Genomic DNA, 57,671 nt, shown 5'->3' with positions numbered 1-57,671 from the left:
GGCCTTGATACAGCACTTAAAAAAGCTTCAGAATTGGCCGATATTGATGACTATGCAACAAAAGAATTCCCCATATTTAAAAAAGATTTTAGAGAGTCGTTAAGTCAATTAGGGTTAATGAAAACTAAAGAAGAACTCTTAAGAGAAGAGTTGGGCGAAGACGGCTATAAGGTTTGGAAAGAGATTAAGACACAAACACAACGTGAAGGTGTTCAACTACTGTTTCCTTATGGGACGTATATAGAATAATCGAATCGAGATTATGAGACCCTGAAACAAGTTCAGGGTGACGAATCTACTTTTCCAAATACGCCCACATAAAATTCGGATGATGGCCATCTCGGCGTACCATCTTTACCCAAAGTAAGGTCATATGCTCTAAATGCAAGGCTTGATCTAAAGCACCAACGTCCTTGGCATAAAACCCACTTGCTTCAATGATTGAAGCTACTTTTTGCTTGGCTTCAGTAGTATTTCCAGCAAAGAGCATAGAAGGTTGTTCTTTTGCGTTTAGATATTCTGGATTGCTGAAATTCTCGAAACCATAAATCGTGTAAGCTTTAACTACATTTGCTGTTGGTGCCCATTCTTGAATCTTCTCGGATCCAGATATTTTACTTTCCAATCCATGAGATATGCCAGCACCAACAGGATTGGTACAATCTACCAAAGGTTTTCCTCTAAAGTCCAAACCTTTCAGCAATACTTCATTCACATGAAATGGTGTTGCCAAAAAGATAACTTCGGCAGTATCTATCGCTTCTTGAAGTGGCAATACGCCGAAGTTAAAGTTTTGGACTAGTGCTTTTTGTACACTCTGGGAGTCTGGATTATCATTTGCAATAATGATGCTATATCCTTTTTGTTCTAAGTTGTTCGCTAGTGCAAAACCGACGTTTCCTATACCTATAAATGCTAATGTCATTGTGTTTTGTGTTTTGTTGGTATAACGTTTATTATTTGTTTAGCTGCGCAACTACCATTTTTGCCGTGGCAGCTCCAGAGTTTTGTTGCTGGCCTGTAATTAAATTCCCATCTGCAATCACATAAGATGAAAATGGTGCTGCCACTTTAAAATTAGTATCCTTTAATTTTCGGGCTTCAGTTTCTATTCGGTAAGGTTGAATTTGCATGCCTACAGCAGCATCAGCAAACTGTTCTTCGGCATCGGCAAAGCCAGTCCAGGTTTTGCCTTTTACTAGTAAATCGCCACCAGACGTTTTAGCTTCTAACAAAAGTGTTGTAGAATGGCACACGGCCGCGCTTGGTTTTCCGGATTCGTAAAATGAAACAAATAATTTCTCCAAATCTGTATTACCTCTAAACGTATACATTGGTCCTTGTCCACCTACTAAAAAAATGGCATCGTAATCTTCAGCAGAAACTTGTGTAAGTTTTTTTGTGTTTTCAAGTATTTGGTTAAAACTGTTTCGCTGCATATACCCTAATGATATGAAATCATGAGCGGAATAACCACTTTCGTCTAATGGATTAGAGTAAGCATCCATTTCTATTTTCCCACCTTCGGTAGAAACCAAATCAATTTCATATCCTGCTTCTTGAAACACATATAATGGATGTGTTAATTCTGCTGCCCAAAAGCCAATTGGCCAACCTGTTTGTTTAGAAATAGTAGGACTACTGGCTACCATTAATACTTTTCCTTTGCTTGGTGCACCGTGAAAATGCACATATTCATTTTGCTCTACAATAGTCATAACGCGTGTTTTTTAATTCTATTCAAAATTATTATGAATTCATTTTCGTTTTACATTTTACTACCTTTGTTAGTAACTAACATTTATGTAAGTATGCCAGATTTCTTGAAGAATAATAAACGTTATTATACACCTGTAGAATATGTCTTCGATAAAATTGGAGGCACCTATAAAATGCCCATTTTATGGCGATTAAAGGATAAGTCTTGGCGTTTTTCAGAGCTAAAACGAAGTATTTCACATATCTCTGACCGCATGCTAAGTAAAAATTTAAAAGAATTGGTGGACGACGGTTTTGCTACTAAAGCCATTATTCCTGAAGTTCCTGTAAAAACAGAGTACACTATCACTGAAAAAGGAAAAAGAGCCATTCCAATAATTGTGAGCCTACGAAATTATGGGTTTCAGTTGATGCAAGAGGATGGAATTAAAGATTAATTGCATTTAAAGCGAATCAATGATGGTAATCTTAGCTTTATAAACAGTAAATTAGCGGCAGTCATTAAATCTAACATAATGAAAATCCATCACATTCGTAATGCAACGATGATCATTGAAACTGGTGGGCATGTTATTTTAGTTGATCCGATGCTTGGAGCCAAAGGAACTGCAGGGCCGCCATTTACCTTATTTCGATTTAAGCCAAAGCGTAATCCTATCGTAGATTTACCAGAGAATTCTCAACCTGTTTTAGATAAAGTTACACATTGTTTGATTACCCACAAGCATCCCGATCATATCGATAAAGTGGCTGAAGCGTTTTTGAAGAAAAAAGATATTCCTGTGACCTGCAGTGTTTTGGATGAGGCTTTATTTAAGAAAAAAGGTTTAAATATTGTACAAACCGTTGATTATTGGAAACACGATAATTTTTTAGGTGGAAAAATAGAAGGTATTCCAGCACGCCACGGTTATGGGTATGTGGCTAAACCTATGGGAAATGTGATGGGATTTTATTTAGAATTTCCCAATGAACCCTCCTTATATTTAAGTAGTGACACCATTTATACTGATGATGTAGATAAAGTACTTAAAGACTATAAGCCAGATATTTCCGTAGTCGCATCCGGCACAGCCCAGTTAGATTTTTTTCAACCTCTATTAATGCGTGTTGAAGATATTATAAAGTTCACTAAAACGGCACCTGGAAAGGTCATTGCCAATCATTTGGAAGCGGTTAACCATTGTCCAACTAAACGATTAGATCTAAAAGCCAGATTTAATAAAGAAGGGCTTTCAGATAAGACTTTTATTCCAGAGGATGGGGACATCATACTATTTTAGCAAGAATTATAAGCTTACAATTTTACAGTCTTCAAATTCAATGGTACTAAAACTTTTAGAAGTCCAATAGCTTAACTGTTTTAAAATAGGCAATAGCCCTTTGCCACGTTCAGACAAAGAATATTCTACACGAGGAGGGGTTTCGGCAAAACGTTTGCGAATAATTAGTCTGTCGTCTTCCAACTCTCTCAATTGTTGCGTTAATACTTTTTTTGAAATATTCGGAATGAACAACAATAATTTTCCGAAACGAAGCGAGCCATTAGCCAAAAGATAAATGATGATAGGTTTCCATTTACCACCAATAATATTCATGGCGTGTACAAGCGTACAACTATTTGGATTATCAATTATTTTTCGTGCCATAGTTACCTTTTAGTTACCACAAATTTAAACAAAAGTTTTTTAATAGTATCAAAAATAGACTATTAATAGTAACTTTGCGATACAATTAAATCCAATTAGATGAAAAATATATTTATTATAAATGGTCATGAAGCCTATGAATTTTCAAAAGGTCAACTTAATAATAGCCTAGTCGATCGCTTAAAAAATTTACTTGCAAACGAAGACTTCGAGATTAAGACTACGGCCATGAAAGACGATTACAATATAGACGAAGAGATTGCCAAGCACCAATGGGCAGACCTCATTGTAGTACAAATGCCGGTCAACTGGATGGCTACGTCCTGGAGTTTCAAAAAATATCAAGATTATGTGTATAGCTTCGGCATGGATGGTCGTTTGTGCGCTGGAGACGGCCGTTCACGCCAAGATACTACTAAACAATACGGAACAGGAGGAACACTCACAGGAAAAAAATATATGTTGTCATTAACTTTTAATGCTCCCAAAGAAGCATTTAATGATGCCGATCAATGGTTTTTTGAAGGGAAAAGTGTCGATGATCTGTTTTTACCAACCCATTTAAATTTTAAATTTTTTGGTATGAAAGCGTTACCGACTTTTGTCTGCTATGATGTACTTAAAAATCCCGATATTGATAATGATTTTATACGTTTCGATCAGCATATTAAAGACCATATTTTAAACGCTTAAAACATGAATACACAACAAAAACTTACGCCGCAAACCCAAGCACCAGAACTTCACATAAAACTACTTGGTGGAGATATCTGGAAACTCGAAGATCAAAACCCAGAAAACTTTACAATGCTTGTTTTTTATAGAGGATTGCACTGCCCCGTTTGCGAGAAGTATCTTAAAACATTAAATGGCCTTATCGATGCTTATGCTGAAAAGGGTGTAGATGTCATCGCTATTAGTATGGATGTAGAGGCTAGGGCCAGAAAAGCACGAATCAAATGGGAACTATCCGAACACTTAAAAATCGGGTATGAACTAGATGCAGAAACAGCAAATAATTGGGGCTTATACCTAAGTAAGGCCATTAAAGATTATGAGCCAGAGGTGTTTAACGAACCAGGGTTATTTTTAATAAAACCAGATAACACTATCTACTTCGTAACGCTTAATTCTACACCTTGGGGACGACCACATCTAGCATCTTTTGTTAAGGTTATTGACTTTATAAATACTAGTGGTTATCCTGCAAGAGGTGAGATATCGTCATTGTAACTTTTATACCGTCTAAATCAAATTTCTCGTGTGTTATTAAGCTTAAATAGCTAACTTGTGCCTATGAATTCAACGTATCTAAAAGAGACTTTTTTCTTTGATTACAGTAGTCCTCAGATTCAAGATTTAATTGCAGAGGTATTGCATTTACCTTCGGAGAAAGAGAAAATAGAACAACTGTACCTTAAAGTTAGAGATGGTTGGCGCTACAACGCTTATAATATTGGCTTAACAGAAGAACATTATAAAGCAAGTACAATCATAGAGAAGCGCGAAGCACACTGTATTGACAAGGCCATTCTTTATATTGCTGGACTACGAGCACTAAACATACCTGCTAGGTTGCGCTTGGCAAAAGTCTCTAATCATATCGCTGCAGAACGCCTCGAAGCAAAATTGGGCACTAACGAATTAGCACCACATGGATTGGTCGATGTCTATTACAACGATGAATGGAAAAAATGTTCACCAGCTTTCAACAAAGAGCTTTGTGCTATGTACAACGTTGATGTTCTGGATTTTGATGGTACTGAAGACTCCATACTTCAAGAATACAATAAGGACAGTAAAAAGTTTATGAGCTACTTGGATGATTATGGTTATTTTGAAGATGTACCTCTGGATTATATTAAAAGTATTTTCAAGGACCATTATCCAGAACTTTATAAGAATTACAAAGAAGCAAAGGATATTAAATTTTAATTAAACTTTGGCATACCTAAATCCAAATTATCATTTAAAACATACTATATTTACCACCTTACTTTAAAGGAGCAATCTAGTGAGCAAAACCCTTATCTCGCAGACCTTTTCACAGACTTTGCAACTGCAAAATCTGCAGAACGCTATTGCCCAACCCTTCGACTACACTCAGGGTAAGACCGCACCAAAAACATATCTCAAGGGTCTTGTAGGCTCGTCACTTTCTATAGTAATAGCCGAAACATTTAAAACTACTGAGAAACCGTTTCTTTTAGTTTTTGATGATAAAGAAGAGGCAGCTTATTACCTCAATGACCTAGAGCAACTCATCAACGATAAGGATGTGTTATTCTACCCTGGCAGCTACAGAAGACCTTATCAAATAGAAGAGACCAATAATGCCAATGTACTTCTAAGGGCCGAAGTGCTAAACCGAATTAATTCTCATAAAAAGCCAGCGATTATTGTCACTTATCCTGATGCCTTATTTGAAAAGGTCGTCACCAAAAGAGAGCTAGAACGCAATACTCTAAAAATTTCTGTAGGTGATGAGTTGAGTATCGATTTTGTAAATGAAGTGCTGTTCGAATATAAATTTAAGCGTGTCGATTTTGTCACAGAGCCAGGGGATTTTTCTTTGCGTGGTGGTATCTTGGACGTATTTTCCTTTTCGCACGATGAGCCTTACCGTATTGAGTTTTTTGGAGATGAGGTGGATAGTATTAGAACGTTTGATGTCGAGACACAATTATCTACCGAACGCATTAAGAAGGTTAGCATTATTCCAAATGTTGCTAATAAAACTATAGCCGAAAAACGGGAAAGTTTTCTCAAATACATATCGAACAAAACGGTTGTTTTTACTAAAAACCCATCATTCATATTCTCTAAAATCGATGATTTTTTTGCTAAAGCAAAAGAGGCATTTAAAACTCTATCTTCAGAAATAAAACATGCCAAACCTGAAGAACTTTTTTGCAATTCTGAATTATTGAAGCGTCAATTCTTAGACTATAATTTGGTAGAATTTGGTGCTTATGCAACGCTGAGCAATCAAAATTACGCTACGGTCATTGCGAACGAAGTGAAGCAATCTGTTTCTATTGATGAGATTGCTACGTCTTCCGATAGCTATCGGAATCCTCGCAATGATAACACAATCCGATTCAATACCAAACCACAACCCTCGTTCAATAAGCAATTCAATCTTCTAATCGATGATCTAAACGAGAACCATTCTAACGGCATTACTAATTATATAGCTTGCGTTAGTGAACAGCAAGCCAAGCGCTTTCATGATATCTTCACTTCGACTGCGCTCAACGACCAAGATGATGAACAAAGGGTTCATTACAAAACAATAGTCCTTTCACTTTATCAAGGGTTCATTGATGCTGAACATAAAATTGCGGTTTATACCGATCATCAAATCTTTGACCGTTACCATAAGTTCCATCTAAAAAACGGCTATGCCAAGAAACAAGCCATTACCTTAAAAGAGCTGACCAATCTCGATATTGGAGATTATGTAACCCATATCGATCATGGGATTGGTAAGTTTGGAGGGCTTCAAAAGATAGATGTCGAAGGCAAAAAACAAGAGGCTATAAAGTTAATTTATGGTGAACGCGATGTACTCTATTTGAGCATTCACTCATTACATAAAATCACTAAGTTTAATGGCAAGGATGGTAAGCCTCCTAAAATCTATAAACTTGGCAGTAAAGCTTGGAAAAACCTAAAGCAAAAAACCAAATCTCGTGTTAAGGAAATAGCCTTCAACCTCATCAAGCTTTATGCGAAACGAAAACTAAGAAAAGGGTTTCAATATGCGCCTGACAGCTATATGCAGCATGAACTCGAAGCGTCATTTATCTATGAAGATACACCAGATCAAATCTCTTCAACAGCAGATATAAAAGCAGATATGGAAAGTGAACGCCCAATGGATCGTTTAGTGTGTGGCGATGTAGGCTTTGGAAAAACCGAGGTGGCTATAAGAGCGACTTTTAAGGCCGTTGATAACGGTAAACAAGTAGCTGTTTTAGTACCAACAACCATTCTAGCATATCAACATTATCGTACATTTAAAGAGCGGTTAAAAGATTTTCCAGTAACTATAGACTATGTTAATCGCTTTAGAACTGCAAAAGAAAAACGCGAAACCTTAGAAGGTTTAGAAAAGGGTAAGATCGATATTATCATTGGTACGCATCAGCTTGCGAACAAGAATGTAAAGTTTAAAGATTTAGGCTTACTCATTGTTGATGAGGAACAAAAATTTGGAGTAGCCGTAAAAGAAAAACTAAAGACCATTAAGGAAAATGTGGACGTATTAACCTTAACTGCAACGCCTATACCAAGAACACTTCAATTTAGTCTTATGGCTGCGAGGGACTTGTCGGTTATAAACACACCACCACCTAATCGTTATCCGATTGAAAGTCGTGTGATTCGATTTAATGAAGCCACTATTCGTGATGCCATAAGCTATGAAATACAACGTGGTGGACAGGTCTTTTTTGTCCATAATCGAATTGAAAATATTAAGGAATTTGCTGGTATGATTCAACGTTTGGTCCCTGATGCCAAAATTGCTATTGGCCATGGACAACTCGATGGCAAAAAACTAGAGCAGCTGATGTTGGCCTTTATGAACGGTGAATTTGATGTTTTAGTAAGTACTACCATTATTGAAAGTGGATTGGATGTGCCAAACGCCAATACCATCTTTATCAATAATGCCAACAATTTTGGTTTGAGCGATTTACACCAAATGCGAGGTCGCGTAGGACGTAGTAATAAAAAAGCATTTTGTTTTTTCATAACACCAGAGTATTCTGCTATGACTACTGACGCTAGAAAACGAATTCAAGCATTAGAGCAATTCACAGAATTAGGTAGTGGCTTTAATATTGCCATGAAAGACTTAGAGATTCGTGGCGCCGGTGACTTATTAGGAGGCGAACAAAGCGGATTTATCAATGATATTGGATTTGATACTTATCAGAAAATCTTAAACGAAGCTATTGAGGAATTGAAAGAATCTGAATTTGCGGATTTATATAAAGATGATAAGCCAAAGCAATATGTAAAAGATATCACAATAGATACAGACTTCGAATTGTTGTTCCCAGATGATTATGTTAACAATATTACTGAACGCTTAAATCTTTATACGAAGCTTAATGCCATTAAAACCGAAGAGGAACTTCTGAAATTTGAATCTGAAATCATCGATCGTTTTGGTGAACTGCCAACCCAAGTTGTTGATTTATTGGATAGTGTACGCTTAAAATGGATTGCCATAAAAATGGGACTTGAAAAAATTATCATGAAACACGGTAAGTTAGTCGGTTACTTTATACAAGATCAACAAAGCAAATTTTATCAGAGTGAAGCTTTTACTAAAGTCTTACAATTTGTACAAATGAATGCTGGGTTATGCAAAATGAAAGAAAAGCAAACTAGAAATGGATTGCGCCTACTGATTACTTTTGAAGATATAAGGTCTACAACAAAGGCCCTTACCGTACTTTCAAAAATAAATGAGCAATAAATATCAGTTCGAGTATCCCGATTGTATTCACTGAGCGTAGTCGAAGTGTAAACGTCGGGATGTATCGAGAACAGGAATTTTATAAATGAGTAATAAAAATCATTTAAACCATTTGTTATGGTTAACTATTGGTACAATTTTTATTAGTACTTCTGGTGCCTTAGGTAAGTATATTGATATGCCAACTCCAGTTATCATTTGGTGGCGCTCTATTTTGGCAGCTATTTTTCTGCTATTTTTCTGTTTATACAAAAGAATTAATTTAAAAATCTATAATCGTAAAGATCGTTGGACCTTCCTTTTAGCATCTTTTTTTATGGGAGCGCATTGGATTACCTATTTCTACGCACTAAAGCTGTCCAATGTTGCGCTAGGTATGTTATCACTCTTCACATTTCCTGTAATTACCGCCTTACTTGAACCTTTATTTTCAAAAGTTAAATTCGATCCTATTCATATTATCCTAAGCATATTGGTGCTTATCGGCATTTATATTCTAGCACCAGAATTCGACTTAAAAAGTAGCCAGCTACAGGGTATTCTTTTAGGGCTATTATCGGCTTTGTGCTATGCCTTACGCATATTGATCCTTAAAACTCATGTTGTAAAATACAACGGCACTATGTTGATGTTTTACCAAGTCACCCTATTAGCAGTTATACTAATTCCTGCTCTATTCTTTATGGATACTACAAATATTACAACCCAATATCCTTATGTTATCCTTTTAGCACTATTGACTACGGCTATTGGCCATACACTGTTTGTGAATAGTCTTAAGTATTTTAAGGCAAGTACTGCTAGTATTATAGGGAGTAGTCAACCTATATTCGGAATTATTATTGCTTATTTTTTCTTGAATGAAATCCCAACAATACATACATTTGTTGGTGGTAGTTTAATTCTAATGACTGTAGCTATCGAAAGTATTCGATCTAAAACATAACAATGGCTTAATTATTGAGACTTATATGGCGCTAAACCTTATTAAAATGAAAAGACGATTCCTTCCATTACTTTTGTTCCCATGTATAGTGCTTTCACAAAGCGTAAAAGGCACATTTTCGCCTGCCGAGGAGTTCACACATGCCTTTTTGTATCAAGCCACACCAGAAGGCGCCAACTATATCAGTTATGGTAAATTGGATAATGAGGGGCATTTTGAAATTCCTATCGATTCAACTGCTGCTCCTGGTATCTATAAAATTGTCTATGCAATACCACCCGAAGAGAATAATTTTGATTTTATCTATGATGGCAAGGAGACTATAGCTTTTGATTTTAGTTATGAAAAAGGTGTAAAATTTACTGAATCTGAAGAAAATAAACTTTGGAACTCATACTTAAACAGTATGGATATGGTCAACCAAACCATAAGTAATTATTATACAAAAGATGGCAAAGACAAAGATGGCTTTCAGGCGGTTTTCAAAGTCTTAAAAGATACGCAAACTGCTTATGAAACATCAGCTATGGGTAAGTTAGTTTCTACTTTTATAACTGCTAATAGACCATATATACCATCTCAATATGAGGATTTAAAATCCTACACCAATAATCTAAAACAGCATTACTTCAGTCAAATAGATTTTAGTAATTATGTGTTGCAAAGCTCCTCTTTTTTAATCGATCGTGTGACGAGTTATGTTTTTAATATGGTCGCAAACCCTACTGACGACACCTACAAAACACTTATTGATGATGTTGCAAACGCCATAACTGATGATGACATTATAAAAACCTCCCTTTTAGATGTGTTATGGCAACGTTTTGCCAGTACAGATAACCATGAGGTGGCTAATTACATTACAGACCAGCACCTCTTAGAATTAGCCAAAAAAACGAATAATATAGTTTTAGCTGAGACTATTATGTCTTACAAAAACACCTCCATTGGCACCAAAGCTCCAAATTTTGAAATTGTATCTACAGAGCGTACTACTAGCTTATATAACTTAGAAAACTCAGAGTACTATTTGCTAATTTTTTGGAGTAGTGGCTGTGGACACTGTCTCGATGAATTGCCTAAAGTAAAAGAACTGGTCGCCAAAAAACCAAATATAAAAGTTGTAGCTTTTGGTTTGGAAAGTGACCCTACAAAATGGACCGAAGAGATTAAAAAGTATCCAGATTTTGTCCATAACATAGGTTTAGGGAAATGGGATCATCCTATCGTAAAAACGTATGGTATTGCCGCAACACCGATGTACTTCTTGCTAAGTAGCTCTAAGATCATTATGGCCAAGCCCTATGGATTTGAGGATCTGGAAGTGGTACTAAAAGACTTATAAGCTTTGTCTATAACTTAACGGCAGATAAAGCTTTTATCTACTTTTTTGTTTCATTGGTTTAATACCATAGACAATTCAAAAAGAAAACGCCCAGTCGACAAGTATCGACTGAGCGTTTTGAAACTAAATAACCAACCAAAATTTAGCTTCCTATGTTTCGAGTATTTTCTCTAGGGTTATCTACCTTAGGTGTTTTTTGTTTACGCTTTTTAGGCATATTTTTCTTTTCCGTAATTCTACCTTGCGTATCAGAACTTCTATAGTAAGCTATATAACCTCTACCTTCAAACACATAAACTGTACCTGATGCGGCATGGAACAGCTCTATCGTTGCATCATTAATAACGCTCAATTCAAAGAATTCATTGTCAAAGAAATCATAATCTAACGTTAAAGTTTTTAAGTATATATCCCCAGGCATGTCACCGACTCCATAAATTCCTGTATAGTCCCAAAAAATAAGATTTGGATCAATGATGTTTACATCTTGGGAACTTCTAAAGGTAGAGTCGTTACCACCAGATAAAAACTGTAAATAGTTTTCATTATCAAACTCGTTTAAGACACCAAAATCACTAGTATAAACTTTTTGCCAAGCCTCATATTCTTGTAAGAAATAATGGATATTGTCATAGAACACAAAATCATAGTCAAACGTTGCCCTTTGATAACCTTCTAGAAAATAAGAGGTGTCATTAAACGGATTATATAGTTCAATAGTATTATTATTAATTTGATACACATCGAAACTGTTAAAGCCATCAATAACATGGTCAATATCTAATATCATATCATAAGCATTGTAAGTTCCTATTTGCACACCAAAACCATTACCTTCACTTCCTATGCCAACTAAGTTATTATTAGCAAACACGCGGCCATTATTAAAAGTTAACGTAAATGCAATTTCCATAAATGGTGTTGATCCAAACCCTTGCGTGGCATTGATATCCACGTACCATAAATCGTAAGATTGTAGTAACTGATTTAAGGAAATAGCAGGCACAGCATCATTAATGATTATTTCTTCTCTATAACACGACGTTAACAATGTTGCACTAAGTACAAATCCGAATAGTAATTTTAATGTCTTCATAATTCAACAGTTTTAGGGTTACTACTGTAATAATTTCAAAACCTATGCCAAAAATTAAAGTAGAAATTACTTAATGTCAGGCTGAGCGCATTCGGAGCCTTTGGCTACTTAATAAATATGCTCTTCGACTGCGCTCAGTGAGGCATAAATCTTCCAAATTAATTCCTTAAAATTTATGTATTTTTGAAGCACAAAACCGATACGTATTCCATGAGTGACTCCAAAAAGTATGCTGTGTTTGGCGCAGGAAGTTGGGCAACAGCTATTGTAAAGATGCTTTGCGAAAACTTGGATGAAGTAGGATGGTATATGCGCAGTGTTTACACCAAAGAACATTTATTAAAGGAACAGCACAATCCTAGTTATTTAAGCTCGGTAGAGTTTCATATTGAGCAGTTAAAATTAAGCAACGACATCAATGAAATCGCAGATTGGGCAGACTTTCTCATTTTTGTAATCCCGTCTGCTTTTATGCAATCTGAACTCAACAAGTTAACAGTAGATATTAGCAAAAAAGTAATCGTGTCTGCGGTTAAAGGTATTATCCCAGAATCAGGTTTATTGGTGGGCGAGCATTTTCATGATATCTATTACATCCCTTTCGAAAATATTGCGGTTATTGCTGGGCCTTGCCATGCGGAGGAAGTAGCTCTAGAGCGTTTATCGTATTTAACGATTTCTTGTGCGGATCCGTTTATAGCTCAAGCTATAGCCGATAACTTATCGAGCTCCTATATTAAAACCAAGACCAGTGATGATATTATTGGTGTGGAATACGCTGTGATGCTAAAGAATATCTATGCGATTGCCGCTGGTATTGCACATGGTTTGGGCTATGGAGATAACTTTCAGAGCGTGCTGATGAGCAATGCTATTAGAGAAATGAAACGTTTTATCAAAAAAATGCATAAGATGAAACGAAACATTAACAACTCTGCCTATTTAGGTGATTTACTGGTAACGGGTTATTCTGTCTTTTCTCGTAATAGAATGTTTGGCAATATGATTGGTAAAGGCTACACGGTTAAATCTGCACAATTGGAAATGAATATGATTGCCGAAGGTTACTATGCTACCAAGAGTGCCAAATTGCTCAATCAGAAAAACGTTAAAAAAACACAATTACCTATTATCAATGCTGTATATGCGATTCTTTATGAAAATAAAGATCCAAAAAAGGTATTTAAGAAATTAGTTGAAAAGTTGGATTGAAAAACTAGTACTTGTTGTTGTCATTGCGAACACCGTGAAGCAATCTTTTTATTAGTAACTTTCTTTTCAATAAGATTTCCACGTCATTCACTTCGACAAGCTCAGCGCATCGTGTGCCTCATTCCTCGCAATGACACTCTCTTACTATTTTACCAAAACCCCTTTCAACTGCATCAAAGGAATGGTTTGTAATGCTCTATCGTTTATGGTGTTTTTTCGAAATAGGTATGTTTTATCGAACATTTGGTTGCCTTCAAAAAAAGTAACCTTAAACGAGTTGTTCAGTGCTAAAACCTGCTCTTGCAAATACTCGATCTTGGCATAGCTCCGTGCTGGTAGTTTGGCAATACTATGGCGCATAGAAGGTGTCATTTTATCCTCTGAAGTACCTTGGGAAACAATAAGTACCGTATCTAAATCCGCATCGCTATTGTTGATGATGTAGGCATTCCAATCTAGGGTGTTATATTCTAAATGTTCTTCTTGCACTACCGCAATGTAAACGTCTTTAACTTCTGGAATTTGGATGTCTTTTTTCATAGTTTATCTAAGCCTTCAAAAACAGGATAACAATTGTTAATAATAATTTAAAAGCAAAAATATAAAATGTGAATTCCCTAACTTAGAAAATCATCCGTAAAAGCTATACACCATGAAACTCAAATTCCTTATAGTCGTATTTCTTTGTTGCGCTTTCAGCTTTAGTCAAACCAATGAAAAATTAACCACCATTGAAACCGTTGAGATTCTAAACAACAATGAGCAAGAAGCCCTCTACTATTTCCAGAATAACTGGAAAGCATTACGCATTATGGCTGTTGAAAAAGGTTATATAGATTCGTTTGAGTTATTACAAACGCCATACAGTAAAGAAACGCCTTTTCATATTATGTTGGTAACCACGTATGCTAATAAAGCACAATACGATAAAAGAGAAGAACACTTCAGAGAACTTATAAAAGCCAGTGGTGAACTAAAACTTATGAATGATAAAAAGCCCACTGAATTTAGAATATCTGTGTTTAGTATTTCTGGCGCGAAGCATTTGGAGTGATTTTGGGCTTCAAAATATTAAATCACTAAAGTCCATATCTTTTTTAGTTTTGACGCCTTTGTCATATCGAAGACCTAAATTGTTCCAAAAATCTTACATCATTTTCACTCAACAACCGAATATCACTAATTTGATTGAGTAGCATGGCTATACGGTCGATACCCATTCCAAAAGCAAAACCAGAGTATTCTTTAGAGTCTATCTCACAATTTTCAAGGACATTAGGATCTACCATACCGCAACCCATAATTTCTAACCAACCTGTTCCTTTGGTAATCTTATAGTCGGTTTCGGTCTCCAGTCCCCAATATACATCCACTTCGGCACTGGGCTCGGTAAATGGGAAGTACGATGGACGTAATCTAATCTTGGATTTCCCAAACATTTCGGTCGTAAAATATTGAAGGGTTTGCTTTAAATCTGCAAAGCTCACATCTTTGTCAATGTATAGGCCTTCTACCTGATGGAAAAAGCAATGCGAACGTGCCGAAATGGCTTCGTTCCTATAAACACGGCCTGGCGAAATCGTACGAATTGGTGGTTTATTGCTTTCCATGTAACGCACCTGTACCGAACTCGTATGTGTACGCAACAAGATATCTGGATTGGTTTGAATAAAGAACGTATCCTGCATATCGCGTGCTGGATGGTATTCTGGTAAATTCAGTGCCGTAAAGTTATGCCAGTCGTCTTCAATCTCTGGCCCTTCACTGACATTAAAACCAATACGCGAGAATATATCTATGATTTGATTTTTTACTATAGAAATTGGATGGCGTGCGCCTAAAGCAATGGGTTCACCAGGACGAGATAAATCCCCATAAATACCTTCTTCCTGATCTTTACTTTCAAGAGCTTCCTTTAAGATATTGACTTTATCCTCGGCTGTTTTCTTAAGTTGATTTATAGTCTGCCCAAATTCTTTCTTTTGCTCATTAGCTACATTTTTGAATTCGGCAAAATATTGCTTTAATAAGCCCTTAGACCCTAAGTATTTTATTCGGAAGGCTTCAACGTCTTCCTTAGTCTCTGCTGTAAAGGCTTCAGCTTCAGCAATTAATTCTTTTAGCTTATCTATCATAACTCATTTCTAGTAAGGTGCAAATTTAAAAGAATTTAGATTATAGTTCGGGTATTTGAAGCTAGTTTTTCTGAATCTAGAAAGATAAATTTCATCAAGAAAAATACGGCAATAGCACCAAAAGAATGCCATAACCAATGGCTACCCATTGGAAACATATCTAAACTTTTATCTAAACTACGAAAGGTAATAGCTAATGCAAAACTCCCAATCGCCGCCAAGATATACTTGCCGTTGACAAAATTTGTTTTAATCAAATAAACAATTATTGGTGCGATAAGACTTAAACCTGAGACCACATAACCATAGGAAATCTGTAAACTCTCGGGTAGAGGCAAAGATCTAAAACCAAAATTGGCTCCAAAAATCATCACGATCCAAAGTAAGCGCCCTAATAAAGTTTTGGTGAGTTTAAAAATAAAATAGATTCCAACCGATAGAAGTAATAATGCGATGGGTACCCAATCCATAAGTAGCCAAATTTCGTGAGATCTAGTCGCGTGATAAACAGTACCACCGACAAAGCTTAAGGCAATAATGGGAATTGCAAATGCTAGATAACGATGTGTTTTAACATTCTTATAGACTTTACGAGCAAAGTATATAATTATTATAAGAAATAATAGATTACTTAATGTATTAAAAGGTTCTGCAGGGAAGCGTCCAGCTATAGTTTCCTTATAAATTGGTCCGCTGTCGTTTGGAAAAATTTGAATGAAGTACAGTAGCATTAGCTGATATAATCTATTTCTACAAAATAGTTAACAATAGCTTCCTTCATTAACACACTTTGTTCACCAGCCCTTAAAAATGGTAATTGCTCTTTTACTTTATAGTGTGGCCAACCATCATCATCAACAAAATCAAACTCATAAAAACCGTAAGGTTCTAAAAGTTTGCAGATAGCAATATGCATTAAATCGAGCTTATGGTCTTTCTTATATTCGCGATGTAATTGCCCAAGTTCTTGCACTCCGATTAAGTATATAATCGAATCGAGGTCTAGTGTGTCCCCATCTGCAAATTGCTTAGAGAGCTTCTCTACTACCAAATTCCAACGCTCTTTTAACTGTTCGTCTCTTGCCATAGTTTTACTTAAAAGGTAAGCTCATTTTATTAGAAGTTCAAAGTTAATAAACTAAATGGTCTTGATTTGCGTTATAATCTTAAAATGGCATAAATTCGTTTACTTTTGTCTAAACCGCGATTCCTATGAGTATTATTGACATTATACTGGCTGCCCTTATACTATTTGGATTTATTAGAGGACTTTTCAAGGGGCTTTTTGTAGAAATTGCTTCGCTCTTAGCATTGGTTTTAGGAGTATACGGCGCTATTCATTTTAGTTACTTTGCTGCTGATTTTTTGGAGTCTAGAGTAGATTGGAATGAAAAAACCATCAACATTATCGCCTTTGCGATTACATTTGTTATTATAGTTCTAGCGATTAGTTTGGCAGGAAAGGCGTTGACCAAACTAGCGGATTTTGCGGCTTTGGGAATGCTAAATAAATTACTTGGTGGCGTTTTTGGCGCATTAAAAATAGGGCTGATCTTAAGTATACTGCTTATTGTGTTTAATAAACTAAATAAAACTCTGCCCTTTATGGAAAAAGAAGATTTGGAAAAAAGTGCTTTATATGGGCCTGTAAAATCATTAGCACCTATGATATTTCCTAATCTGATAAAGAGTGAAGAAGAACAGGAATTAGCTTCCGAAGAAGAAGCTTAAAACTATTCATTAAAGCATTTCTACTTTTCCGGTATGGAGATTGTACACGCCTCCAACAATAGCGATTTCCCCATACTCTTCCATCTCTGCCAAGATTGGACTTTTCTTTCTAATACGGTCCATCGTTAATTTCACATTGTTCTCTACAGTTTTTGCCACAAATTCTTTGTTAGACGAATTGGCTTCACCTTCAACCTCATCGGCAGATTTTCTAACCGCGGGCATTATATTATCTAGCATTGCTGTAATATTACCGAGCTCCACACCATCACAAGCCGCTTTAACGGCGCCACAACTCTCATGCCCTAAAACTAAAATCAATTTACTACCAGCTACATTGCAAGAGTATTCCAAGCTTCCCAGAATATCAGTATTTTCAAAATTACCAGCAACTCTGGCAACAAAAATATCACCTATAGCCTGATCTAAAATGGTTTCAACAGGTACACGAGAATCTATACAAGACAGTACTACAGCTTTGGGATATTGTCCTAAAATGGTTTGATTTACCAATGCCAAATTATCCTTAGGCTCTAATTGTCCATTTATAAACCGATTGTTCCCCTCAATAAGATCATTTAGAACATCCTTTGGTGATAAGGCACTTTGTATATTTTTAGTGATTGCTGTATTTTTCATTTCTTACACTTTATTTGATTATCAGACTTTTGAAACAATAGCTTTTAGTTAGAGTTTTTCGGTTTTAAAAAACGCAATAAAACTATCGGGATTTTCAACAATGCCACGTTCTGAGAATAGTCTTATATTGATATTGCGTTCTTTAGCCTTAAATGCAAAATCTTCAAGAATTTCTATAATATCGTTATCCAAGTACCTTGTGTTTCTTACGTCTAATTCTAAAGTAGAATTCTCGGGCACACGATCTAATTCTTTTAATATAGCTCCTTTGTTAAAAAAAGTGACTTCTTCTGCTAGTGTCATTTTAATCTTACCATCATCAACGTCTTCACCTTCTTTGTGCAAGAAATGAGAATTTTTATAACTTCTGTAGAGAACGATAAATATACCAACAACAAGCCCAAGACCTATTCCTTTAAGAAGATCTAAGAATACAATCCCTAAAACTGTTACAATAAAAGGTACAAATTGCATCCAACCTCCATTATACATAGCCTTAAAAGTCGATGGTTTTGCCAATTTATAGCCTACAATAAATAGTACGGCAGCCAACACGGATAGAGGAATATAGTTTAGTATTTGCGGTATGGTAAGTACTGAAATTAATAAAAAGAAACCATGGATTATTGCACTTGCCTTTGTTTGCCCACCAGATTGAATATTTGCCGAACTGCGTACAATAACCTGAGTTATCGGCAGTCCACCTATAAAACCAGACACCATATTACCAGTTCCTTGAGCCAATAATTCTCTATTGGTAGGCGTTACCCGCTTATGAGGGTCGAGTTTATCAGTAGCTTCAACACATAGAAGTGTCTCTAACGAGGCTACCAATGCTATTGTAAATCCAGTAAGTATTACATCACCTCTGGTAATGACTTCAAAATTAGGGAATGCCAATAAGGACGCTATATCTGACAAACTTTCTGGCACTGGAACAGATACCAAGTGCTCTGCACTAAGTGCCAAATTAGAATCTCTAGTTAGAAAGAAAAAAATAATCCCTACAACTACTGCAACCAGAGGCCCTTGCACCAATTGAAAAAACTTACCTTTCTTACTCAAAACGTTGCCCCATAAAATCAATATTGCCATAGCAATTAACGCGATAATCGTTGCGCCTTTATCAAAGTTTCCGCTTAGTAATGCGTTTAATGTTTTTAATAACTCTGTGAAGGTATTTTCTCCATCCATTTGCAAAAAGGCAAAATCTCCTTCAGGGTTTTTATCTATTCCGAAGAAATATGGTATTTGTTTTAGGATAATTATGATTCCTATACCTGTAAGCATTCCTTTTATAACAGATGAAGGAAAATAATAACCAATAATACCGAGTCTAAGTATTCCAAATACAATTTGAATTGCTCCACCTAATACTACAGCTACGAGGAAATTTTCCCATCCTCCCAGTGCTGTAATAGCCGTAAGTACAATAGCTGCCAATCCTGCAGCTGGTCCACTTACACCTATTTCGGAGCCACTAAGAAATCCAACGACTATACCACCGACTATCCCGGCAATTAATCCTGAAAATAAAGGTGCTCCACTTGCTAGCGCAATACCCAAACACAATGGTAGGGCAACGAAAAATACAACTATACTAGCTGGGATATCACTTTTTAATGTTTTAAACATGTTTTTATATTGTTAGTACCCGAGAATAATCCTAAGGTGGTTGATTTAGTTAATTTTAAAATTTGATAACGTCAATTGCTATTGATTGGTGAATATTAGGCCAATCGTTGCTCTGGAGGTGGAAAAATCAAATTGAGATGTGGTTTCAGGTATTTCTTAGAAGTGTAACCAACACTTTCAAAAATAGTAGTATCTCGAGAAGTGTTCAGCGATTCTTCAGAAATATCTTCGAAGAGAAGTTTTATATCTTCTTTTTCCTCTTCTTCGCCTAGCCCCAAAAGGATAGTGCTATCAATAGAATTATCTAATGATAAAATAATAGTCGGTGCACTATTTATTAACATGAAGAAAATCATGAAAAAAAGTGCTAGGTTTTTTTTCAAAGTCATAGGTTGTGCTATAAACAAATATAACACCTACAATATATGATTTTGTTAAGAAAATCTAAAAGGACTTAATGATTTTTATGTCGCTAGCGGGAATCCAGCCTGTGGAATTATCTGAAAGTTGAATCTTTTTCCAATCCTCATAAGACTCTAAAACCTGTACTTTAGTCCCCTCATGAAGCCTAAAGACTTCCTCGGAGACCCTATTGGCTTCGGATTTAACTCTAGATTCTTGGGCAAAAACAATTGCGGGATTGTCTTTACTATTTAAACGCTCTTTTTGAAATGCCATAGCGACTGAGAAACAGGCTAAAAATAAGCTAAATACACTCACTATAAACGCAATTCGTTTTCTTGATGTTGCATAAGAGAAATGGTACATTAAAAACAATAAAACAAATATCATGACGCCTACAATCGCTATTTTCGCCCAAGTATCTGTATTAAAAGTGTTTACAACATTATTAACAATTCTAGCAAAGCCAACTTGAGGTGCTTTATCAATAGCGTCTATGGTCATATTTTGCGCATAAGCCAGATTGTTTTTTATGTCTGTGTCTTTAGGGTTGAGCAATAATGCTTTTTCATAATAGTAAACACTTGGCGCAATATTGTTAAGCTTGTAATTAGCATTACCGAGATTAAAATAAAGTTCAGCTGAATGTTCACCTGTTTCTAATACCGATTCGTATTTATCTATGGCCTCAGCATACTTCCCCTGATTGTACAAAGCGTTGGCTTCATCAAAAAGTTGGTTGTTTTGAGAGAATACAAAAAGCCCCAAGCAATAAACTAATATGGTAATATGTTTTTTCACCTTATCTTATTTGTTTGTCTATTAGTGAAATTGTTTTTGCCGATTTATCATAATCATTATTCATTGTAACATTGGTTATTGGTGTATAACGTGCCAGTTCACAGTTTTCTAATATTGAAATAAAATCTGATGTCACTTGGTTTTCTACTTGTCGTTTTTCAAGGAGATTGCCAATCTTTTCTTTGTTAAAATCACTAGTTTCAATATTTAGCTTAGCTTTTAAGTAGTTATGAAGTGCTCTTTCTAAAGATTCATAGAAGACCTCTTTCTGGCCTAAATTTTTCTTCGCCTCACCGAGATACTTTCTGGCCAATCGATCTGCTTTTCTAATACGATTACCCTGAACGTCAGCATCGCGTTTATCTTTTGTTCTTCTTATAAATATGGCTACTGGAATCGCAAAAAATGGTAATAATAACATAGACCAAAACCCTGTTGATTTAAAAAATGGCTTGCTAATAATTGGTGTCCAATTAGATGTGGTTTTTATAAATGCAAAGGTATTGGTACTAGGTCTTACCGTTTGCTTTGTGTTTACCGCTGCTTTAGCTTCATCTGTATTATTTATTGCAGCTGTAGGGCCTTCAAGTACATCAATAACTATTTCGTCTGATGTTATGCGTCTATAGCTTTCCGTCTTTAAATCGAAATATGAAAAGGAAATAGAAGGGATCGGATATTTACCTCTGTACTGTGGTACAATAGTATATGTATCTGAAATGCGACCTTGCATTCCGCTTAAATTTGTGCGTACATTTTCCTTATGCTCTGGTTCATAGACCTCAAGTGAACTTGGCGTCGTTAATGTTGGAAGTTCAAATAGCTTTAAATTCCCTTTACCAGAAACTTCTATTTTTGCCTGAAGTGATTCTGTAGCATTCAGTTGACTCTTTGATGTTGTTACAGTAAACGTAAAATCCCCTACTGCGCCTTTAAAGTCTGATGGCTTCCCTCTCTCGGGCAAAGGTTTTACGTTAATGGTTCTACTCCCTGCTGTTATCGTCTTAGGGACTTTGGTCATTATTTGGCGCCCAAAAATATCTGCTCTTCCCGAAGGGACTTCAACAGTAACATCCAAGACTAAAGGCTCTAGCTTTAGCTTTCCTGTCTTTTGTGGATAAAGTACTGTCTTTCTGAGAACTACATAACGATATTCTTCACCTTTATATGAGCCTTTCTGAATATTTAACCCTTTAATCTCAATGTTCTGACTCCAAAAATCGTTATATCTAGGATTGTCTTTTTCTCTCCAATTGCTTACACCAGTTTCTGGGGAGACATACAGTTTGTATACTACAGTTAGGCCTTCATTTAAATAAGGGTTAGTTTTAGAGACCTCAGCTACCAAATGAATATTTTCGGAAGCTACGTCTGAAGCATCTGGCGATCCATTTGGCCGATCAACAGCAGCTGTTACAGTTATTGTTATGGGGAAAGTTTTATAAATCTCTCCTTCGATCTCAATCTTTGCTTGTTTTATGGTGAACTTGCCTCTTTTTTTAGGAGCCAGAAAATAACTATAGGTTTTTTGGTACGTCTTTTTACCATTGGCATAAGAATTCATCAAAGATGTATTAGGGCCACCTACTACGGTAAAATCATCAAAACTTGGAGGTACAAAGTTATCTCCATCTTTGTTCATCTCAAAATCGATACGCAAACGTTCATTAATTCCTAACTTCTTCTTACTGACTTTGGCTTCAAATTTTACTTGGGAAAAAGCTAAGTTTGTAATAAACAGTATTACTAATATTGATATGTGCTTAGTTAAGTTCATCTGTTAAAAAACATACCGACTGCTTTTTTGGGAAATATTAAAGTTTTGTAAACTCCAAATATCGTTTACCAGTCCTTCTCTGTTTTTACTTTGGCTCCTTTTTGTTTTTCGGCATTTATCTTCTGCTGAACTTTCTGTTCTTGGTTCTGCATAGCGTCTAAGATATTCTTCATTTGCTGGGGAGACATTTGGCCAGGCTTAGGTTTTGGCTTTTGGTTTTTATCCTTATTGTCCTTATCTCCTTTACCATCATCTTTTTTATCGTCTTTAGGCTTTCCGTTTTCATCTTCCTCTTTGTCACCTTCCTTTTTATCTTTATCGCCTTCGTCTTTTTTATCCTTGTTTTCTTTATCCTCGTCTTCTTTTTTTTGTTCTTCCTCCTTATCTTTTTCTTCTTCTTTGTTCTCGTCTTTTTTATCGTCTTCGCCACCTCCATCTTTTTGCTGCTCGGCACATTCCTTTGCTAAGGCAAAGTTGTAACGCGTTTCGTCATCATTAGGATTACTTCTAAGAGCGTTCTTAAATGCTTCAACTGCCTCTTTGCATAAGTCGTTCTTCATCAAAATATTACCAATATTATGATAAGCTCTATGCTTTTCGTCTTTTGTAGTTGCATTCTTTGCTGCCTCTTGACTTCTAAACAATGCTTCGTCTAGGCTTCCTTTATTGTAGTACGAATGTGCCAAATTGTAGGATCCAACAGCTTTACTAGGTGCTTTAGAAATGGCCTTTCTGTATTCCATTTCTGCTTCTACGTAATTGTTATCTTCTAACAATTCGTTAGCATTATACACTAAATTAGACGCTTTTCTTTCGTCTTTTAGACGTTCCTTGTCAATTTCTTGCGAAAGACCTGAAAACCCTATTAGTATTACAAGAATCAATGTGTAAAACTTCATACCCATTCTACTTTAATTTAAAAGTAACAAACCCTTTGTTTTATTAGCGTTAAAGAAACTCTAAAAGTTTTCATTAAACAAATTAAGTTTCTTTAACCAAGCTGTTTTTCGCTCTAAAAATAATATATCGATAAAAAGCAATACAATCCCTAAGCCCAAAAACCACTGAAATTGGTCTTTATAATCTGCTATTTGTTTAGATTCAAATTCTTTTTTGTCCATCTTGTCGAGAACATCTTTTATAGTTTCTACAACCTCTCCCGTATTGCTTCCATTAACATATATACCGTTAGTCTCTTCGGCAATTTGCTGTAATGTAGTTTCATCTAAACGCGTAATAACCGTCTCACCATTACGATCCTTTTTGTAATTGAGTACAATACCATTTCGTTTAATTGGTATTGGACCTCCTTTAGTGTCGCCTACACCAACGGTTAATATCCTTATACCTTCTTCCATGGCTTCTTCTGCAATATCTACTGCCTCTCCACCATGATCTTCCCCATCGGAAATGATAATTAAAATTCTATTGGTTTGCTCTTCATCATCATAATAGGTTTTCGCCAATTGAATCGCTTCATGTATAGCCGTTCCTTGGGAAGATAACATATCTGTATTCATATTTTGTAAAAACATCTTGGCTGATGCATAGTCCGTTGTTATTGGTAATTGGGGGAATGCTTTACCTGCATAGGCAATAATACCTACACGATCACTTGCTAAACTGTTTATGATTTCCCTTACCAGTTGTTTTGATTTTTCCAATCGATTTGGTGCAATATCCTCGGCCAACATACTCTTTGAAACATCTACCGCAAAGACAATATCAACACCTTGGCTGCGCACCGTTTCTAGTTTTGTACCAATTTTAGGATTGACCAAAGCCAATGATAAGCAGGCAAACGCACCACATAGTACCAGTATTTTTAAAGTACTTTTGAACAGGGATTGATTTGGGCTTAATCGCTTAAGCAAATAACTATCTGCAAACTTTTTTCGTGCTGCGCGCTTCCAGATTTGTAATAGTACAAATAATAATACGATTACTGGGATTACCAGCAACGTCCAAAACCATATTTTCTCGTCGAGTCTAAACAAAGCTTCTAAATATTGTATGTCGTAATATTAATTCTATTAAAAGTAACAACCCAGCTAATAAAACTAATGGTCTATACTTTTCTTCATAATTGTAATACTTCTTTTCTTCTACTTCCGTTTTTTCTAGCTTATTGATTTCTTTATAAATTTCTGCGAGCTTTTTATTGTTGGTTGCCCTAAAGTATTTTCCACCAGTAGCTTCTGCAATTTCTTCTAATAACGCTTCGTCTATTTCAACTTGTTGGCGTCCATATCTAAATGTTCCGTTAGGGTTTATCGCAATCGGAGATAGAGCCATACCGTTAGTCCCCAAGCCAATAGTATATACTTTGATGCCATATTCTACAGCAAGTTCACTGGCTATCTTTGGGTCTATAAAACCAGAGTTATTGACTCCATCCGTTAAAAGAATAATGACTTTACTCTTGGCCCTACTATCCTTGAGGCGATTGACAGAAGTTGCCAATCCCATACCAATCGCAGTGCCTCCTTCTATAATCGTATTGTATTTAATGTCCCTAAGCGAACGTTGCACAATGGATTTATCGCTTGTAATTGGTGTTTTGGTATAGGCTTCGCCAGCATATTCAACCAATCCTATTCTGTCATTTGGACGACCATCGATAAAATCTGCCGCTACTGCTTTTAAGGCTTCTAATCGGTTTGGCCGTAAATCTTTTGCCAACATACTTGCCGAAACATCAATAGACATCACAATATCGATACCTCTTGTTGTTTTAGTTCTTGTAGATACATCTACAGTCCTTGGTCTGGCTAAAGCAGTTATTAATAAGCCCAAGGCCAAAAGCCGAAATACAAAAAGTAAATGTCTCAATTTTGACCAAAGGGAAGAGGAAGTTTTAAAACCTTTGATACTGGATATTTTAAGCTCGGCCGTTTGTTTGTTATGCTTAAAAACATACCAGACTATGGCTATTGGTATTAGCAATAGAAACCAAAATAATTCTTTATTTAAAAACTCTATATTCTCAAACATCAATTCTGGGCTTCTTGTTCGGCATTTGCTTGTTCGTCTGACTTCAATTCTATAGAACCGATAATTCTATCGATAATCTCTGCTACGTATACATCATCTTTTGACCAAATTAGTGTCACGTGCATTATGGCATCATTTGTAGCAAAACTAAAAATGGCATATTCCCCTTTTAGGGTATCTCCCGAATTAGGAATAGGGAAATCAGCATAACCATAAGTCTTAATCCCCTCAACAGCATTAGGTGTTATGTATTGTTCTCCTTTAGTGATAATGTTCTGAACATTTTTAGATTCCCACTCACTTAAAATCTGGTCGATGGATTGTGCTACATTTTTTTCAATATCCTCTTGCTTTGGTTGATTTTCTACTTTAACTGCTTTAGTTGTAATAATGGCTATACTAATATTCTTGTGTTCGCCTCCAAACGCAAAAATTGTACGTTCAAATTTATCCTTCAATTCATTAGGAAGTGAATCTGGCATACGTTTTAATACTTGAGGTGTTTCTATATAAACTGGGGGAAAGCCATAAGCACTTTCAACCCACTCGCCCTCTAATAGCTCTTTACTCTCGTTACCTAAGACAGTATCTTTTACATAACCAAATCCATATTTTAGACCAAAACCTACATAAGTAGCTATGATTAAGAATAGTGAAATAGCTACTGTTAGTATAATCTTTCTTCGCTTCTTTTTGCGCTCTTGCGCTTCTTTGTATTGTTGGTCTAAAAGCTTTTCTTCTTCCGTAGGCTCTGGCAAACATGCCTTAACGCTTTCTACTTCCTTTTCTATGGTGGCCCTATCCATTTCAATAAGGGCAACATCAGGAGCTGATTTTGCAAACTTTACGAGGTCTGCTCGTTTTAGAATGGTCTCAAGATTATGAATGGTTTCTTTTGTAAAAGGAAATTGATTCCCTTCTTTTAATAGTTGAAGTCTCGAAATTAATTCATCTGTTGTACTTTCTAGTGAACGATCGTAAACCTTTTCGTCTAAATATTTCCGGATAACCAACGTTAACTCAGAATAATAGTCTTTGATTTCGGATCGGATTAAGTACTGACTCTCGTCCAGTTTTTTTAATGCTAGTTTTGCACGATCGTAAGGAGGTAACAATGCTATCTCTTCCTCTTCGGTGAGTGGTTTTTGTCTCCAAATAAACCAATATAATAGGAAAGCTACTAAGGCAATTGCTATTAAAATTCCTAATAACCACAACCACCAATTACTACCGCTTTTGTCTACTTCTATTATAGGTTTGATATCATAGAGTTTCTGCTTCGTAGTATCTACTTCAATAGTATTAACCTCCACCTTGAGCGAATCTGTAAAGAAAGGTTTATCACCAATAATAATTTTTTGCCGTGGAATGGTATAAGCGCCTGAATCGAATTGTGTAAGCTTATAAACTCTGGACAGTAGAACCTTGGCGTCTTTTTTGATGGTATCTACATCTGAAGCTTCAACAGCTTCTAGAGGCATAAATGTTTGCCCTTCCGGAAAAACAACCAATGCTGTAGAATCCGCTTCGACTTTGATTTTATAATCTATTTGTTCGCCTATGCGAATTTTAGTAGTGTCAACTTCAGAAGTAACTTGAGCATAAGAAACAAGATTCAAAAGACAAAAGACAAGACATAATATCAATTGATTTCTTGTTAGTACAACCCTTGTATATAACTTTTCACTTTTCACTTCTAACTTCTAATTATCCTCTTCTTTTAAAATAGCCTAACAATTTCTTTACGTAACTTTCATCAACTCTACAGTTTATAGTTCCTGCTCCAGATTTAGTAAAACTGTCCTTAAAATAATCGACCTTATCATTGTAGAACTTACCATAATTAAGCCTTACTTTTTTTGATGCCGTATTGACTAGCATTAATTCACCAGTCTCTTCATCCTCCATTTGTACCATACCTATATTGGGAATGGTCTCTTCGTGTTTATCATAAATTCTTATTCCGGTGATATCATGCCTACCTGCTGCAATCTTTAAGGTTTGCTTATAATCGTCAGCAATAAAATCGGACAATACAAAAACAATAGCCTTCTTTTTCATCACATTAGATAAGAACTTAAAGGCTTCCGCAACATTGGTTTTTTTACTTTTTGGCTGAAATTCTAAAAGCTCTCTAATAATCCTCAAAACATGAGAGCGTCCTTTCTTTGGAGGTATGTATAGCTCTATGTCGTCCGAAAACAATATCAACCCAATTTTATCATTATTCTGCGTGGCTGAGAACGCTAGTGTTGCCGCTATTTCAGTAACGATCTCATCTTTAAATTGATTTTTTGTTCCAAAGAATTTACTTCCCGATACATCGGCCATAAGCATCATGGTGAGCTCACGTTCTTCTTCGAAGACTTTTACAAAAGGTTCGTTATAACGTGCAGTAACATTCCAATCGATATTTCTTACATCGTCACCGAATTGATATTGACGTACTTCTGAAAACGTCATACCACGTCCTTTGAAGGTTGAATGGTATTCGCCACCAAATATATGATCAGACAACCGACGTGTCTTAATCTCTATCTTTCGTACTTTTTTTAGAAGTTCTTTGGTATCCATGTTTCAATTTACGATTGAAGATTGTTGATTTACGATTTCTGAAATCGTCATTCGTTATTCTAAAATCTTAAATCCTATGGTACTTCGATTTCGTTGACGATTTTGTTGATAATATCTTCTGAAGTGACATTTTCGGCCTCGGCTTCGTAAGTAATGCCTATTCTATGTCTTAAAACATCGTGAACTACAGCTCTTACGTCTTCTGGAATAACATAGCCTCTTCGCTTAATAAAGGCGTAGCACTTTGCAGCAGTGGCTAAATTAATACTACCACGTGGTGATGCACCAAAAGAAATCAAAGCCTTTAAATCTCCAAGCCTGTACTTTTCGGGATAACGCGTAGCGAAAATGATATCTAAAATATATTTCTCGATTTTCTCGTCCATATAGACTTCCCTTACGGCTTCTTGTGCACTTAAAATTTGCTTAATGGAGACTACTGGGTTTACTTTATCGAAGGTGCCTTTGAGATTGGCACGTACTATAAGTTGCTCCTCATCTAGTTTTGGATAATCAATTACCGTCTTTAGCATAAAACGATCAACCTGAGCTTCAGGCAAAGGATATGTTCCTTCTTGCTCTACTGGGTTTTGAGTTGCCATAACCAGAAACGGCCTGTCGAGTACAAAAGTTTCATCTCCAATAGTGACCTGTTTTTCTTGCATGGCCTCTAATAAAGCAGACTGTACTTTAGCTGGTGCTCTATTAATCTCATCAGCTAACACAAAATTGGCGAAGATTGGACCTTTTTTAATAGAGAAATCATTCTCTTTGATATTATAAATCAAGGTTCCTATGACATCTGCAGGTAATAAGTCTGGCGTAAACTGAATCCTGCTAAAACTAGCCTCAATAGCTTTAGATAAGGTATTGATAGCTAAGGTTTTTGCCAAACCAGGAACCCCCTCTAGTAAGATATGCCCTTGACCAAGTAACCCAATAAGCAAACGTTCAACCATGTGCTTCTGACCAACAATTACCTTATTCATTTCTAAAGTCAGTAGATCAACAAATGCACTTTCTTTTTCTATCTTTTCATTAATTGATTTTATATCAATTGTACTCGTTTCTTCCATGTTTTAAAGGTTTATGAACGAACTTGTTTTTAGTCATTTTTAGAAGATGCAAAATGTTAAAATAATTCGGTAGTTGCTGTTAACAATTGGTTAAAAAATAAAGAGCCGCAATTGGTTACGGCTCTTTATATCTTCATTAATTATGGATTAAGATAATTAATATTCAATTTGTCTGATTTCTGTATACAGTTTTGGACTCAATACCATGATGTTTTCTTGTTCATTATAGCTAACAGAAGCATCAATGTCTATGTCAATAACAACATCATAACGCCTCTTGGGATTTAACTGTGTCCCAATTAAATTAGATGGCGCTGCATCGCCTAAATAAGAAACATCCAAGCTATGTAAAGTGTTACTGATATCCATAAAGTTATTATCCCCAAGCACTAATCTTATTTCAAAAACATAATCTGCTTCTATTTCCATATTATCTACCAAAACTAAAGGATCATTCTCCCTAAAATCACATGCATTAAAAACCCCTTGATTGATTGCATTTAAGCTAACCCAAGCATTAGGATTATTTTCATCTTCTATGACCTTTAACTGAACATCTTCGATATCTATATAGACCTTATCAAGTGCATTGGTGGTACTTTTTAATTTTACGGTAATGCTAGTTACATTACCATCTACACTTATGTTGTCTTTAGAACAATTTGTAAAGCATACTGAAAACATAAGAATGAAAAGTAGATTTTTTAGCGATTGATAATATGTCATGATTGGGGAAATGGAATAATTACGAAACAAGGATACTGTAATCCTTAGGTTTTAAGTATTTTTATACATCAATTGCAAAAAAATCCATATAACCTGAAAAAAAAGTGAAATATTCTCGATTAATTGCAGGTACTATGACCTGGGGAAGTTGGGGCAAGCAACTCTCAAAAAAAGAGATGGCAGATTTAATGCATCATTGCCTTGACCATAATATCACAACCTTCGATCATGCAGATATTTATGGTGCTTACACCACAGAAGCCGATTTTGGGAAAGCTTTTTTGGATTCTGGTATTAAAAGAGAATCTATCCAACTTATTTCTAAATGCGGTATTCAATATCTATGTGAAAACAGAGATAATAAGGTGAAGCACTATAATTACAGTAAAGACTATATTATTTGGTCTGTTGAAGAATCCTTGAGAAATCTTGAAACCGAATATTTAGACCTGCTATTATTGCATAGACCAAGCCCTTTAATGGTCGCTGAAGAAATAGCTGAAGCTATAACTATTCTAAAAAAAGATGGAAAAATCAGGGATTTTGGTGTTTCTAATTTTACATCTTCTCAAATGGACATGATTGGTTTACGTATGGATATAGATGTAAATCAGATAGAGTTCTCATTAACACAACACTCTGCTATGCACGATGGCACTTTGGATTATATGACGACATGTGGCATAAAACTTATGGCATGGTCACCTCTGGGTACTGTGTTTAGAGAAGATACTGAACAAACCCGACGTATCCATAAACAACTTGGTGAACTGATGGATAAATATAATGCTACCGAAGATCAACTACTATTGGCTTGGATAATGAAGCATCCTGCTGGTATTCACCCTGTTATTGGCACCACAAATAAAGAGCGATTAAAACAGGCGATGGAAGCTTCAAAAATTGACCTTGAACTCGAAGACTGGTTTTTAGTATTGGTAGCAGCACAAGGTCACAAAGTCCCTTAAAATATACTATGAAGAAAACAGCGTTAATAACCGGAGCAACTAGCGGTATAGGTAGAGCCACAGCTTACGAATTTGCCAAACACGGTATTAAGTTAGTGTTGTGTGGACGGAGACAAGAACGTCTAGATGAACTTGAAAAAGCCTTATCAAAACAAACCGAAGTACATACCTTAAATTTTGATGTCCGTGATAAAGCAAAAACTTTAGAAGCTATTGAATCCTTACCAAAAGAATTTCAAGATATAGATATCTTAATTAATAATGCTGGCAATGCTCATGGTTTGGACCCTATACAAACCGGAAGTTTAGACGATTGGGACGCTATGATGGATATTAATGTGAAAGGGCTTCTTTATGTAAGCAAAGCGATAATTCCTCAAATGACAGAGCGCCAATCTGGTCATATCATCAATATTGGTTCTTCAGCTGGTAAGGAAGTGTACCCTAAAGGCAATGTGTATTGCGGTAGTAAACATGCCGTTTTAGCCATTACCGAAGGTATGCGTATAGACCTCAACCCTTTTGGTATTAAAGTTACGGCCATAAATCCTGGATTGGTAGAAACTGAATTCTCAAAAGTACGTTTTAAAGGCGGAAAAGAAGCAGACTCTGTTTACAAAGGCTATAAAGCATTGCAAGCTGAAGATGTAGCTGAAGTGATTTACTTTGCAGTATCTAGACCAGCACATGTTAACATCGCTGATGTATTAATGTTTTGTACAGCTCAGGCAAATTCTACCATTGTGAAGAAAAACTAATCTCACTCCAAAATGGGCAAAAAAAAATCTACAAAAACCAATTGGAAACCAACAGATAATAGATTTGTTGCTTTCTTAGATATCTTAGGTTTTAAAGATTTGGTAATGAGAAAGTCTCATGATGAAATATATAAATCACTTAATGGAATCTCTAAAACTAAAAAAACTATAGAAGAAGCAGCCTTAGAAATAGACGATTTTGGTGATGCTGAAGTTTATGTAGTGAGTTTTTCTGACTCAATTGTAATTTTTTCAAAAAACGATAGTTTTGAGAATTTCCATTATTTTTTATTAGCCACTCGTTGGATGTTTACTAAAGCTTTTAATAATCAGATTCCTATTAAAGGCGCAATTGCTCACGGTGAAATTAGTCTTAACCAAAGAGCACAAATATACTTTGGTCAAGCCATAATAGATGCATATTTGATGGAAGAGGATGTTAATTACATGGGTGTTGTAGCACATAATAGTATTGACAACTATATTTCAAAAATTAAAAACGAGAAAGATTTAACAAGAATAGATGCCATTTTATTTGAAGAAAAAACACCTCTAAAATATGGCCTTCTAACTCATACAAATCTGAATTGGTTTAGGATAATTAAGAAAGATGTCAATGAGAAAGCCGAAATTGAAGATATTGCAATCAAAATAAATCTATTCAAAAAATCTTCATCAGGCACAGCTAGAAAATATATAGATAATACACTCACTTTATTTACCAAAATCCAAAACCTCATATAAATACATAATGTAATCTAAATAAGATTTAATTTCTTAAAACAATCAGATTCCTGCTTTCTCAGGAATGACAACTATGATTAATAAACGCCTCCTAATAAAGAATCTACTAGCTCATAACGATGAGAATAGTTTTTATGACAAAAAGCGAAAAGTGGACATCAGTCATAAAGAAGGAAAGGCTAAATTTTTAAAGCACATATGTGCACTATCCAATAGTAATCCCAAGAACAATTCGTATATCGTTATCGGAGTTGAGGATGAGGACAATAAAATCATCGGTACCGATTTTTTTGACGACAGTAAAATACAGAATCTCATCAATGCCTATCTTACCAACCCACCTATTGTTCAGTACGAAAATATTCCTTTTCCGCATCTTCCCGATGATAAAGTTGTTGGTTTGGTCACTATAAGACCAATAAATAGTATTACCTCATTAAGGAAAAACATCTGGAAATACTATGGTGGTTCGGTTTTCTTTAGGGATGGCAGTATGAGCATGCCCAAAGTCTTTGATATTGAAATTAAAGACGTTAATTCTAGAATTGTGGCGTCTATTGAAAACCACGCTCAAAACAACATTGAACTGACCCTTGATGGTGTGTTTGATTTTATGAACAAACGGAAAGACTTCAATCCGCTTTACAAGGTATTTAAAGAGTATTTTGTATTGTGCTGGTCTGGGCAAAAAAAGCATGTTAAGGATGAAATTTTCTATTCTCGTGTTGATATTGAATTGGTTAACGAACAAGTTCGACTGTTCTACTCGGCTTTAGATGAGGTTGCTATTTTTTATGATGAAGATTCTTTTAAGATTATAGAATATGTGAGACTTGGACTTCAAAAATCCTTCAAATACTATAAACTTGAAGAAAAGACGATTCGTTTCGATAATAATGCCAATTATTCCATAGAAGCTAATTTAATTTTTAAACCTCCTCAATATGATAAAAAGGTGCTACATCATATTTACAATACGAATAATACGTTATTAGAGAAGCTTGAAAAAGGAATTACACTTGCCAATCATGAGATTCCTGATCTCAAGAATTTAGCAGCAAGCTATTTAATCTGCTATCTCAACGGTTTTGAAGATGCTTTGCCTAAACTCGATTATGCCAAGCCCTATATAAAAAAGTATAGCTTAGACCTCTATAAGTCTTACAAGGAAACAATTAGGATACTCCGCAAAGTGAAATACAATTAAGTTTATCGGATTTAATTAAGGCTTTATCCATGTTTTATGCATCTTATCGAAATCGATTTTTAGGACATGCAGATTATACATTTTTTTCTACCATTCATCAAAAAATTGGATATGCAATTAATATTATGCGCATCTTTGATATGCTATTAATCAATTACACAACCTTGTTTCATTTAAGCTATTAGCCAAAGTTGAGACAAGGTTTTTTAGTTGGGTAATGACTAAATTCCAACTCTTATATTATGGTTTGGCAATCGTCTCAAGATATTTCAACTGTAACTGCTTAATAGGTAAAATCTTGGTTTTAGAAAATGCAATCTCTACAGTGTTGTTAACATGTCGCTCTCCAGCTCCAAAAATTAAATGTTATGGCTAAATAAAACTAAGTTTCTTATAGGTATTGTTCAAAACCAAAGCGTCGTCTGCTTCTAGCCAACGATTTAAAATAGTAGCATAAACTGTTCTGAAATCAATTTTGTACTTTAAATCGCCATTGCTATCCAAGTCACTAAGGCTAGTGAGTTTATTATAAAAACCTGCTTTTTTTAATTTCTTTCCAATTATAAAGACATTATTTGCGGCACCATGATCTGTACCATTTGCCGCGTTTTGTTTTACGCGACGGCCAAACTCTGAGAATGTCAAAATAAGTGTATCTTCAAAAGTCTTATGTTGCCTCAAGTCTTCTACAAAAGCAAATACACTTGTTGCATATTGCGTCAATAATCGTTTTTGGATATTGGGCTGATTGGCATGTGTGTCAAATCCTCCTAGAGATGTGTAAAATACTTTAGTATCTAATCCAGAATTTATAAACTGAGCAACATTTTTAAGCTGTTTGGCAAATTTGTTTTGTGGATAATTTTGCTGCGACCGTTTTACTTTGGTTTTTTCATAAATATATTTTGCAGAAGACCTTGCTTCAATCATGGTTTGGTAGAGATAACCCAAATTATGTTCACTTAAATGTTTGTCATTGTAATGCCTAAGAACACTTTTAAAAAAAGGATCTTTAGCGGTATTGTATAATACTTTATAGTCATTAGTGGCAATTCCATTAAAATGTTCTCCTTTCATTGCCAAACTCAATTGCTCATCCATTTCAATGGCATTATAAGGCTTATATCCATGTGCATCTAAGTAACGTCCTAACCATCCACTTTGTAAATACTCATTAGAATCACTTGCAGTTTGCCAGATATCCATCGACCTAAAATGTGATCTTACGGGATTAGGGTAACCTACGTTATTAATAATTGACATTTCGCCATTATCAAATAACGATCGCAACGGTGCTAAACTAGGATGAAAACCTAAATGGTCATTGAGCCTTATAATATCTTTTGTAATTGCCAAACGAGGTCTTGCATTGTAGTAGATATCATTATTAAAAGGAATTACGGTATTAAGTCCATCATTACCTCCCGCAAGTTGAATAATTACTAAGCGTTTATAGCCTAGTTGTTGCGAAGTAACCGACTCAAATGCCTTGACAAAGCTTGGCACAAATAACAGGCTACTTGCTAAAGCCGAATCCTTTATAAATTTTCGTCTCTCCATAACTAACACATTTGATATTCTGGTAGTGACATCAGCTGAACACAGTAATCGCGCTTAGACGCTTTACTTAAAGTTCTTAAATATTCTGCTGTTCCTTCATTAACCTTACCTTGAACGATAAAATCAGAAAGATCCTCGTTCTCAATAGATTCAAAATTTTCTAAAAACAAGTCCCAATCTGGCAATGTCCTAAAGGGTAACTTTCCTTTACTTCTTTTGATATATTGGTCTTTAAATCTGTCATTAAAATCACCGTATTCCTTAATAGAAATTAAAGCATTATTTAATAGTAGCGACGGGAGTTTTAAGCGCAGCATAATAGTATTGGCATCTATCCAGGCCTTATCCCCTTTCCAGCCTGCCACATTTGGAGGGTTTAGCAACTGTTGGCCTAATGCCTTTTGAATAAAGAGAAGGTCCGTCTTTCTCTCAAACTTTATAGGAACTGTGTTTGCCATTCCGACCAAAAACTCGATTGGTGATTTAATTTTTGCCCCTATGTTTTTCTCACTGTAGAACCAGTCTGAAAGAAACACAAAGCGCATCAAGTTTTCGATATCATAATCCTCATAGAATACATTTGTCATAGCTTCAATATGATGCTCATTTGGGATAGGATTTACAAAATAACGGTATACCTTACCTGAGATAAAACGTGCACATTGTTTGTTGTCTAAAATCATATCTATAATAGCATCACCATCGTATCTTCCTGTTCTATCAAAAAAGGTTTTATAGCCATAATCATGTTGAAGGTTCCTAAATACAAATTCCCCCTCAAAATTATGATTGTATCCTGTGAAGGCCTTAGCACTCTCTTTAATGTCTTTCTCAGAATAATGTCCTTCACCCAAAGTAAATAATTCCATCAGTTCTCTGGCGAAGTTCTCATTGGGCTTAAGCTTTCTATTTTGTTTACCATTTAGGTATTTTAACATTGATGCCTCTCTTGAAATTGCTTTAACAAAATCCCTAAAGTCTCCAAGAGCAAAATATCGAAGTGTATTATTGTATTGAAGCATATGCTTGGGATTTCTGTCTCTGCAAACAAAATGATTGACCCAAAAAAGCGTCATACGCTCCCTGAGTAGTTCTTTAGGAAACACGAGGTGCTCCATCCAAGCATAGTTAAACTTTAATATGGTTTTGGTATTCTTCTCACGTATCTCTTTTGCCAATGACGGAAATTTCTTTATATCTCGAGGATTGACACCTTCTAAATAGGAAAGGTCCAAATCTAATGGTGTCATAGTCTTAGAATTTTCAAAAAGTGCATTGACAACCTGTTTTCTATCCAGAGACATATTACCTAGTGTTCTAGGCTGTATTCCAAAACCCGCTCGCCAATATAAGTGTTGAAGTTCTTTCGTTGTCATATATTTTAGACTGAAAATGATCTCAATGGTTTAATAATTCCAAAAACCATTCCTAATTCAAATTTAATGGTATTTAAATTAAAAAACCGTTCCTCTACGAGCAACGGTTTTATTTATTCCTTATTCTAATGGTTATTTGAAACTATCTTAGTCATCAGTCTTAAAAGGTGGTGGTGGACAAACAGGATATCTATAGGATTTAGGTGTATCTTTATAAGTCTCATTATAATACAGCCCAAACACATGTCCCCACCAACTTTTTAGACCTTCTTTCTCTGTAAATAAAAATACATTTTCAATCCTGGGTTCCCCCTCACTTGTATCGATACTAACAATAGCCACAAAATAATATTCATAACTATTTTCATCAGACCTGGTATAAGCAAACAAATTATATCCATAGGTAGTTTCGCTTGTAGATTGCTCTACAAAATCCCCTATGATGATATTTATATCCGGATTATCCAAATCTTCTTTGTAATCAAGAAGCCTAGCATAAGTCCAGGTATCTTTTGGGGGTTTGAGATTCTTAAATTCCTCTAAATCGCCTCTTTTCAGTTTTGCCGTGAAAGATCGTCCCAAAGAATCTATACCTTTATAGTCGACCTGAGTTTGAGAACTCACAATAAGACTAACCACCAAACTAAGAATAGTGAAAAGTTGTTTCAATTTAAAAATCTTACAAATCAAACTTAATGCCTTGTGCTAAAGGTAATTCCGTGGTATAATTAATCGTATTCGTTTGGCGACGCATATAAATCTTCCAAGCATCCGAACCCGACTCACGACCTCCTCCAGTTTCTTTCTCACCACCGAAAGCGCCTCCGATTTCTGCACCAGAAGTTCCAATATTCACATTAGCAATACCACAATCAGAACCTGCATGTGACAAGAAACGCTCAGCTTCGCGTAAATTGTTTGTCATAATTGCCGAAGATAGACCTTGTGCCACACCATTTTGAATATCTATAGCATTAGTCACATCGCCCGAATACTTCAGTAAGTATAAAACAGGGGCAAATGTTTCGTGTTGTACAATTTCAAAGGAATTATCAGCTTCGGCTATAGCTGGCTTTACATAACAACCACTTTCATAACCTTCACCAGATAAAACACCGCCTTCTACAACAATATTACCACCTTCTTCGACTACTTTTTCTAAAGCAACTTCATACATTTTTACGGCATCAGTATCAATTAATGGCCCAACATGATTATTTTCATCTAAAGGATTACCGATTCGTAATTGCTTGTAAGCATCAATAATGGCGTTTTTAACTTGATCATAAATAGAATCGTGAATGATTAAGCGACGCGTACTGGTGCAGCGCTGTCCGCAAGTCCCTACAGCACCAAAAACAGCTCCAATTACTGTCATTTTTATATCGGCATCTGGCGTCACAATAATAGCATTGTTACCACCCAATTCTAATAAGGATTTTCCTAAACGTCCTGCCACTTCCTTGGCTACTATTTTTCCCATTCGAGTAGAACCGGTAGCCGACACCAATGGCACACGTGTATCTTTGGTCATCATTTCACCAACGCGATAATCGCCATTGATTAAACAAGAAATCCCTTCTGGCAAGTTATTCTCGGCAAGAACTTCAGCAATAATGTTCTGACAGGCCACACCGCAAACAGGTGTTTTTTCGGATGGTTTCCAGATACAGGTATCGCCACAAATCCAAGCTAATGCTGTATTCCAAGACCACACCGCCACCGGAAAATTGAATGCAGAAATAATCCCTACCACACCGAGCGGATGATATTGCTCATACATACGGTGTCCTGGTCGTTCAGAGTGCATCGTTAAGCCATGTAACTGACGCGATAACCCAACGGCAAAATCACATATATCTATCATTTCCTGTACTTCACCAAGACCTTCTTGATAAGATTTTCCCATTTCATAAGATACTAGTTTACCTAAAGCTTCTTTCTTCTCCCTAAGCTTTTCACCAAACTGACGCACAATTTCCCCACGTTGTGGTGCAGGCATTATTCTCCAAGTTTTAAAAGCTTCGGTAGCAGCGGACATCGCTTTCTCATAATCGTCCCTTGTGGATGATTTTACCTTGGCTATTAATTGTCCATCAACTGGTGAATGCGACTCTATGATTTCACCATTGGAAAAATGATGAGATCCTGTAGAAGTACCTTCATTTATGTCTTTAATTCCTAATTGTTTTAAAGCCTCTTTTATTCCGAAATCCGTAGCAACTGCTTGCATATATGTTTGTTTTTTATCAATTATTAAATAATGGTATAAAATTACTAATAAAAACCCAAATTTACTTGAAGCTTGAGCTCTAAAAATGTAACTTTAAAGCAGGTATAAAATCGAATCCTTTATGAAGAAAATCATTCTATTAGTTCTTGCTGTGTTTTTATTTTTTGCTTGTAAAAATGAGAATACTTCCAAAGCCATTGCAGAAGTCGAAAATTCAACGGAAAGCACCACAGAACAACCAGAATTTGCCATTATTATTCATGGAGGTGCAGGGACTATCCTAAAAAACAATATGACCCCAGAAAAAGAAGCGGCCTATAAAGCCAAACTAGAAGAAGCTATTAGAGTGGGTTATGAGATTTTAAAAAATGGAGGAAGCAGTCTTGAAGCTGTAGAGAAGACCATCAACGTTATGGAAGATTCTCCTTTGTTTAATGCTGGGAAAGGTGCTGTATTTACCAATGCCGAAACTAACGAACTAGACGCCTCGATAATGGATGGCAAAACCCTGAATGCTGGTGCTTCAGCAGGAACAACCAATGTTAGAAACCCTATTAATTTGGCCAGAGCTGTGATGGAAAAATCAAAACATGTGATGCTCTCTGGAAAAGGAGCTGAGGTATTTGCCGAAGAACAAGGTTTAACGATAGTTGACCCATCTTATTTTCATACGGACAGACGTTTAGAATCCCTTAAACGCGTTAAAGCTCGTGAAGCCAAAAAAGAAGGAAAAGTGGATACAGAATCTGCCTATTTAGACTTTTATGATGCGGATATTAAGAACGCCAAATTTGGCACTGTAGGTTGTGCCGCCTTAGATAAAAACGGAAACTTAGCCTCAGGGACTTCAACTGGCGGAATGACCAATAAGCGTTATGGCAGAGTCGGTGATGCACCGATTATTGGGTCTGGCACTTATGCTAATAATGCGACTTGCGCCGTGTCGAGCACTGGTTGGGGAGAATACTTCATCAGAGCACAAGTGGCTCATGATATTTCTGCTCTTATGGATTACAAAGGATTAAGCCTTAAGGAAGCTGCTAAAACTGTATTAGATAAAGTGGCTGACTTAGGCGGTGATGGAGGTATCGTTGCCGTAGATAAAGATGGTAATATGGTAGCTGATTTTAATACGGCTGGTATGTACAGAGCCATGATGAACGATAAAGGCGAGTTGACGATAGGTATATATAACGACTAAATTCTTTTAGTTCTCGATACAATTTCAATCCCGATAGCTATCGGGATGAAATCACTCGAAGTGACAATTTGTAACAATTTAATATCTTTAATTACAAATAGTTAACCAACCTCAACTACACCATCAACTTCATCTGCTTGTTTATCTGTGCAAGTGGTTGTACCTTATGTATCATTTTATTATTCCAAAAATTTTCAAACTATGAAATTCAATATTCTATGTTTATTAGCTTTGCTATGCCTAATGTCATCCTGCGAAAAGTCAGATAAAACATCAGAAAACACCACCACCAAGACTAAAATTATTGATTTAACCCATACGTTTTCTGAGGAAACCGTGTATTGGGTCACTGCAAAAGAATTCAAATTAGATGTTGTTGCCAAGGGCGATACGGACAAAGGCTATTTCTATGCTGCTAATAATTTTGAAACTGCAGAACATGGAGGTACACATATCGATGCTCCGATTCACTTTTCAAAAGGGAAGCAATCCGTTGAAGAAATTCCATTAGAAAAACTTGTAGGCCAAGGCATTAAAATTGATGTTACAGCAAACGCTAACGGCAATCCGGATTATTTAGTGAGTGTACAGGATTTTATCGATTGGGAAAAAGCTAATGGGGAAATCCCTGAGGGTGCTATTATTCTTTTATTCACAGGACATTCCAAATATTATCCAGACAAACTCAAATATCTAGGCACTGACCAACGTGGACCTGAAGCCGTTAAATTATTGCATTTTCCGGGACTTTCGCCAGAAGCAGCGACTTGGTTGGTTGAAAACAGAAACATCAATTCTATAGGTATTGATACACCAAGTATCGATTATGGACAATCCGAATATTTTAAAAGTCACGTTATTTTGCTCTCAGAAAATATTCCCGCTTTTGAAAACATTACCAACCTAGACCAACTTCCTTCTAAAGGTTTTGAAGTCATAGCATTACCTATGAAAATTAAGGATGGAAGTGGCGCACCGCTACGAATCATTGCTAAAGTAGATGAAGCGCAATGATTAAATTCTTTAGACATATAAGACAAGGCTTAATCAAAGAAAACCGTTTTAGCAAATACCTCCTCTACGCCGTTGGCGAAATCATCTTAGTGGTTATTGGTATTCTTCTCGCACTCCAATTCAATGATTGGAAAGACCATAGAAAAAATCTAGTCGCTGAGCAAAAGATATTACAAGGGCTTTTAACCGAATTTGAAAATGCTGAATTTGAATTAAAAGGAGATGACAGCATGAGGGTCGTTATAAGAAACTCTGTTAGCAAGGTTTTAAAAATTAAAAATGGCGAATTATCTCCCAGTAATGATTTTGACAGTATCGCTACCCTTCTCGAATACATAAAAATGTATAGATTTTATACACCATCCCATCCCCAATTAAATGATCTACAATCGTCTGGGAAATTTGATATGGTTTCTTCTAAAGCTACTAAAAATGCACTTTTAAAGTATCTCGAATGGTGGGATCGTATTTCTAACATAGAAAAAAACGCGCAAAATTCCATTATCAATAATATACATCCTTATTTATCACAAAACTGTGACCTGTCTTTATTATCAGCTAAAAATCTAGAAAATCAAGAGCAATTAATAAGTCAATTTAAGACAATGCTAAAAGATCCAACCTTTGGAAGTATCATGAGGTTACGACTAGAAGATTTATATACGATAATATATTACTCAGAATTCCTCATGGAGGACATTAAAACTTGCCAAGAAACCATCTTAAGAGACTTAAACCAACCTGAATAATGCCATTACTTTTTAAAAAGATTAGAATAAATGCCATGCTAAAATCCAAGTTAAGTAAATACATGCTTTATGCCATTGGTGAAATATTTTTGGTAATGATCGGGATTCTTTTGGCCTTTCAAGTGAATAGTTGGCAAGATCAAAGAATACGGAACGCGAAAGAACAGAGCTACTTAAAAGATATCAAGGCCAATCTCAAAGATGATATTGAAGCCATTGACAGAGTAGTCAACTTCAATAGAACAAAATCCCAATTAACAGACTCCATGTTTTATGCCTTGGAGCGTTATTCCGATCCTGAAGTGTATATGCCCAAGATTATAAAATATATGTTCACCTTAACTATTTATGATGTTTTTGAACCCAATAGAATTGCATTCGACAATATGATTGCAGCCGAAAACGTAGACCTGATTACAAATAGTAGTTTAAGATCGCGTTTATCACAGTATTATAAAAAAGAGTTTAATACCACAACTCAAGAAAGTGTTAAACAACGTGCTCGACAGTTTGGTGATTATGTTGCTATTAAATCGTTTAATAAGCAGTCCATAAAAAGTTTGGTCAACCATGATTCTCGTCTAAAAGATATTTCAGAAGTGGCTATCCACAAGGACCCAGAAGTATATGCCTATTTGTTTATTATGCTCATGAGTACGCAATCTCAAAGTGAAAGTCTAATTGAAACCCAGCAAGAAATTAAAGAATTGCTTGAAATAGTAGATGACGAAATTGTTAGCAGAAATTAATTTTTTTAGATTTATAAGCAAACCCTAACCAAAACCAACCCTATGAAAACACTAAAACTCCTCATCTTTTGCATGCTTTTGCTACCAATAACAAACCATGCTCAAAAACGAAAAAAGAAATCCAGTGAACCCGTTATTAAACTTGTAGATTCGGTGTTTCATGGATTAAAATGGCGAAATATTGGACCCTTTAGAGGTGGACGAAGTGTGGCTTCTACAGGAGTCATAGGACAACCATATACCTATTATATGGGTTCAACAGGCGGCGGTGTTTTCAAAACTACAGATGCTGGTATTACATGGAAAAACATATCAGATGGTTCCTTTAAGACAGGCTCGGTTGGTGCCATTGCCGTATCTGAAAGCGATACTAATATCGTTGTGGTTGGTATGGGAGAACACGCAGCTCGCGGCGTTATGACATCCATGGGAGATGGTGTTTACAAATCCATGGATGCAGGAAAAACTTGGAAGCATATCGGCTTAGAAAATACACGTCATATTTCGGATGTGATTATTCATCCCACAAATCCCGATATCATCTATATCAGTGCCCAAGGTGCTCAATATGCCCCAACCGACGAAAGAGGTATTTATAAAACCATTGACGGAGGCCAAACTTGGGAACAAGTACTGTTTATCAATTCAACCACAGGAGCGTCCTCTTTATCTATGGATATGACCAATCCAAGGATTTTATATGCTGCAATGTGGCAACATCGTCGTTATCCGTGGCTCATAGAATCTGGTGGTGAATATTCTGGGCTTTATAAGTCTGTCGATGGTGGTGAGACTTGGGATAAACTCGAAAACGGTCTACCAGAAGCCTTTGGTAAAGCCGGGATTTCTGTTTCTAGAGCAAACTCAGAACGCGTATTTGCCGTCATAGAAGCGGAAGACAAAAAAGGAGGTGTGTATCGTTCTGACGATGCGGGGAAAACTTGGAAGCAGATTAATAGTAATCGTGTCAATATTGCACGATCTTGGTATTATATGGAGATTTTTGCGGATCCACAAAATGAAAATATAGTGTATGTTTTAAATGCTCCTGTTATGAAATCTATCGACGGTGGCCGAAGCTTTTTTAATATTCCTGTTCCTCATGGCGATAATCATCACTTATGGATTAACCCACATGATAACACCAATCTCATCAACTCTAATGATGGAGGTGCTAATATTTCATTTAATAGTGGTAAAAGTTGGAGTACCCAACAAAATCAATCAACATCGCAGTTTTATCGTGTCATCACCGATAATTTAGTGCCTTATAATGTTTATGGAGGACAACAAGACAACTCGGCAATTGCCATTGCAAGTCGTACCAATGATGGAGGCATCGATTGGAAAGATTGGTATTCTGTAGCAGGTGGAGAAAGTGCATTTATCGCGTTTGACCCCGACAATCCAGAGACGGTTTATGGTGGTACGTATCAAGGGAATATTAGCAAATGGACTAAATCATCTAGACAACAAAAGTCTATTAAACAATACCCCGAATTAGGATTAAGCATCGCGCCAAAAGACTCCAAATATCGATACAATTGGAATGCTCCCATAATTTCATCTCCTCATAATAGATCAACAATTTATCATGCAGGTAATGTTGTTTTTAAAACTACAGATGGAGGTACAAGTTGGACTACAATTAGTCCTGATTTAACTAAGAACGAAACAGAAAAGCATGGCCCAGGTGGTGGACCTTACACCAACGAAGCTGCTGGTGGTGAAAATTACAATACCATCACGGCTTTAGTAGAGTCCCAACATCAAGAGGGTGTACTCTATGCTGGTACTGATGATGGTTTATTGCATATTACAAAAGATGGCGGTGCAAGTTGGAAGAATATTACACCTAAAAGCGTTAATGATGGTATTATAAACAGTATAGATATCTCTGAACACGACCCTGCAACAGCTTATGTCGTAATAATGCGATACAAATCCTTAGATCTCAACTCATATATTTTTAAAACCAACGACTATGGGGAATCTTGGACTAAAATCGTCAATGGTTTAGATGACCCTAATGGATTTACAAGAGTTGTGAGAGCAGATAAAAATCGAAAAGGATTGTTATATGCTGGTACCGAAACTGGGTTGTATATCTCTAATGATGATGGTGCCCATTGGCAACGTCTCAACTTAGGTTTACCAATAGTTGCTATTAACGATCTAATTATTCAAGACAATGATTTGGTGGCCGCAACCTCTGGTCGTGGTTTTTGGATTTTAGATGACTTAGGAGTTTTGCAACAACAGAAAACCATTCAAAAAGCAATTGAAATATTTCAACCCAAGCCTAGCTATCGCATTTTTGGAGGTGTTTCAAAAGCAATAGGGCAAGGTCAAAATCCAAGATCTGGTGTTACATTCGATTATTACATAGATAAGGATGCCGATACGCTCGATTTAAAACTAGAAATATTGGATGGTACAAAAGTGATTAGAACCTATAGCAACAAAAAGTCAAAAGACTTCAAATCTTGGCCTGGAGGCCCTTCGAAGCCTCAAATTCTATCTTCAAAAAAAGGCTATAATAGATTTACTTGGGATTTTAATAGAGAAGCTTTACCAGCTATAAATAAAGTTTTTGTTTTTGGTGGACTTTCTGGGTCTAGTGTTGCTCCAGGAAATTATGCATTAAGATTAACTTTGGAGGGCGAAACCGTAGAAACTATAGCTACAATTCTTCCAAATCCAGCCATTGATTCCAGTCCCCAGGATTTTGTAGAACAACAAGACATGTTGGTTGCTATAGAGAACACCATTAGAGACATGCACGAGTCTGTCAACCAAATGCGGTCTGCTAAAACACAACTCAACAGTTATGCAAAGCTTTTAAAAGATAATGAGGATGCAAAACCACTTGTAGAAAAAGGTGAGGATTTAGTTAAACGTATAAATGATTGGGAAGAAAATCTCATACAAGCTAAGCAAAAAACGTTTCAAGATGTTATAAATTTCAACAATAAACTTAATGCGCAATTGATTCAACTTCTATTCTATGTAAATCAAGCAGATCCAAAAGTTACCGAAGGTGCTAAAGAACGTTTTAAGGATTTAATGAAAGATTGGCAAGTGTACAAAAATGAACGTGATGCCATTATTAACACTGAGATGAATGCCTACAACAATTTATACAAATCTTTAAACTTACCTGCACTTATTCTAAACAAGAACAACTAATGACTAAATTCTTTCGTCATATTCGCAAATCATTAATTGAACAAAGTAAAATGGGAAAGTATTTTAAATATGCCATTGGAGAAATTCTTCTAGTGGTCATTGGAATTTTAATCGCATTACAGATTAATAATTGGAATACACGTAGAATTGAAGACGATAAGGCCAATAGATATGTAAAACGCCTTACCAACCAATTAAGGAAAAATATTGAACGAATAGATTATGTGGCTAATGATTTTGAGAAGCGCTACATGGAGTCCCTTCAGTTACTGCCCATTATTAACGGAAAAGATACAGTTAACCTCAAAAGTAAAATTAATACGTTAGTTAGAAATAATTTTTTTGACTTTCACCTCAACCTTAATCTCAACATCATTACAGAAGGAAGAGAAAATGGCGATATGTCTCTAATAAAGGATGACGACATCAGGGAAGCCATATATAACCTAAGTACTGAGAATATGAAAATCATTGAACGCGAAAGAATTTCTAATGATGACCTCAATTCGTTATTTGTGCCCTACCTCAATCAACATTTTAACTTTAGAAACTCTTCTGGAATTCCTGATATTTTTGATAATGTTAACCCTTCTTCCCTGTATAAAAATGATAACTACAAAATGTTATATGATCAAGAATTTGAGAATCACATCTTTGCTAGATTAGAGTATCATGATGGAAATATTGCAGCTTACAGGGAACTTAAGGAGTTAGTTTTAGATCTTTTACATCGTATCGAAAACCATAATGATTAAATTCTTTCGTCATATGCGTCGTTCACTAACCCAAGAAAATAAAATGGCTTAAAGCGTTAATCAGTTAACTTGTAGAATGATTCTGGTTACTTCTGGTATTCTGTAATTAGTTAGTTAAAAACTTCGTGAAAACATTTCAATTTCTTAAAATCACTCATTCTGGTGTTTTGTAACTTTAAGAACAATTTAACAACGGCCCAAAATCTAAAGAAATAAAAACTGGCGTACTTAAATTAACAAGAAAGTCCCTACCGCTTTTTTTAACTGAAGTTTTATTTAATTCCATCAACACCAATGCGTATCAAAAAGCACCTTGCCTTCTTAGCACTTATAGCGTTAACCATCTCATGCAAAAAAAAGCCAGTAGAAACCGACAATATCTTTAAGTATAGGGACTATATCAGTTATACTACATCAGGACGCGTATCAGTAGTTGAACCCGTTAAAATTAATTTATCAAAAGAAGTCGAAGGGTGGGAAACCGAACAACAGCTAGATAACAAATTGGTGAAAATGTATCCTTACACACAAGGGACTTTAAAAACACTAAACAAGCACACGCTTTTATTTACACCAGATGAAGCCCTAGAACCAAATACAGAATATACCGTTACGGTAAAACTGAGCGAAATCTATCCCAATATTCCAAATGAGTTTGAGTACTACACCTTTAGATTTAAAACCATAAAACCAAACTTTAATGTTGTTACCAATAACTTACAATCTTACAACAAAGAATGGCAATACCTTCTTGGTGTGTTACGATCAGCAGATGTTATAAAGCTAGAAGACGCAAAACAATTAGTAGCGGCATCCCAGGACAAAAAAAATCTAAATCTTGTATGGTTAGAAGTGCCAGAGCCATCAAAACATTTTGAATTTAGAATAGATAGTATTAAACGCAAAATAGAAGATAGCAAGATTAATGTAATTTGGAATGGCAAGGCCATTAAAGCAGAAAACAAAGGAGAAAACTTTATTACTATTCCTGGTAAAAACAATTTCACCATTGTTGAGACCAATGTTATTCAAAATCCAGAACAATACCTATCCATTAACTTTTCCGACCCATTAAAAAAACAACAGAATTTTGCTGGTTTAGTCAATATTCAAAATGCAAAAAATCCAAAATATATTGTCGACGGAAATGTTCTAAAGGTATATCCAGACAATAAACTAGTAGGCGATATTAGAATCGATGTTTTTACAGGTATTAAAAGTATAGACGGTTACAAACTCAAAAATCCTTATGCGCAAAACTTAACCTTCGAAGAGCTAAAACCTCAGGTGAGATTGATTAGTAACGGTTCAATCTTACCAAATTCCCAAGATTTAAAATTCAATTTTGAAGCCGTTAACCTTAGCAAGGTCGATGTGAGAATTATCAAAATATTCGAAGATAACGTACTTCAGTTTTTGCAAGAGAATAACATGAATAGCAACTATGAAAATGGTATTAAACGTGTAGGGAGGCGTATTGCCAAAGAAACCATAACACTTATAGACGATGAGTCACAAAATACTGGCAAATGGAAAGCCTACAGTATCGACTTATCAAAATATTTAAGTGCAGATCCTGGGGCAATTTATAGAGTAGAATTAAGCTTTAAGCGCGAGTATTCCTTATATGATTGTACATCAAATAACGAAACTACAGACATTGATGAAGAAGATTACTACGACGATTATTATTACGATGACTACTATGAAGAAGACTTTTATGCTTCTGATGATGTCAGTGAAGAAGAGCAAGAACTTAGGGAAGAACGCTATTGGGACAACTTAAGTTACAACTATAAAAACACAAATTACCTTTGGAGAGATAAAGACAATCCATGCACATATTCCTACTACAATTATGGTAATAGAACTGTTGCTGCTAATCTTATAGGTTCAAATTTAGGCGTTATTGCAAAGCAAGGCAGTGACAATACCTATTTCTTTGCCGTTACCAATATTCTATCTACCAGTCCAGAAAGTGGTGCTAAAGTAACCTTGTACAACTATCAACAACAAGAGCTGACAAATGGAGCAACAAATACAGATGGTATTATTGAAATCGACACCAAAAAACGAGCAGCTTTTGCAATCGTTTCGAAAGGTAAAAGTGTGAGCTATGTAAAATTATTTGATGGAAACTCCTTGTCTCTTAGTAAGTTCGACGTCTCTGGTAACAGATTACAACGTGGACTAAAAGGTTATATATATGGAGAACGTGGCGTTTGGAGACCTGGAGACAGTTTGTTCTTAACTTTTGTACTCAACGACAAAGCGAATCAACTACCTAAACGCCATCCCGTAAAACTGGAAATCACAGATCCTGTGGGCAAACTGGTCTACAGAAAAGTGTCGATAGACAATATCAATAATTTCTTCGATTTTAAAGTCCCAACCTCACCAGACTATAAAACCGGAAATTACAACGCTAAAGTCTCTGTTGGAGGAGCTAGCTTTTCCAAAAACTTAAAGATCGAAACGGTAAAACCCAACCGCTTAAAAATAAAAATCGATTTTAAAGATAAAGTCCTTACCAAAAATACGCCACTTCAAGGAGATTTAAATGTCGCATGGCTACATGGCGCACCTGCAAAAAATCTTAAAGCAGAAATCAAAGCAAAGTTCACCAATAAGACTACAAGCTTTGAAGGCTATAAAAACTATATATTCAATGACCCTACAAAGCGATTTAATACAGAAGAAACCAATGTCTTTGAAGGTTATTTAGATGCTGATGGCAATGCAAAAATAGATTCAGAATTAAATATTGGTAAGAATGCTCCAGGTATGTTGAACGCGCAATTCTTGGTAAGGGCTTTTGAAAATGGTGGAGATTTTTCACTCGATGCCTTCACCATACCATATGCACCTTATGAAAGCTTTGTTGGTCTAAGATCGCCAAAAGGAAGTCGTTACGGCTCCTATTTCACTGGTGAAGACCATACCTTTGAAATTGCTACGGTGAATACTGATGGCAAACCTCTTCAGCGCCAAAACTTAGAAGTTAAAATCTATAAAATTGAATGGCGCTGGTGGTGGAATTCATCTTACGACAATCTTTCAAGTTATGTCTCTAGCAACTATCACAGGCCTGTACAACAATATGTCATCAACTCCGATGCTAAAGGAAAAGCTAGCTTTAAAGTCAATATCCCCGAAAATGATCGCGGTCGCTACTTAATTAGAATTGTAGATCCAGTTAGTGGACACGCAACAGGCCGTACAGCATATTTCTACAAAAACTGGTGGTCTAATTCAACATCAGTAGATAAGGATGCCGCCAAAATGTTAGTATTCTCAACAGATAAAGACAATTATAATGTCGGCGAAGTAGCAAAATTAACATTTCCTTCGGGTTCTGAAGGAAGAGCATTGGTAAGTATAGAAAATGGCACCGAAGTATTACAGCATCAATGGATAAAAACAAAACCTGGTGAGACCACTGTAGACATTCCTGTGACTTCAGAAATGGCACCAAATGTTTTTATCAATATTTCATTGTTGCAACCACATGCCATAACATCCAATGATTTACCAATTCGTTTATATGGAGTTATTCCAATGATGGTAGAAAATCCCGCAACAAAGCTTGAACCGCAAATCAATATGCCAGACGTTATTCAACCTGAACAATCCTACGAGATAAAAGTATCAGAAAAGAATAATGAACCAATGACCTATACCATTGCAGTAGTCGAGGAAGGCTTATTGGATTTAACACGCTTTAAAACACCAAACGCTTGGAACAGTTTTTATGCGCGTGAAGCCTTGGGTGTAAAAACTTGGGATATTTTCGATAACGTCATTGGGGCATATTCTGGCAGTATCGATCAGGTTTTTGCCATTGGTGGCGATGGATCAGCTACCAAAGGCAAGAATAAAAAGGCCAATCGTTTTAAGCCTGTGGTAACCTACTTAGGGCCGTTCTTATTAAAAGAAGGGCAAACCAAAACGCATCAGCTAAAAATGCCAAACTATGTTGGTGCTGTAAGAACCATGGTCGTCGCTGGCAATAATAGCAAGGAAGCTTATGGTAGTGCTGAAAAGTCCGTTCAAGTCAAAAAACCGTTAATGGTATTGGCAACTTTACCAAGAAAACTAAGTCCAGGTGAAAAGGTAACGCTTCCTGTAACAGTTTTTGCAATGGAGAATAAAGTGAAAAATGTAAATCTTTCATTAAAACTTAGCGATGGTATCACCGTAAAAGGAGAGAAAATGCAATCCCTACAGTTTACTAAGCCCGATGAAAAAATGGTGTATTTTGAGCTAGATGTTACCAAAGCAAAAGGTATAAATACCATAGAGGTGGTGGCTACAGGACATGGCGAAAAATCAACTTATAAAGTAGAAATCGATGTAGAGAATCCAAACCCCATGACCTCTCGCGTTATTGATAACGAATTGCAGGCTAATGCCAACACTACGATTGACTTTTCAACCTTTGGAGTTCCAGGAACAAATTCGGCAACGGTAGAATTTTCAACCTTACCTCCAATGGATTTCTCAAGACGAATGGCGTACTTAATTCGTTATCCTCATGGTTGTGTAGAGCAAACTACATCTAGTGTATTTCCACAATTGTACTTAGCAGATATTTTTGATCTCACTGAAAAAAAGAAAAAAGAAATACAGCGAAACATTGAAAATGGGATTAGACGATTGGGCAATTTTCAGAATCCAGATGGAGGACTTGGCTATTGGATGGGCGAAAACACAGCCAGTGACTGGGGAACAAGTTATGCTGGCCATTTTATGATTGAAGCCGAGAAAAAAGGATTCGTTTTACCACTAACCTTTAAGAGCAATTGGATAACGTACCAAAGACAAGCTGCCCGTGATTGGAGACCAAGTTATAGAACTTACAATAGTGATTTAGCTCAAGCCTACCGATTATACACGTTGGCATTAGCGGGTAGCCCAGATTTAGCCAGTATGAATCGATTGCGCGAATTTGAAGAGATTTCAAATGACGCTAAATGGAGATTGGCGGCAGCCTATGCTTTAGCAGGACAAAAAGAAGCTAGCGACGCCATCTCTAAAACAGCAAATATTGATTTTCAGCCACCGAGATCAGATAGCTACACCTATGGATCGTTACATAGAAATAGAGCTATGGCACTAGAAACTATGTTGTTGACCAATCATCCTAAAAAAGTAGACTTAGCCAAGTCCATTGCTAAATCTTTATCTAGTGATCAATGGATGAGTACTCAAACTACAGCTTATAGTCTTCTAGCAATGGGAAAATTAATTACTCAAAATGGGGGTAAAGATTTAAAACTAAACTACAGCATTAATGGGAAGACAGAAACCGTCGATACCAAAAACGGAATGGCTCAACGTCATATGCCAATTAAAGATGGCAACAACCAATTGGTCATCACAAATGAAAGAGATAATGTCATTTATGTTCGTATTCTAAATTCAGGAAAACTAAAACTAGGCGAAGAACTGGCCGTACAAAGAGGTCTCTCAATTTCAACCGTTTATAAAGATTTACAAGGTAATAAAATTGATATTTCAAACTTACAACAAGGACAAGATTTCGTAGCAACGGTAAGCATTTCAAATCTAACAAGCGATTATGTGAATGATGTTGCATTAACACAGATTTTTCCATCAGGTTGGGATATCGTAAATACACGCTTTACTGATTTTGGAGACACCACAATAAGCAAGGCTAGGTATACCGACATTAGGGATGATCGCGTTAACTTCTATTTTAATATGAATAGAAAAGGAAATTATGGCACCAAAACCTTTACCGTGATGCTCAATGCATCGTATTTAGGCACCTATTATTTACCTGGAGCACAAGCAGAAGCCATGTACGATAATGATGACTACTTGGTTAGAAACAAAGGAAAATGGGTCACTGTTAATAAGTAATAAATTTCTGAAAATACAGGAATCCCATAAAACATTATGTCATTGCGAGGAATAATCCCGATAGCTATCGGGAGAATGACGTGGCAATCTCTAGCACTACGAGAAAACAATAAACTAAATCTAAGAAAACAAACCGCTAAAATGTTTAACTCGAAACACAAGTATTATGAACTATTTAAAAATGATTTTAGCGATTGGATTAGTATGCAATCTAGCAGTCGTAACTGCACAACAAGAAGAAGCTTATGTAGCTGCCGAAAGTGGTTTATCCCTTAGAGAACAGCCAGACATTAGTGCAAAAATGCTAAGCAAACTAGCATATGGTGAAGCTATTGGTATTATTGAAAAAACAGACAAAAAATTAGTTATCCTAGATAGTGGTAAAAAGATTAGTGGTGAGTGGGTAAAAGTAGAAACCCGAACGCATATTGGCTATGTATTTGACGGTTATTTGTCACCCAACAAAATTGCACGAACCATTAGAGTAAACTTAGACCATCTAAAGGTTGAAATTAAAAATGTTGCAACAAGTGATTATAAAAGAACCCATGATTTAAAATATGAAGACAAAGCGATAATCAGTGTAGATGTTAGCGATACACCTGAAGGTAAACACATCATTTTAAACGATAACGATTACAAACAAGTCAGCTTGTTTCAACGTTATGAAAACAGTTTCTCTTTTATGAGCACAGATGTTAATTGCAGCTCAAATGAATGGACACAACTCGATACCGAATGGAAACCACTTAAGCAATTAACGTCCAATACCTTTCAAATGCTTACCTATTCTGAAAAAGACTGGATGAGCTTTGTAGAAACGGCAACCAAAGATTTAAAAGACGATGTTGTAGACAAATGCGGTGAAAATTGGTTAGCTTATGTAAAGACCATTGATAACATTAAAGATTTCCCTGTAAGCGTTATTACTAATCGTGTATTTGTTAAATTTATATTGACTGATTTTGAAGATAACATTACAGAAAAAATAATAGAATTTGAAATACCAAAAGATTTTTAAATAATGAAAAACTTTAAACCATACTTTGCTGTAATATTTACATCAACTTTAACTGAAAACACTAAAGGTTATTCTGAAATGGCAACTGAAATGGAAAATCTTGCTAAAGAGCAAAAAGGCTATTTAGGAATTGATAGTGCAAGAAGTGATGCTTCTACTGCGCACAGTTCAGGTGTAGGTATTACAGTAAGTTATTGGGAAAGTTTAGACGCTATTAAAAATTGGAAAGCAAATTCCAAACATCTATTTGCTCAACAAAAAGGTCGAGATCAATGGTACAATTGGTATAATGTTCGTATTTGTAAAGTAGAAAAAGAATATGAATTTGAATTAGGCTAACGTTTCAAGGTAAAATGGGCCTTCAGTTCCTTCCGCTGTCCGGTGGTGGGCTCGTCGTACTCCACCAGGAACCAGTAGTCGCTCGTGGGCATCATGCTCCCGTTGTACGTACCGTCCCAGCCGGCACCCGTCGGGCTGAGCTGCTTCAGCAGCTTCCCGTAGCGGTCAAATATATAAATTTTTGCGCTCACCCCAATGCCGGCGATGTTCCACGTCTCGTTCCTACCGTCGCCGTTGGGCGTAAAGTAGCGCGGATAGTCCAGTACGAAAACACTAACCGACGCCACACCGCAGCCGTTGCGGTCCCTCGCGCTGACCTCGTGCTCACCGGCAGATACCCCGGCAAACGTACCCGAGTCCTGCCAAGGGCCACCGTCAAGGCTGTACTCGTAGACCCCGGGGCCCGTGGCCAGCGCCTCTATGGCGTGGCTCTCCGAAAAGGCCCCTGTCGTCACCTCAGCAACCAGCACCGGGGGCTCGCTCTCAAAGACCTCAGTGGCCGCCGTAACGATGCAGCCCGTCACCGTATCGGTAACGACCACGCCATAGATACCTCCCCGAAGGGGGCCAAGCGAAGGGCCCGTCGCGCCCGACAGCACCTCACCGTCGAGGCTCCAAGCGAAGGTATGCCCCGTATCGGGAAGCCCCGTATCGAGCACCAGGGGATCGAGCGCCTCGCTTCCGTTGGTACCGACACAGAGTATATAGCCCTCGTCAAAGATCACGATAGGCAAGGGGTTCACACGGAGCGTCAGCTCGGCAACGGCATAGCAGATGGAGCCGTCCCCCTGGTTGTCGAACGTACCGTCGTTGTCAAGGTCAACCGGGTCCCCCTCGCCGTCACCGTCAACGTCAACGAACTCGAAGAGACCGTCGCCGTTAAGGTCGATACCGTCCGACACCCCGTCACCGTCCACGTCCAAGAGGTCAAAGGTACCGTCGCCGTCCGTATCGAACGTATCCACGCTACCGTCGCCGTCAAGGTCAAGCCCCAAAGTCAGCGCCCCAAGGTCCAAAGCTATCGGGAGCACGGAAAGGGTATTGTTGTCCACCCGAGCGTAGATCACCTGCGGGTTGGACGTGTTCTCGTAAAGGTCGGGCAAAGGGCCAGCGCCCAGGTTCGCGCCCTCCTCAGTGGCATAGTAGCTAACCGTATAGTCCGATGGGGACTGCCCGTCAAGGACAAACCCGTCCTGGCTCGAAAGCGTGAACTGTACGCTGTCGTCCCCAGGGTCGCCGTCCGTCTCCATATCGTCGTCGCAGAGCTCGTAAAGTATCTCTCCAAGGTCCGGGTTGGCCCGTGCCGCCTCGTCTACGCGAAGACGGAAGCGCTGGACAGCGATCCAGCAGCCCGTCTCCGTATTGGTGATCCTGACGTGGATCTCCTGGGGGTTGGACGTGTTCGTATAGGGGCTCACCAGGGCGTCCGTGCCCGAAGCAGCGTCAGCGGCACTGACGTGGTAGCTCACGGCAAAGACCTCAGGGGACTGGCCGCCCAGGACATCGGCGTCCATCGACAAAAGGTCAAAGCTGTCGAAGCCGTCCGTGCCCAGCTCGCACTGGACAAGGTCCGGAACAGCAACGGCTTCCGGCAACGGGTCCACTCGAACGGCAAAGTCCACAACCGCATAGCAGCCCGTGGCATCGTTGGTCACTCGTACGTAGATGTCCTGTCCGGGCGCCACCGCGTTCTCATATTGGAACGGGTCGAATATGGCGTTCTCCCCGGCCTCCGCATCGGCCGCGCTCTCGTGGTAGCTCGCCGTAACGCCAGACTCGCCGTTGAGCAACAGGAGCTCGTTGGCCGTAAGGTCGAAGACCTCCACACCGTCCCCCGCATTGGTAACGTCGCAGAGCACAAGGTCCGGAAGCGCTCCGCTAGGCGTAGGCGTCGGGTTGGGAAGTACACGGATGGTCAGCGTCGTGTACGCCACGCAGCCCGTGTCCGTGTCCGTAACCACAACGTAGAGCGTCTGGGGGTTCGCAGGAAGCCCCCCCACCGAGGTGTTCGTATACCCCGTAGGGTCCGCTATCGCGTTCTCCTGCAACTGCGCATCCGCATCCGTCTCGTAGTAGTCCACCGACCAGCTCGCATTGCCCCCCGTGATCTCTACGTCGCGCACCGTTAGGTCGAACTCCGTAACCTCGTCGCCGGGAACCTCCCCAAGGTCGTCGCAGAGCTCAAGGGGCTGGGGCGCAACCGCTACAGGGGGAAGGTCGACACGAAGCTCAAGCTCGCCCGTGTCAAAACAGCCCGTAGCAGCGTCGAAGAGCCTTATGTGCACCACCTGGGGGTTGGACGCGTTCGTATAGTTAGACGCGCCGGCGATGGGCGACCCCCCCGTCTGAGCGTCCGCAGCGCTCAAGTGGTAGGTCAGCTCAAGGGAAGCGTCCTGGGTACCCAGGATATCCGCATCGCGCTCGGTAAGGTCGAACTGGGAGATCCCGTCCCCGTTGTCGTCGCAAGCCACAAGCGCATCAACGGCAAGGGGAACCTCAGGGGACGGCACTACGATAAGCTCGAGCGTGTCCTGCGTAAGGCTGTAGCAGCCCGTCAGTGTGCTCTCCGAGCGCACCCACAACAGCTGCACCCCCGCAACGACGTTCGTATAGGGGCTCGAGAGCGCGTTGTCGCCCTGCTCAGCATCCGACTGCGTCTCGTGGTAGGTCACCACAACGTCGGGCTCGCCGTTGGTGATCTCCAACGTCCGGAGCTCAAGGTCGAACACCGCAAAGCCGTCGTTGTCATCGTCGCACACCTCAATGGGGTCCGGGTCGGGCTCGGGGGACGGCACAGGGTCAACCCTAAGGGTAAGCGTAACGGTGCTGTAACAGCCCGTTATGTCGTCCTCGCCACGGACGTAAAGCGTCTGCGCGTTCACCGTGTTGACGTAGGGGCCGACTAGGGCGCCCGTACCGCTGTCAGCGTCAGACTGCGTCTCGTGGTAGCTCAGCGTAATGCCCGTCTGGCCGTTGAGTATCCCCGCGCTGGCATCCTCTAGCGCAAAGGCCTCCTGCCCGTCGCCGGGGGTCTCCGCGTCGCAGAGCTCCAGGGGATCGGGGGGCGACAGAACCGGCAGGGGGTTGACGATAAGATCCAGGGGCACAACCTTCCAACAGCCCTCTACGGTACCCGTGTCCTCTACTCGGACGAAAACCGTCTGTGGGTTCTCGGTGTTCGCATAGCCGTTCGGGGACGCTATCGCTCCGGTGCCCATCTCCGCATCCATGGCGCTAAGGTGGTAGCTCACAGCGTACTGGAGACCGTCCAGACCGTCAAGGACCTCATCGGCGCTCTGCGTAAGGTCGAAGACCGCTAAACCGTCAGCCGAGGCGTCGTCGCACTCCTCAAGGGCCTGTGGGACAGCGATCTGGGGACTGGGCTCGACGATCAGCTCAAGGGGAACAACCGTAGCACAGTCCGTCGCTATCGTGGCGCTCTCGACCCGTGCGTACACCAACTGGACATCGGCGACTATATTGTTGTAGGACCCGGGCAGCGCTATCGCGTCCGCACCGCTGTCGGCATTCGCCGGGGTCTCGTGGTAGCTCACCGTAAGACCGGCAACGCCACCGGTGATGTCATCGTCGGCAGCACTGAGGTCGAAAACCCCGAAACCGTCGTTGTCAGGGTCGCAGTAGCGCAAGGGCTCAGGGAAAAGGTTAACCACCGGCGCCTGCTCGACCACAAGGTCAAGGAACGTGGTCGCATGGCAGCCCGTTACCGTGTCCTCGATACGAACGAAAACCGTCTGTGGGTTCGTGACGTTGGTATAGGGGATCCCAAGGGCGCCCTGGCCAAGCTCTGCATCCCCCTGCGTAAGGTAGTAGCTCACCGAATAGACCGGGTTGTTGCCGCTGATATCACCGTTGCGCAGCGTTAGGTCGATCGATGTGAGACCGTCGGGAACACCGTCGTCGCAGACCTCCAAGGGATCGGGCTCTGCAAAAACTGGCAAAGGGTGGACGAC

The 57,671-nt window shown here is 37.6% G+C and carries 50 protein-coding genes (1 of these 50 running past the window's edge); 25 read left to right on the top strand and 25 right to left on the bottom strand.

Going from position 1 to position 57,671, the window contains the following annotated elements:
* Positions 1-249 carry the final stretch of a signal peptide peptidase SppA gene (gene sppA, locus Q0972_RS09390; protein ID WP_299365172.1) on the top strand. It extends 1,515 nt beyond the left edge of the window, so the window shows 249 of its 1,764 coding nt (coding positions 1,516-1,764); the start codon falls outside the window, past its left edge; its stop codon occupies positions 247-249.
* Between the two features lie 46 nt (positions 250-295).
* Here sppA and Q0972_RS09385 read toward each other — a convergent pair whose 3' ends face one another.
* Both Q0972_RS09385 and Q0972_RS09380 read right to left on the bottom strand, forming a co-directional pair.
* On the bottom strand, positions 296-925 hold the full coding sequence (locus Q0972_RS09385; RefSeq protein ID WP_299365170.1) for an NAD(P)-binding domain-containing protein: 630 nt from the start codon (positions 923-925) through the stop codon (positions 296-298).
* Between the two features lie 31 nt (positions 926-956).
* The gene (locus Q0972_RS09380) at positions 957-1,718 is read right to left on the bottom strand and encodes a type 1 glutamine amidotransferase domain-containing protein (RefSeq protein ID WP_299365169.1); all 762 of its coding nucleotides are present in this window, start codon (positions 1,716-1,718) and stop codon (positions 957-959) included.
* A 33-nt stretch (positions 1,719-1,751) separates the two neighbouring features.
* Between Q0972_RS09380 and Q0972_RS09375 the strand changes: the two genes are divergently transcribed.
* Together Q0972_RS09375 and Q0972_RS09370 are read left to right on the top strand one after the other, a co-directional pair.
* The gene (locus Q0972_RS09375; RefSeq protein WP_299365167.1) at positions 1,752-2,156 is read left to right on the top strand and encodes a helix-turn-helix domain-containing protein; all 405 of its coding nucleotides are present in this window, start codon (positions 1,752-1,754) and stop codon (positions 2,154-2,156) included.
* A 78-nt stretch (positions 2,157-2,234) separates the two neighbouring features.
* Entirely contained in the window at positions 2,235-3,002 is a 768-nt protein-coding gene (locus Q0972_RS09370) for an MBL fold metallo-hydrolase (RefSeq protein WP_299365165.1), read from the top strand.
* A 6-nt stretch (positions 3,003-3,008) separates the two neighbouring features.
* On the opposite strand, the gene Q0972_RS09365 is transcribed toward Q0972_RS09370, so the two are convergent.
* Positions 3,009-3,368, bottom strand: coding sequence for a helix-turn-helix domain-containing protein (locus Q0972_RS09365; protein ID WP_299365163.1), 360 nt, complete (start codon positions 3,366-3,368; stop codon positions 3,009-3,011).
* A gap of 99 nt (positions 3,369-3,467) precedes the next feature.
* Here Q0972_RS09365 and Q0972_RS09360 point away from each other — a divergent pair, with 99 nt between their 5' ends.
* From Q0972_RS09360 to Q0972_RS09335, 6 genes are all read left to right on the top strand, one after another.
* Positions 3,468-4,061, top strand: a complete 594-nt coding sequence (locus Q0972_RS09360; protein WP_299365161.1) for an NAD(P)H-dependent oxidoreductase — start codon at positions 3,468-3,470, stop codon at positions 4,059-4,061.
* A 3-nt stretch (positions 4,062-4,064) separates the two neighbouring features.
* Positions 4,065-4,601 carry a redoxin domain-containing protein gene (locus Q0972_RS09355; RefSeq protein ID WP_299365159.1) on the top strand — a complete coding sequence of 179 codons (537 nt, stop codon included), beginning with the start codon at positions 4,065-4,067 and terminating at the stop codon, positions 4,599-4,601.
* Positions 4,602-4,664: 63 nt separating this feature from the next.
* Entirely contained in the window at positions 4,665-5,303 is a 639-nt protein-coding gene (locus Q0972_RS09350) for a transglutaminase family protein (RefSeq protein ID WP_299365157.1), read from the top strand.
* Between the two features lie 79 nt (positions 5,304-5,382).
* Complete coding sequence (gene mfd / locus Q0972_RS09345) at positions 5,383-8,862, top strand: transcription-repair coupling factor (protein ID WP_299365155.1); 3,480 nt, start codon at positions 5,383-5,385, stop codon at positions 8,860-8,862.
* An 85-nt stretch (positions 8,863-8,947) separates the two neighbouring features.
* Positions 8,948-9,808: a DMT family transporter gene (locus Q0972_RS09340; protein WP_299365153.1), complete on the top strand. Its 861-nt coding sequence runs from the start codon at positions 8,948-8,950 to the stop codon at positions 9,806-9,808.
* A 46-nt stretch (positions 9,809-9,854) separates the two neighbouring features.
* Complete coding sequence (locus tag Q0972_RS09335) at positions 9,855-11,153, top strand: thioredoxin family protein (protein ID WP_299365151.1); 1,299 nt, start codon at positions 9,855-9,857, stop codon at positions 11,151-11,153.
* Positions 11,154-11,295: 142 nt separating this feature from the next.
* Here the strand turns inward: Q0972_RS09335 and Q0972_RS09330 are convergent, their stop codons facing one another.
* Positions 11,296-12,249 carry a nicotinic acid mononucleotide adenyltransferase gene (locus Q0972_RS09330; protein WP_299365149.1) on the bottom strand — a complete coding sequence of 318 codons (954 nt, stop codon included), beginning with the start codon at positions 12,247-12,249 and terminating at the stop codon, positions 11,296-11,298.
* Positions 12,250-12,459: 210 nt separating this feature from the next.
* On the opposite strand from Q0972_RS09330, the gene Q0972_RS09325 reads away from it, so the two are divergent.
* Positions 12,460-13,461: an NAD(P)H-dependent glycerol-3-phosphate dehydrogenase gene (locus tag Q0972_RS09325; RefSeq protein WP_299365390.1), complete on the top strand. Its 1,002-nt coding sequence runs from the start codon at positions 12,460-12,462 to the stop codon at positions 13,459-13,461.
* A 144-nt stretch (positions 13,462-13,605) separates the two neighbouring features.
* Here Q0972_RS09325 and Q0972_RS09320 read toward each other — a convergent pair whose 3' ends face one another.
* On the bottom strand, positions 13,606-14,001 hold the full coding sequence (locus tag Q0972_RS09320; RefSeq protein WP_299365148.1) for a hypothetical protein: 396 nt from the start codon (positions 13,999-14,001) through the stop codon (positions 13,606-13,608).
* A gap of 112 nt (positions 14,002-14,113) precedes the next feature.
* Here Q0972_RS09320 and Q0972_RS09315 point away from each other — a divergent pair, with 112 nt between their 5' ends.
* The gene (locus Q0972_RS09315; protein ID WP_299365146.1) at positions 14,114-14,515 is read left to right on the top strand and encodes a hypothetical protein; all 402 of its coding nucleotides are present in this window, start codon (positions 14,114-14,116) and stop codon (positions 14,513-14,515) included.
* A 61-nt stretch (positions 14,516-14,576) separates the two neighbouring features.
* Here Q0972_RS09315 and pheS read toward each other — a convergent pair whose 3' ends face one another.
* From pheS to Q0972_RS09300, 3 genes are read right to left on the bottom strand one after another with little or no spacing between them, the layout of a single operon-like run.
* On the bottom strand, positions 14,577-15,596 hold the full coding sequence (pheS, locus tag Q0972_RS09310; protein ID WP_299365144.1) for a phenylalanine--tRNA ligase subunit alpha: 1,020 nt from the start codon (positions 15,594-15,596) through the stop codon (positions 14,577-14,579).
* Between the two features lie 35 nt (positions 15,597-15,631).
* On the bottom strand, positions 15,632-16,327 hold the full coding sequence (locus Q0972_RS09305) for a hypothetical protein (protein ID WP_299365142.1): 696 nt from the start codon (positions 16,325-16,327) through the stop codon (positions 15,632-15,634).
* Positions 16,327-16,683: a hypothetical protein gene (locus Q0972_RS09300; protein WP_299365140.1), complete on the bottom strand. Its 357-nt coding sequence runs from the start codon at positions 16,681-16,683 to the stop codon at positions 16,327-16,329. Before Q0972_RS09300 ends, Q0972_RS09305 begins: the two co-directional genes overlap by 1 nt.
* Positions 16,684-16,808: 125 nt before the next feature.
* On the opposite strand from Q0972_RS09300, the gene Q0972_RS09295 reads away from it, so the two are divergent.
* Complete coding sequence (locus Q0972_RS09295; protein ID WP_299365138.1) at positions 16,809-17,327, top strand: CvpA family protein; 519 nt, start codon at positions 16,809-16,811, stop codon at positions 17,325-17,327.
* A gap of 9 nt (positions 17,328-17,336) precedes the next feature.
* On the opposite strand, the gene Q0972_RS09290 is transcribed toward Q0972_RS09295, so the two are convergent.
* From Q0972_RS09290 to Q0972_RS09235, 12 genes are all read right to left on the bottom strand, one after another.
* Positions 17,337-17,966 (bottom strand): carbonic anhydrase family protein, encoded by a 630-nt coding sequence (locus Q0972_RS09290; protein WP_299365136.1) that lies wholly within the window; start codon positions 17,964-17,966, stop codon positions 17,337-17,339.
* Between the two features lie 48 nt (positions 17,967-18,014).
* On the bottom strand, positions 18,015-19,601 hold the full coding sequence (locus Q0972_RS09285) for a SulP family inorganic anion transporter (protein ID WP_299365135.1): 1,587 nt from the start codon (positions 19,599-19,601) through the stop codon (positions 18,015-18,017).
* Positions 19,602-19,696: 95 nt separating this feature from the next.
* Positions 19,697-19,957 carry a hypothetical protein gene (locus Q0972_RS09280; RefSeq protein WP_299365134.1) on the bottom strand — a complete coding sequence of 87 codons (261 nt, stop codon included), beginning with the start codon at positions 19,955-19,957 and terminating at the stop codon, positions 19,697-19,699.
* Between the two features lie 88 nt (positions 19,958-20,045).
* Positions 20,046-20,804 carry a tetratricopeptide repeat protein gene (locus Q0972_RS09275; protein WP_299365132.1) on the bottom strand — a complete coding sequence of 253 codons (759 nt, stop codon included), beginning with the start codon at positions 20,802-20,804 and terminating at the stop codon, positions 20,046-20,048.
* Between the two features lies 1 nt (position 20,805).
* Positions 20,806-22,581, bottom strand: a complete 1,776-nt coding sequence (locus Q0972_RS09270; protein WP_299365130.1) for a BatD family protein — start codon at positions 22,579-22,581, stop codon at positions 20,806-20,808.
* A 65-nt stretch (positions 22,582-22,646) separates the two neighbouring features.
* On the bottom strand, positions 22,647-23,486 hold the full coding sequence (locus Q0972_RS09265; protein WP_367182400.1) for an aerotolerance regulator BatC: 840 nt from the start codon (positions 23,484-23,486) through the stop codon (positions 22,647-22,649).
* A 54-nt stretch (positions 23,487-23,540) separates the two neighbouring features.
* A complete protein-coding gene (locus Q0972_RS09260) occupies positions 23,541-24,578 on the bottom strand; it encodes a VWA domain-containing protein (protein WP_299365128.1) in 1,038 nt (345 codons plus the stop codon).
* On the bottom strand, positions 24,571-25,575 hold the full coding sequence (locus tag Q0972_RS09255; RefSeq protein ID WP_299365126.1) for a VWA domain-containing protein: 1,005 nt from the start codon (positions 25,573-25,575) through the stop codon (positions 24,571-24,573). The genes Q0972_RS09260 and Q0972_RS09255 overlap by 8 nt, the downstream gene beginning before the upstream one ends.
* Positions 25,575-27,194, bottom strand: coding sequence for a hypothetical protein (locus Q0972_RS09250; protein ID WP_299365124.1), 1,620 nt, complete (start codon positions 27,192-27,194; stop codon positions 25,575-25,577). Before Q0972_RS09250 ends, Q0972_RS09255 begins: the two co-directional genes overlap by 1 nt.
* 88 nt (positions 27,195-27,282) lie before the next feature.
* Positions 27,283-28,149 (bottom strand): DUF58 domain-containing protein, encoded by an 867-nt coding sequence (locus Q0972_RS09245; RefSeq protein ID WP_299365122.1) that lies wholly within the window; start codon positions 28,147-28,149, stop codon positions 27,283-27,285.
* Between the two features lie 74 nt (positions 28,150-28,223).
* Positions 28,224-29,225, bottom strand: a complete 1,002-nt coding sequence (locus Q0972_RS09240) for a MoxR family ATPase (protein ID WP_299365120.1) — start codon at positions 29,223-29,225, stop codon at positions 28,224-28,226.
* A gap of 156 nt (positions 29,226-29,381) precedes the next feature.
* Positions 29,382-29,909: a DUF4382 domain-containing protein gene (locus Q0972_RS09235; RefSeq protein WP_299365118.1), complete on the bottom strand. Its 528-nt coding sequence runs from the start codon at positions 29,907-29,909 to the stop codon at positions 29,382-29,384.
* 146 nt (positions 29,910-30,055) lie between these two features.
* Between Q0972_RS09235 and Q0972_RS09230 the strand changes: the two genes are divergently transcribed.
* The 4 genes from Q0972_RS09230 to Q0972_RS09215 all read left to right on the top strand — a co-directional run bounded on the left by Q0972_RS09230 (position 30,056) and on the right by Q0972_RS09215 (position 33,628).
* Positions 30,056-30,919 (top strand): aldo/keto reductase family oxidoreductase, encoded by an 864-nt coding sequence (locus tag Q0972_RS09230; protein ID WP_299365116.1) that lies wholly within the window; start codon positions 30,056-30,058, stop codon positions 30,917-30,919.
* An 8-nt stretch (positions 30,920-30,927) separates the two neighbouring features.
* Entirely contained in the window at positions 30,928-31,677 is a 750-nt protein-coding gene (locus Q0972_RS09225; RefSeq protein ID WP_299365114.1) for an SDR family NAD(P)-dependent oxidoreductase, read from the top strand.
* A 12-nt stretch (positions 31,678-31,689) separates the two neighbouring features.
* A complete protein-coding gene (locus Q0972_RS09220) occupies positions 31,690-32,421 on the top strand; it encodes a hypothetical protein (protein WP_299365112.1) in 732 nt (243 codons plus the stop codon).
* Positions 32,422-32,494: 73 nt separating this feature from the next.
* Entirely contained in the window at positions 32,495-33,628 is a 1,134-nt protein-coding gene (locus Q0972_RS09215) for an ATP-binding protein (protein WP_299365110.1), read from the top strand.
* A gap of 372 nt (positions 33,629-34,000) precedes the next feature.
* On the opposite strand, the gene Q0972_RS09210 is transcribed toward Q0972_RS09215, so the two are convergent.
* From Q0972_RS09210 to Q0972_RS09195, 4 genes are all read right to left on the bottom strand, one after another.
* Complete coding sequence (locus Q0972_RS09210; protein WP_299365108.1) at positions 34,001-35,188, bottom strand: DUF1501 domain-containing protein; 1,188 nt, start codon at positions 35,186-35,188, stop codon at positions 34,001-34,003.
* A gap of 2 nt (positions 35,189-35,190) precedes the next feature.
* Entirely contained in the window at positions 35,191-36,564 is a 1,374-nt protein-coding gene (locus Q0972_RS09205; RefSeq protein ID WP_299365106.1) for a DUF1800 domain-containing protein, read from the bottom strand.
* A 147-nt stretch (positions 36,565-36,711) separates the two neighbouring features.
* Positions 36,712-37,233: a hypothetical protein gene (locus tag Q0972_RS09200; protein WP_299365104.1), complete on the bottom strand. Its 522-nt coding sequence runs from the start codon at positions 37,231-37,233 to the stop codon at positions 36,712-36,714.
* 10 nt (positions 37,234-37,243) lie between these two features.
* Positions 37,244-38,797: an aldehyde dehydrogenase family protein gene (locus Q0972_RS09195; protein WP_299365102.1), complete on the bottom strand. Its 1,554-nt coding sequence runs from the start codon at positions 38,795-38,797 to the stop codon at positions 37,244-37,246.
* A 121-nt stretch (positions 38,798-38,918) separates the two neighbouring features.
* Between Q0972_RS09195 and Q0972_RS09190 the strand changes: the two genes are divergently transcribed.
* From Q0972_RS09190 to Q0972_RS09150, 9 genes are all read left to right on the top strand, one after another.
* Positions 38,919-39,998 (top strand): isoaspartyl peptidase/L-asparaginase family protein, encoded by a 1,080-nt coding sequence (locus Q0972_RS09190; protein WP_299365101.1) that lies wholly within the window; start codon positions 38,919-38,921, stop codon positions 39,996-39,998.
* A 201-nt stretch (positions 39,999-40,199) separates the two neighbouring features.
* On the top strand, positions 40,200-41,012 hold the full coding sequence (locus tag Q0972_RS09185; protein ID WP_299365100.1) for a cyclase family protein: 813 nt from the start codon (positions 40,200-40,202) through the stop codon (positions 41,010-41,012).
* Positions 41,009-41,761, top strand: coding sequence for a DUF6090 family protein (locus tag Q0972_RS09180; protein WP_299365098.1), 753 nt, complete (start codon positions 41,009-41,011; stop codon positions 41,759-41,761). Before Q0972_RS09185 ends, Q0972_RS09180 begins: the two co-directional genes overlap by 4 nt.
* Complete coding sequence (locus tag Q0972_RS09175) at positions 41,761-42,510, top strand: DUF6090 family protein (RefSeq protein WP_299365097.1); 750 nt, start codon at positions 41,761-41,763, stop codon at positions 42,508-42,510. Before Q0972_RS09180 ends, Q0972_RS09175 begins: the two co-directional genes overlap by 1 nt.
* 42 nt (positions 42,511-42,552) lie before the next feature.
* Positions 42,553-45,699 (top strand): exo-alpha-sialidase, encoded by a 3,147-nt coding sequence (locus tag Q0972_RS09170; protein WP_299365096.1) that lies wholly within the window; start codon positions 42,553-42,555, stop codon positions 45,697-45,699.
* A complete protein-coding gene (locus Q0972_RS09165; RefSeq protein ID WP_299365094.1) occupies positions 45,699-46,454 on the top strand; it encodes a DUF6090 family protein in 756 nt (251 codons plus the stop codon). The genes Q0972_RS09170 and Q0972_RS09165 overlap by 1 nt, the downstream gene beginning before the upstream one ends.
* A 294-nt stretch (positions 46,455-46,748) precedes the next feature.
* A complete protein-coding gene (locus Q0972_RS09160) occupies positions 46,749-52,340 on the top strand; it encodes an MG2 domain-containing protein (RefSeq protein ID WP_299365092.1) in 5,592 nt (1,863 codons plus the stop codon).
* Positions 52,341-52,506: 166 nt separating this feature from the next.
* On the top strand, positions 52,507-53,361 hold the full coding sequence (locus tag Q0972_RS09155) for an SH3 domain-containing protein (RefSeq protein WP_299365090.1): 855 nt from the start codon (positions 52,507-52,509) through the stop codon (positions 53,359-53,361).
* 3 nt (positions 53,362-53,364) lie between these two features.
* Entirely contained in the window at positions 53,365-53,700 is a 336-nt protein-coding gene (locus Q0972_RS09150) for an antibiotic biosynthesis monooxygenase (protein ID WP_299365088.1), read from the top strand.
* On the opposite strand, the gene Q0972_RS09145 is transcribed toward Q0972_RS09150, so the two are convergent.
* Positions 53,697-57,632, bottom strand: coding sequence for a T9SS type B sorting domain-containing protein (locus Q0972_RS09145; RefSeq protein ID WP_299365086.1), 3,936 nt, complete (start codon positions 57,630-57,632; stop codon positions 53,697-53,699). The genes Q0972_RS09150 and Q0972_RS09145 overlap by 4 nt on opposite strands.
* Positions 57,633-57,671 lie beyond the last annotated feature (39 nt).

The organism is Winogradskyella sp., assembly GCF_028282165.1.
Taxonomy (GTDB): Bacteria; Bacteroidota; Bacteroidia; order Flavobacteriales; family Flavobacteriaceae; genus Winogradskyella.
The sequence above is the reverse complement of the archived record's forward strand: the minus strand, read 5'-3'. Positions and strand labels throughout refer to the sequence as shown.

What these genes read in the sequence shown, in the direction of transcription:
- Q0972_RS09385 (WP_299365170.1), bottom strand. Translation starts at nt 925, where the DNA reads ATGACATTAGCATTTATAGGTATAGGAAACGTCGGTTTTGCACTAGCG.
- Q0972_RS09380 (WP_299365169.1), bottom strand. Translation starts at nt 1,718, where the DNA reads ATGACTATTGTAGAGCAAAATGAATATGTGCATTTTCACGGTGCACCA.
- Q0972_RS09375 (WP_299365167.1), top strand. Translation starts at nt 1,752, where the DNA reads ATGAATTCATTTTCGTTTTACATTTTACTACCTTTGTTAGTAACTAAC.
- Q0972_RS09370 (WP_299365165.1), top strand. Translation starts at nt 2,235, where the DNA reads ATGAAAATCCATCACATTCGTAATGCAACGATGATCATTGAAACTGGT.
- Q0972_RS09365 (WP_299365163.1), bottom strand. Translation starts at nt 3,368, where the DNA reads ATGGCACGAAAAATAATTGATAATCCAAATAGTTGTACGCTTGTACAC.
- Q0972_RS09360 (WP_299365161.1), top strand. Translation starts at nt 3,468, where the DNA reads ATGAAAAATATATTTATTATAAATGGTCATGAAGCCTATGAATTTTCA.
- Q0972_RS09355 (WP_299365159.1), top strand. Translation starts at nt 4,065, where the DNA reads ATGAATACACAACAAAAACTTACGCCGCAAACCCAAGCACCAGAACTT.
- Q0972_RS09350 (WP_299365157.1), top strand. Translation starts at nt 4,665, where the DNA reads ATGAATTCAACGTATCTAAAAGAGACTTTTTTCTTTGATTACAGTAGT.
- Q0972_RS09340 (WP_299365153.1), top strand. Translation starts at nt 8,948, where the DNA reads ATGAGTAATAAAAATCATTTAAACCATTTGTTATGGTTAACTATTGGT.
- Q0972_RS09335 (WP_299365151.1), top strand. Translation starts at nt 9,855, where the DNA reads ATGAAAAGACGATTCCTTCCATTACTTTTGTTCCCATGTATAGTGCTT.
- Q0972_RS09330 (WP_299365149.1), bottom strand. Translation starts at nt 12,249, where the DNA reads ATGAAGACATTAAAATTACTATTCGGATTTGTACTTAGTGCAACATTG.
- Q0972_RS09325 (WP_299365390.1), top strand. Translation starts at nt 12,460, where the DNA reads ATGAGTGACTCCAAAAAGTATGCTGTGTTTGGCGCAGGAAGTTGGGCA.
- Q0972_RS09320 (WP_299365148.1), bottom strand. Translation starts at nt 14,001, where the DNA reads ATGAAAAAAGACATCCAAATTCCAGAAGTTAAAGACGTTTACATTGCG.
- Q0972_RS09315 (WP_299365146.1), top strand. Translation starts at nt 14,114, where the DNA reads ATGAAACTCAAATTCCTTATAGTCGTATTTCTTTGTTGCGCTTTCAGC.
- pheS (WP_299365144.1), bottom strand. Translation starts at nt 15,596, where the DNA reads ATGATAGATAAGCTAAAAGAATTAATTGCTGAAGCTGAAGCCTTTACA.
- Q0972_RS09305 (WP_299365142.1), bottom strand. Translation starts at nt 16,327, where the DNA reads ATGCTACTGTACTTCATTCAAATTTTTCCAAACGACAGCGGACCAATT.
- Q0972_RS09300 (WP_299365140.1), bottom strand. Translation starts at nt 16,683, where the DNA reads ATGGCAAGAGACGAACAGTTAAAAGAGCGTTGGAATTTGGTAGTAGAG.
- Q0972_RS09295 (WP_299365138.1), top strand. Translation starts at nt 16,809, where the DNA reads ATGAGTATTATTGACATTATACTGGCTGCCCTTATACTATTTGGATTT.
- Q0972_RS09290 (WP_299365136.1), bottom strand. Translation starts at nt 17,966, where the DNA reads ATGAAAAATACAGCAATCACTAAAAATATACAAAGTGCCTTATCACCA.
- Q0972_RS09285 (WP_299365135.1), bottom strand. Translation starts at nt 19,601, where the DNA reads ATGTTTAAAACATTAAAAAGTGATATCCCAGCTAGTATAGTTGTATTT.
- Q0972_RS09280 (WP_299365134.1), bottom strand. Translation starts at nt 19,957, where the DNA reads ATGATTTTCTTCATGTTAATAAATAGTGCACCGACTATTATTTTATCA.
- Q0972_RS09270 (WP_299365130.1), bottom strand. Translation starts at nt 22,581, where the DNA reads ATGAACTTAACTAAGCACATATCAATATTAGTAATACTGTTTATTACA.
- Q0972_RS09265 (WP_367182400.1), bottom strand. Translation starts at nt 23,486, where the DNA reads ATGGGTATGAAGTTTTACACATTGATTCTTGTAATACTAATAGGGTTT.
- Q0972_RS09255 (WP_299365126.1), bottom strand. Translation starts at nt 25,575, where the DNA reads ATGTTTGAGAATATAGAGTTTTTAAATAAAGAATTATTTTGGTTTCTA.
- Q0972_RS09245 (WP_299365122.1), bottom strand. Translation starts at nt 28,149, where the DNA reads ATGGATACCAAAGAACTTCTAAAAAAAGTACGAAAGATAGAGATTAAG.
- Q0972_RS09240 (WP_299365120.1), bottom strand. Translation starts at nt 29,225, where the DNA reads ATGGAAGAAACGAGTACAATTGATATAAAATCAATTAATGAAAAGATA.
- Q0972_RS09235 (WP_299365118.1), bottom strand. Translation starts at nt 29,909, where the DNA reads ATGTTTTCAGTATGCTTTACAAATTGTTCTAAAGACAACATAAGTGTA.
- Q0972_RS09225 (WP_299365114.1), top strand. Translation starts at nt 30,928, where the DNA reads ATGAAGAAAACAGCGTTAATAACCGGAGCAACTAGCGGTATAGGTAGA.
- Q0972_RS09220 (WP_299365112.1), top strand. Translation starts at nt 31,690, where the DNA reads ATGGGCAAAAAAAAATCTACAAAAACCAATTGGAAACCAACAGATAAT.
- Q0972_RS09215 (WP_299365110.1), top strand. Translation starts at nt 32,495, where the DNA reads ATGATTAATAAACGCCTCCTAATAAAGAATCTACTAGCTCATAACGAT.
- Q0972_RS09210 (WP_299365108.1), bottom strand. Translation starts at nt 35,188, where the DNA reads ATGGAGAGACGAAAATTTATAAAGGATTCGGCTTTAGCAAGTAGCCTG.
- Q0972_RS09205 (WP_299365106.1), bottom strand. Translation starts at nt 36,564, where the DNA reads ATGACAACGAAAGAACTTCAACACTTATATTGGCGAGCGGGTTTTGGA.
- Q0972_RS09195 (WP_299365102.1), bottom strand. Translation starts at nt 38,797, where the DNA reads ATGCAAGCAGTTGCTACGGATTTCGGAATAAAAGAGGCTTTAAAACAA.
- Q0972_RS09190 (WP_299365101.1), top strand. Translation starts at nt 38,919, where the DNA reads ATGAAGAAAATCATTCTATTAGTTCTTGCTGTGTTTTTATTTTTTGCT.
- Q0972_RS09185 (WP_299365100.1), top strand. Translation starts at nt 40,200, where the DNA reads ATGAAATTCAATATTCTATGTTTATTAGCTTTGCTATGCCTAATGTCA.
- Q0972_RS09180 (WP_299365098.1), top strand. Translation starts at nt 41,009, where the DNA reads ATGATTAAATTCTTTAGACATATAAGACAAGGCTTAATCAAAGAAAAC.
- Q0972_RS09175 (WP_299365097.1), top strand. Translation starts at nt 41,761, where the DNA reads ATGCCATTACTTTTTAAAAAGATTAGAATAAATGCCATGCTAAAATCC.
- Q0972_RS09170 (WP_299365096.1), top strand. Translation starts at nt 42,553, where the DNA reads ATGAAAACACTAAAACTCCTCATCTTTTGCATGCTTTTGCTACCAATA.
- Q0972_RS09165 (WP_299365094.1), top strand. Translation starts at nt 45,699, where the DNA reads ATGACTAAATTCTTTCGTCATATTCGCAAATCATTAATTGAACAAAGT.
- Q0972_RS09160 (WP_299365092.1), top strand. Translation starts at nt 46,749, where the DNA reads ATGCGTATCAAAAAGCACCTTGCCTTCTTAGCACTTATAGCGTTAACC.
- Q0972_RS09155 (WP_299365090.1), top strand. Translation starts at nt 52,507, where the DNA reads ATGAACTATTTAAAAATGATTTTAGCGATTGGATTAGTATGCAATCTA.
- Q0972_RS09150 (WP_299365088.1), top strand. Translation starts at nt 53,365, where the DNA reads ATGAAAAACTTTAAACCATACTTTGCTGTAATATTTACATCAACTTTA.